The organism is Micromonospora psammae, from assembly GCF_036902725.1.
Classification (GTDB): Bacteria; Actinomycetota; Actinomycetes; order Mycobacteriales; family Micromonosporaceae; genus Micromonospora.
In genome coordinates this window covers 1-57,085 of sequence record NZ_JBAKHM010000023.1, presented here as the reverse complement: position 1 = coordinate 57,085, position 57,085 = coordinate 1, and the positions used below count along the sequence as shown (strand labels likewise).

At 70.0% G+C, this 57,085-nt stretch carries 55 protein-coding genes, 1 tRNA gene and 2 pseudogenes (1 of these 58 cut by a window edge); 30 read left to right on the top strand and 28 right to left on the bottom strand.

What is annotated here, in order from left to right; all coding sequences use genetic code 11:
- The 5 genes from V6U79_RS23725 to V6U79_RS23705 all read right to left on the bottom strand — a co-directional run.
- A protein-coding gene (locus tag V6U79_RS23725) for a transglutaminase TgpA family protein (RefSeq protein WP_442933814.1) crosses the window boundary here: on the bottom strand, positions 1-170 show its 5' end (the start). The gene continues 2,260 nt to the left of window position 1, outside the view; 170 of the gene's 2,430 nt are visible here — the first part of the coding sequence; it begins with the start codon at positions 168-170; the stop codon falls past the left edge of the window.
- Positions 146-1,294: a DUF58 domain-containing protein gene (locus V6U79_RS23720; RefSeq protein WP_334615863.1), complete on the bottom strand. Its 1,149-nt coding sequence runs from the start codon at positions 1,292-1,294 to the stop codon at positions 146-148. The genes V6U79_RS23725 and V6U79_RS23720 overlap by 25 nt, the downstream gene beginning before the upstream one ends.
- A gap of 6 nt (positions 1,295-1,300) precedes the next feature.
- The gene (locus V6U79_RS23715) at positions 1,301-2,299 is read right to left on the bottom strand and encodes an AAA family ATPase (RefSeq protein WP_334523709.1); all 999 of its coding nucleotides are present in this window, start codon (positions 2,297-2,299) and stop codon (positions 1,301-1,303) included.
- 29 nt (positions 2,300-2,328) lie between these two features.
- Positions 2,329-4,962, bottom strand: coding sequence for a fibronectin type III domain-containing protein (locus tag V6U79_RS23710; protein WP_334615862.1), 2,634 nt, complete (start codon positions 4,960-4,962; stop codon positions 2,329-2,331).
- 152 nt (positions 4,963-5,114) lie between these two features.
- Positions 5,115-5,858: a fibronectin type III domain-containing protein gene (locus tag V6U79_RS23705; RefSeq protein ID WP_334615883.1), complete on the bottom strand. Its 744-nt coding sequence runs from the start codon at positions 5,856-5,858 to the stop codon at positions 5,115-5,117.
- 244 nt (positions 5,859-6,102) lie between these two features.
- Here V6U79_RS23705 and V6U79_RS23700 point away from each other — a divergent pair, with 244 nt between their 5' ends.
- A complete protein-coding gene (locus V6U79_RS23700) occupies positions 6,103-6,978 on the top strand; it encodes a hypothetical protein (protein WP_334615888.1) in 876 nt (291 codons plus the stop codon).
- 947 nt (positions 6,979-7,925) lie between these two features.
- Here V6U79_RS23700 and V6U79_RS29870 read toward each other — a convergent pair.
- A pseudogene (locus V6U79_RS29870) lies at positions 7,926-8,126 on the bottom strand (tetratricopeptide repeat protein); the annotation flags it as partial.
- Positions 8,127-8,357: 231 nt separating this feature from the next.
- Here V6U79_RS29870 and V6U79_RS23690 point away from each other — a divergent pair.
- Positions 8,358-8,441: transfer RNA gene (locus V6U79_RS23690), tRNA-Leu, on the top strand.
- Here the strand turns inward: V6U79_RS23690 and V6U79_RS23685 are convergent.
- The 4 genes from V6U79_RS23685 to V6U79_RS23670 form a co-directional block, all read right to left on the bottom strand.
- Positions 8,423-8,707 (bottom strand): hypothetical protein, encoded by a 285-nt coding sequence (locus V6U79_RS23685; RefSeq protein ID WP_334615861.1) that lies wholly within the window; start codon positions 8,705-8,707, stop codon positions 8,423-8,425. The genes V6U79_RS23690 and V6U79_RS23685 overlap by 19 nt on opposite strands.
- A gap of 553 nt (positions 8,708-9,260) precedes the next feature.
- Complete coding sequence (locus V6U79_RS23680) at positions 9,261-11,420, bottom strand: ATP-binding protein (RefSeq protein WP_334615860.1); 2,160 nt, start codon at positions 11,418-11,420, stop codon at positions 9,261-9,263.
- Between the two features lie 31 nt (positions 11,421-11,451).
- A complete protein-coding gene (locus V6U79_RS23675; protein ID WP_334615859.1) occupies positions 11,452-12,009 on the bottom strand; it encodes a DUF6879 family protein in 558 nt (185 codons plus the stop codon).
- Between the two features lie 7 nt (positions 12,010-12,016).
- The gene (locus V6U79_RS23670) at positions 12,017-12,238 is read right to left on the bottom strand and encodes a hypothetical protein (RefSeq protein WP_334615858.1); all 222 of its coding nucleotides are present in this window, start codon (positions 12,236-12,238) and stop codon (positions 12,017-12,019) included.
- A gap of 1,759 nt (positions 12,239-13,997) precedes the next feature.
- Here V6U79_RS23670 and V6U79_RS23665 point away from each other — a divergent pair.
- The 5 genes from V6U79_RS23665 to V6U79_RS23645 all read left to right on the top strand — a co-directional run bounded on the left by V6U79_RS23665 (position 13,998) and on the right by V6U79_RS23645 (position 18,040).
- Positions 13,998-14,621, top strand: a complete 624-nt coding sequence (locus V6U79_RS23665; RefSeq protein ID WP_334615857.1) for a DUF6308 family protein — start codon at positions 13,998-14,000, stop codon at positions 14,619-14,621.
- Positions 14,622-14,638: 17 nt separating this feature from the next.
- Entirely contained in the window at positions 14,639-15,481 is an 843-nt protein-coding gene (locus V6U79_RS23660; RefSeq protein ID WP_334615856.1) for an HNH endonuclease, read from the top strand.
- A 262-nt stretch (positions 15,482-15,743) separates the two neighbouring features.
- Positions 15,744-15,923, top strand: coding sequence for a hypothetical protein (locus V6U79_RS23655; protein ID WP_334615887.1), 180 nt, complete (start codon positions 15,744-15,746; stop codon positions 15,921-15,923).
- A gap of 474 nt (positions 15,924-16,397) precedes the next feature.
- Entirely contained in the window at positions 16,398-17,495 is a 1,098-nt protein-coding gene (locus V6U79_RS23650; RefSeq protein WP_334615855.1) for a helix-turn-helix domain-containing protein, read from the top strand.
- A 29-nt stretch (positions 17,496-17,524) separates the two neighbouring features.
- On the top strand, positions 17,525-18,040 hold the full coding sequence (locus V6U79_RS23645; RefSeq protein WP_334615854.1) for a PIN domain-containing protein: 516 nt from the start codon (positions 17,525-17,527) through the stop codon (positions 18,038-18,040).
- Positions 18,041-18,298: 258 nt separating this feature from the next.
- Here the strand turns inward: V6U79_RS23645 and V6U79_RS23640 are convergent, their stop codons facing one another.
- Both V6U79_RS23640 and V6U79_RS29865 read right to left on the bottom strand, forming a co-directional pair.
- A complete protein-coding gene (locus V6U79_RS23640) occupies positions 18,299-18,850 on the bottom strand; it encodes a helix-turn-helix domain-containing protein (RefSeq protein WP_334615853.1) in 552 nt (183 codons plus the stop codon).
- A gap of 583 nt (positions 18,851-19,433) precedes the next feature.
- Positions 19,434-20,456, bottom strand: a complete 1,023-nt coding sequence (locus V6U79_RS29865) for a replication-relaxation family protein (protein ID WP_442933813.1) — start codon at positions 20,454-20,456, stop codon at positions 19,434-19,436.
- Positions 20,457-21,078: 622 nt separating this feature from the next.
- Here V6U79_RS29865 and V6U79_RS23635 point away from each other — a divergent pair.
- From V6U79_RS23635 to V6U79_RS23625, 3 genes are all read left to right on the top strand, one after another.
- The gene (locus tag V6U79_RS23635) at positions 21,079-21,897 is read left to right on the top strand and encodes a basic amino acid ABC transporter substrate-binding protein (protein ID WP_334523717.1); all 819 of its coding nucleotides are present in this window, start codon (positions 21,079-21,081) and stop codon (positions 21,895-21,897) included.
- Positions 21,898-21,979: 82 nt separating this feature from the next.
- Positions 21,980-22,774 (top strand): amino acid ABC transporter permease, encoded by a 795-nt coding sequence (locus V6U79_RS23630; RefSeq protein ID WP_334523720.1) that lies wholly within the window; start codon positions 21,980-21,982, stop codon positions 22,772-22,774.
- A gap of 5 nt (positions 22,775-22,779) precedes the next feature.
- Positions 22,780-23,619, top strand: a complete 840-nt coding sequence (locus V6U79_RS23625) for an amino acid ABC transporter ATP-binding protein (protein WP_334523723.1) — start codon at positions 22,780-22,782, stop codon at positions 23,617-23,619.
- A gap of 78 nt (positions 23,620-23,697) precedes the next feature.
- Here the strand turns inward: V6U79_RS23625 and V6U79_RS23620 are convergent, their stop codons facing one another.
- Entirely contained in the window at positions 23,698-24,348 is a 651-nt protein-coding gene (locus V6U79_RS23620) for a zinc-binding dehydrogenase (protein ID WP_334615851.1), read from the bottom strand.
- 58 nt (positions 24,349-24,406) lie between these two features.
- Here V6U79_RS23620 and V6U79_RS23615 point away from each other — a divergent pair, with 58 nt between their 5' ends.
- Positions 24,407-24,844 carry a transposase gene (locus V6U79_RS23615; protein ID WP_334615850.1) on the top strand — a complete coding sequence of 146 codons (438 nt, stop codon included), beginning with the start codon at positions 24,407-24,409 and terminating at the stop codon, positions 24,842-24,844.
- A 432-nt stretch (positions 24,845-25,276) separates the two neighbouring features.
- Here the strand turns inward: V6U79_RS23615 and V6U79_RS23610 are convergent, their stop codons facing one another.
- On the bottom strand, positions 25,277-26,173 hold the full coding sequence (locus V6U79_RS23610) for a hypothetical protein (RefSeq protein ID WP_334523730.1): 897 nt from the start codon (positions 26,171-26,173) through the stop codon (positions 25,277-25,279).
- 270 nt (positions 26,174-26,443) lie between these two features.
- On the opposite strand from V6U79_RS23610, the gene V6U79_RS23605 reads away from it, so the two are divergent.
- Positions 26,444-26,731: a hypothetical protein gene (locus V6U79_RS23605; RefSeq protein WP_334615849.1), complete on the top strand. Its 288-nt coding sequence runs from the start codon at positions 26,444-26,446 to the stop codon at positions 26,729-26,731.
- Between the two features lie 282 nt (positions 26,732-27,013).
- Here V6U79_RS23605 and V6U79_RS23600 read toward each other — a convergent pair whose 3' ends face one another.
- From V6U79_RS23600 to iolC, 6 genes and pseudogenes are all read right to left on the bottom strand, one after another.
- Positions 27,014-27,454: a hypothetical protein gene (locus V6U79_RS23600; protein WP_334523735.1), complete on the bottom strand. Its 441-nt coding sequence runs from the start codon at positions 27,452-27,454 to the stop codon at positions 27,014-27,016.
- A gap of 121 nt (positions 27,455-27,575) precedes the next feature.
- A pseudogene (locus V6U79_RS23595) lies at positions 27,576-27,815 on the bottom strand (RNA polymerase subunit sigma-24); the annotation flags it as partial.
- Positions 27,816-28,021: 206 nt separating this feature from the next.
- A complete protein-coding gene (gene iolD, locus V6U79_RS23590) occupies positions 28,022-29,869 on the bottom strand; it encodes a 3D-(3,5/4)-trihydroxycyclohexane-1,2-dione acylhydrolase (decyclizing) (RefSeq protein ID WP_334615848.1) in 1,848 nt (615 codons plus the stop codon).
- Positions 29,869-30,777 carry a 5-deoxy-glucuronate isomerase gene (iolB, locus tag V6U79_RS23585; RefSeq protein WP_334523739.1) on the bottom strand — a complete coding sequence of 303 codons (909 nt, stop codon included), beginning with the start codon at positions 30,775-30,777 and terminating at the stop codon, positions 29,869-29,871. The genes iolD and iolB overlap by 1 nt, the downstream gene beginning before the upstream one ends.
- Positions 30,774-31,661, bottom strand: coding sequence for a Cgl0159 family (beta/alpha)8-fold protein (locus V6U79_RS23580; protein WP_334523741.1), 888 nt, complete (start codon positions 31,659-31,661; stop codon positions 30,774-30,776). Before V6U79_RS23580 ends, iolB begins: the two co-directional genes overlap by 4 nt.
- Positions 31,658-32,641, bottom strand: a complete 984-nt coding sequence (gene iolC, locus V6U79_RS23575; RefSeq protein ID WP_334523743.1) for a 5-dehydro-2-deoxygluconokinase — start codon at positions 32,639-32,641, stop codon at positions 31,658-31,660. Before iolC ends, V6U79_RS23580 begins: the two co-directional genes overlap by 4 nt.
- 190 nt (positions 32,642-32,831) lie before the next feature.
- Here iolC and V6U79_RS23570 point away from each other — a divergent pair, with 190 nt between their 5' ends.
- The 10 genes from V6U79_RS23570 to V6U79_RS29860 all read left to right on the top strand — a co-directional run bounded on the left by V6U79_RS23570 (position 32,832) and on the right by V6U79_RS29860 (position 44,297).
- Positions 32,832-33,569: a GntR family transcriptional regulator gene (locus V6U79_RS23570; protein ID WP_334523746.1), complete on the top strand. Its 738-nt coding sequence runs from the start codon at positions 32,832-32,834 to the stop codon at positions 33,567-33,569.
- Between the two features lie 183 nt (positions 33,570-33,752).
- Positions 33,753-35,120 (top strand): extracellular solute-binding protein, encoded by a 1,368-nt coding sequence (locus tag V6U79_RS23565; RefSeq protein WP_334523748.1) that lies wholly within the window; start codon positions 33,753-33,755, stop codon positions 35,118-35,120.
- Positions 35,095-36,042, top strand: coding sequence for a carbohydrate ABC transporter permease (locus V6U79_RS23560; RefSeq protein WP_334523750.1), 948 nt, complete (start codon positions 35,095-35,097; stop codon positions 36,040-36,042). The genes V6U79_RS23565 and V6U79_RS23560 overlap by 26 nt, the downstream gene beginning before the upstream one ends.
- On the top strand, positions 36,039-36,923 hold the full coding sequence (locus V6U79_RS23555; protein ID WP_334523752.1) for a carbohydrate ABC transporter permease: 885 nt from the start codon (positions 36,039-36,041) through the stop codon (positions 36,921-36,923). The genes V6U79_RS23560 and V6U79_RS23555 overlap by 4 nt, the downstream gene beginning before the upstream one ends.
- A complete protein-coding gene (locus V6U79_RS23550; protein WP_334523755.1) occupies positions 36,923-38,092 on the top strand; it encodes an ABC transporter ATP-binding protein in 1,170 nt (389 codons plus the stop codon). Before V6U79_RS23555 ends, V6U79_RS23550 begins: the two co-directional genes overlap by 1 nt.
- Before the next feature lie 2 nt (positions 38,093-38,094).
- The gene (locus V6U79_RS23545; RefSeq protein ID WP_334615847.1) at positions 38,095-39,303 is read left to right on the top strand and encodes a CehA/McbA family metallohydrolase; all 1,209 of its coding nucleotides are present in this window, start codon (positions 38,095-38,097) and stop codon (positions 39,301-39,303) included.
- Positions 39,294-40,205 (top strand): sugar phosphate isomerase/epimerase family protein, encoded by a 912-nt coding sequence (locus tag V6U79_RS23540; RefSeq protein WP_334615846.1) that lies wholly within the window; start codon positions 39,294-39,296, stop codon positions 40,203-40,205. The genes V6U79_RS23545 and V6U79_RS23540 overlap by 10 nt, the downstream gene beginning before the upstream one ends.
- A complete protein-coding gene (locus tag V6U79_RS23535; protein WP_334615845.1) occupies positions 40,202-41,347 on the top strand; it encodes a Gfo/Idh/MocA family protein in 1,146 nt (381 codons plus the stop codon). Before V6U79_RS23540 ends, V6U79_RS23535 begins: the two co-directional genes overlap by 4 nt.
- Positions 41,347-44,097 carry a glycoside hydrolase family 38 N-terminal domain-containing protein gene (locus V6U79_RS23530; protein ID WP_334615844.1) on the top strand — a complete coding sequence of 917 codons (2,751 nt, stop codon included), beginning with the start codon at positions 41,347-41,349 and terminating at the stop codon, positions 44,095-44,097. Before V6U79_RS23535 ends, V6U79_RS23530 begins: the two co-directional genes overlap by 1 nt.
- Positions 43,980-44,297 (top strand): DDE-type integrase/transposase/recombinase, encoded by a 318-nt coding sequence (locus tag V6U79_RS29860; RefSeq protein ID WP_442933302.1) that lies wholly within the window; start codon positions 43,980-43,982, stop codon positions 44,295-44,297. The genes V6U79_RS23530 and V6U79_RS29860 overlap by 118 nt, the downstream gene beginning before the upstream one ends.
- Positions 44,298-44,316: 19 nt before the next feature.
- Here the strand turns inward: V6U79_RS29860 and V6U79_RS23520 are convergent, their stop codons facing one another.
- From V6U79_RS23520 to V6U79_RS23505, 4 genes are all read right to left on the bottom strand, one after another.
- Entirely contained in the window at positions 44,317-44,907 is a 591-nt protein-coding gene (locus V6U79_RS23520) for a ferritin-like domain-containing protein (protein WP_334615843.1), read from the bottom strand.
- 176 nt (positions 44,908-45,083) lie between these two features.
- Entirely contained in the window at positions 45,084-45,347 is a 264-nt protein-coding gene (locus V6U79_RS23515; protein ID WP_334615842.1) for a hypothetical protein, read from the bottom strand.
- Between the two features lie 102 nt (positions 45,348-45,449).
- On the bottom strand, positions 45,450-45,887 hold the full coding sequence (locus tag V6U79_RS23510) for a cupin domain-containing protein (RefSeq protein WP_334523772.1): 438 nt from the start codon (positions 45,885-45,887) through the stop codon (positions 45,450-45,452).
- A 45-nt stretch (positions 45,888-45,932) separates the two neighbouring features.
- Positions 45,933-46,529 carry an SDR family oxidoreductase gene (locus V6U79_RS23505; RefSeq protein ID WP_334523775.1) on the bottom strand — a complete coding sequence of 199 codons (597 nt, stop codon included), beginning with the start codon at positions 46,527-46,529 and terminating at the stop codon, positions 45,933-45,935.
- Between the two features lie 1,218 nt (positions 46,530-47,747).
- On the opposite strand from V6U79_RS23505, the gene V6U79_RS23500 reads away from it, so the two are divergent.
- On the top strand, positions 47,748-48,281 hold the full coding sequence (locus V6U79_RS23500; protein WP_334523777.1) for a hypothetical protein: 534 nt from the start codon (positions 47,748-47,750) through the stop codon (positions 48,279-48,281).
- Between the two features lie 510 nt (positions 48,282-48,791).
- On the opposite strand, the gene V6U79_RS23495 is transcribed toward V6U79_RS23500, so the two are convergent.
- The gene (locus V6U79_RS23495) at positions 48,792-49,196 is read right to left on the bottom strand and encodes a hypothetical protein (RefSeq protein ID WP_334523779.1); all 405 of its coding nucleotides are present in this window, start codon (positions 49,194-49,196) and stop codon (positions 48,792-48,794) included.
- Positions 49,197-49,265: 69 nt separating this feature from the next.
- Between V6U79_RS23495 and V6U79_RS23490 the strand changes: the two genes are divergently transcribed.
- Complete coding sequence (locus tag V6U79_RS23490) at positions 49,266-49,745, top strand: SUKH-4 family immunity protein (RefSeq protein ID WP_334523781.1); 480 nt, start codon at positions 49,266-49,268, stop codon at positions 49,743-49,745.
- A 521-nt stretch (positions 49,746-50,266) separates the two neighbouring features.
- On the opposite strand, the gene V6U79_RS23485 is transcribed toward V6U79_RS23490, so the two are convergent.
- Positions 50,267-50,794 (bottom strand): hypothetical protein, encoded by a 528-nt coding sequence (locus V6U79_RS23485; protein WP_334523783.1) that lies wholly within the window; start codon positions 50,792-50,794, stop codon positions 50,267-50,269.
- 578 nt (positions 50,795-51,372) lie between these two features.
- Here V6U79_RS23485 and V6U79_RS23480 point away from each other — a divergent pair.
- The 4 genes from V6U79_RS23480 (at position 51,373) to V6U79_RS23470 (ending at position 54,373) form a co-directional block, all read left to right on the top strand.
- Complete coding sequence (locus V6U79_RS23480) at positions 51,373-51,534, top strand: hypothetical protein (protein ID WP_334523787.1); 162 nt, start codon at positions 51,373-51,375, stop codon at positions 51,532-51,534.
- A 211-nt stretch (positions 51,535-51,745) separates the two neighbouring features.
- Positions 51,746-52,219, top strand: coding sequence for an STAS domain-containing protein (locus tag V6U79_RS29855; protein WP_442933812.1), 474 nt, complete (start codon positions 51,746-51,748; stop codon positions 52,217-52,219).
- A 553-nt stretch (positions 52,220-52,772) separates the two neighbouring features.
- Entirely contained in the window at positions 52,773-53,060 is a 288-nt protein-coding gene (locus V6U79_RS23475; protein WP_334523790.1) for a hypothetical protein, read from the top strand.
- 116 nt (positions 53,061-53,176) lie between these two features.
- A complete protein-coding gene (locus V6U79_RS23470) occupies positions 53,177-54,373 on the top strand; it encodes a hypothetical protein (protein WP_334523793.1) in 1,197 nt (398 codons plus the stop codon).
- 13 nt (positions 54,374-54,386) lie between these two features.
- Here the strand turns inward: V6U79_RS23470 and V6U79_RS29850 are convergent, their stop codons facing one another.
- A complete protein-coding gene (locus V6U79_RS29850; protein ID WP_442933306.1) occupies positions 54,387-54,587 on the bottom strand; it encodes a hypothetical protein in 201 nt (66 codons plus the stop codon).
- 315 nt (positions 54,588-54,902) lie between these two features.
- Positions 54,903-55,388 (bottom strand): PH domain-containing protein, encoded by a 486-nt coding sequence (locus tag V6U79_RS23460; RefSeq protein WP_334615841.1) that lies wholly within the window; start codon positions 55,386-55,388, stop codon positions 54,903-54,905.
- Positions 55,389-55,759: 371 nt separating this feature from the next.
- Here V6U79_RS23460 and V6U79_RS23455 point away from each other — a divergent pair, with 371 nt between their 5' ends.
- Both V6U79_RS23455 and V6U79_RS23450 read left to right on the top strand, forming a co-directional pair.
- Entirely contained in the window at positions 55,760-55,918 is a 159-nt protein-coding gene (locus V6U79_RS23455) for a hypothetical protein (RefSeq protein ID WP_334615839.1), read from the top strand.
- Between the two features lie 238 nt (positions 55,919-56,156).
- Complete coding sequence (locus V6U79_RS23450) at positions 56,157-56,987, top strand: IS5 family transposase (protein WP_334615838.1); 831 nt, start codon at positions 56,157-56,159, stop codon at positions 56,985-56,987.
- Positions 56,988-57,085: the final 98 nt, after the last annotated feature.

The window sequence follows — 57,085 nt, the reverse complement described above, 5'->3', positions numbered from 1 at the left end:
ACGCCGGCCAGGCCGATCATCGCCACCAGCGCCAGCGGCACGGGCGCCGCGCGCAGCACCGCCCCCACCGTCCGGCGGGGACTCCCGCCCGGCCCGGCACCGTCGGGCGCCGCGTCGTCGCAGGCCGGCGCCGCGTCGGTCACCGTCACCACCGCCGGACCCCGTCCCACTCGGCGGCGAACGCCGCGCCGTCGGCCGCGTCCACCACCACCAGGCCGGCCGCCGCGGCCGGCGTCGGCCCGTCCGCGCCGAAGACCCCCACCACCACCGACGGGTACGCCCGGCGCAGCGCGCCCAGTTGCCCCAGGTCGTCGCGGCCACCCGGCCCGGTGAGGAAGACCAGCGTGTCGCCGAGCCGGTCGTGGCGCAGCCGGCCCGCCGCCGCGTGCAGCGTGTCGGCGTCGCCCTCGCCCAGCTCCACGGCGGCTAGCCGGTCCAGCGGCGGTGCGCCGGCCCGGTCGTCGCCGGGCGTCACCAGCAGCAGCACCACCGGCAGGTCCTCCCGCACCGCGGCGGTGACCACCGAGGCGGCCGCCTCGCACGCCGCCTCGAACGACTCGGCCACCCCGTCGGCCCGGTCGGGATGGGCGGCGGCCCGGTTGTCCAGCAGCACCACGATCCGGGGCAGGCTGGTGTCCACGTTCTCCCGCACCATCAGCTCGCCCACCCGGGCGCTGGTCCGCCAGTGCACCCGGCGCAGCTCGTCGCCGACCACGTACTCGCGCAGCGAGTCGAAGGTGATCGACCCGTGCGGGACGCTGTCCACCCGACCGTCCAGGCTGCGACCCGCGCCGGTCGGCACCGCCGTCAGCGGGTGGATCCGCGGGTGCACCCAGACCGGCACCGTGGCGCCGTACGGGCGGGAGAGCGCCACCAGGCCCAGCGGGTCCCGCCGGGTCACCCGCAGCGGCCCCACCGGCACCACGCCCCGGCGGTGGGTCGGCACCTCGTAGCTGACCGTCGTGTCCCGGCCGGGGCGCAGCCGCAGCACCGGCACCGGCACCGTCGTCGTCCCACAGCGCTCCTCGGCCAGGAGGTTCGCCGCCCGCAGCCGTCCCGTGTTGCGCACCGTCACCGTCATGTGCGCCGGCTCGCCCCGGGCCACCCGGTCCGGGTCGGCGCGGCGGGTCACCTCCAGCCGGGGCCGCCAGGCCGCCGTGGCCACCGCGTGCCCGACCGCGACCGCGGCCGCCGCGCCGAGCAACGTCAACTCCGGGTACGCGAAGCGGAAACCCACCACGAGCAGCAGCACGGCGGCGACGGCCAGCCCGACGCCCCGGGCGGTGATCCCCACCGCGGGTCAGCCGTGCACGGGGGCCGGCTGGCCCGACGGCAGCGGCACCGGCACCGAGGCGACGGCCTGGCGCAGCACCTCGGCGGCGGTCGCCCCGCGCACCTGCGCGTCCGGGGTGAGCAGCAGCCGGTGCGCGAAGACCGGCTCGGCGAGAGCCTTGAGGTCCTCCGGCATGATCCAGCCACGACCGTCGATCAGCGCGTACGCGCACGCCGCCCGGGTCAACGCGATCACGCCACGGGGGCTCACCCCGACCCGCACCTGCGGGTGGGTGCGGGTCGCCGCGGCCAGCCGGACCGCGTACGCGTAGAGCGGCTCGGCGATGTGCACCCGGCGGGCCATCCGGACCATCTCCCCGACGGTGGCCGTGTCGGTGACCGCGGTGAGCGCCTCGGGGGAGCGGACGGTGGCCCCGCGCAGCACCTCCACCTCGACCGCCTCGTCCGGGTAGCCGACGGAGAGCTTCACCAGGAAACGGTCCAGCTGGGCCTCGGGCAGCCGGTAGGTGCCGTCCATCTCGACCGGGTTCTGGGTGGCGACCACCAGGAACGGCTGCGGCACCGGATGCCGGACGCCGTCCACGGTGACGGTGCGCTCCTCCATCACCTCCAGCAGCGCCGACTGGGTCTTCGGCGACGCCCGGTTGATCTCGTCGGCGATGACGATGTTGGCGAAGACCGGGCCGGGATGGAACTCGAAGCCCCGGGTCGCCTGGTTGAAGATGGTCACCCCGGAGACGTCGGAGGGAAGCAGGTCGGGGGTGAACTGGATGCGCCGCCACTCGCCCTTGACGGTCGCGGCGATCGCCCGGGCCAGGGTGGTCTTGCCGACGCCCGGCACGTCCTCCAGCAGGACGTGCCCCTGGGCGAACAGCGCGGTCAACGCCAGCCGGACCACCTGCGGCTTGCCCAGCACGACCGCGTTGACGTTCTCCGCCAGCCGGGCGGCCAGGGCGGCGAAGCCCTGGACCTCCGGCTGGGTGAGCGGTTCGGGGGTGCTGTTCACGGTGCGGGTGCTCCTCGGCTGCGGTGCGGTCAGCAGGTGGGCAGGATCTTGATGTCGTCGCCGCCCTCGAGGTTGAGCCAGGCCCAGGGGATGTAGTTCTTCCCCCGGTAGTCGACCTGCACCCACCAGGTGCTGCGCTTGTCGTTGTTGTAGATGTAGGCGTAGACCTCTTCGCCCGACTTCTTGCAGTACGCCTTGAGGCGGGTGCCGTTGGCGACCCAACCGGCCTGCCGGTCGTCGTCCTGCCGGGTGACCTCGAAGATCTCGTTGCCGTTGCGCTCCCGGGGGATCTCCCGGGTGCAGTAGCTCGCCTCCGCGCCGGAGGAGCCGTTGCGGCAGGTGGCGACGCCGTACAGCGCGTCGGTGGACTGGGCCCGGGTGGCGGTGCCCTGGCCCGCGGCGTTGCTCGCCGTGACCGTGAACGTGTACGTCGTACCCGGCGTCAGCTCCGGCATCGTGATGCTGGAGCAGGGGCCCGCCTTGGGCTTCTCCCCGGCGACGCTCAGCGAACAGGTGGCCTGGCCGCCGCCCGCGTCGACGGTGAAGGTGACGGTGGCGGAGGTGGCGGTCGCCGAGGAGCCGGTCACCGTCACCCGCGGCGCGGCCACCGTCCGGGCCGTGGCGGTGGCCTCCGGGCCGGGGCCGGCCTCGTTGACCGCCTTCACCTTCACCGTGACGTTCCGCCCGTCACCCAGGCCCTCCACCGTGGTCCGGGTGTCGGTCACCTCGCTGACCCGACCGCCCACGTCGACCAGGTACTTCGTGACCGGGCGGCCGTTCTCCACCGCCGGCGACCACTGCACCGTGATCGTCCCCGGCCGGTCGGGCACCGTGCTCGCCCGCAGGTCGGCGGGCTGCTCCGGCGCGGCGAAGGGCACCACGCTGTTGCTCACCGGGGAGGCCGCCGAGCCGGCGCCCTTGTCGTTGACGGAGACGACCGTGAAGGCGTACTGGGTGCCGTACTCCAGCTCGCCGGCCGACACGATCAGTTCGGTCTTCGTCGACTCACCGGCCGGGGCGGTCGCGCCGGCCGAGGTCGCGGTCACCGCGTACTTCGCGATGGTGTTGCCCTGGCCGTTCGCGGCCGGCCATTTCACCAGCACCGTGCCGTCGGGGCGAGCCTCGGCGGTGACGGTCGCCGGCGGGTCGGGCACCGCCGCGGTCGGGGTGACCGGGTTGCTCCGGCGCGCCGGACCGTCGCCCTTGGCGTTCACCGCGCGCACCGAGAAGGTGTACTCCTGACCGTTGGTCAGGCCGGTGACCTCGATGGCGCGCTGGTTGGCGCCCACCTCGTGCTTCTGGCCGCCGCCCTCGACGACGTACCGGGTGATCTCGGCGCCGTTCGCGGCGGCCGGCTTCCAGCTCACCCGGGCCCGCGCGTTGCCGGCGGAGGCCGTCACGCTGCGCGGCGCGCTCGGCTTGCCCACCTTTGGCTTCTTCGGCGGGGGCGGCGGCGGGGGCACCGGCGGCGGGTCCCCGCCGAGCACGTCGTTGGCGTACTTGTTGACCTCGCGGACCTGGTGCTTGTCGTCGACGACCCGGGCGGTGGACGAGTCGGGATTGTTGATGAAGAGGTGGTTCTCCCGCACGTCGAGCTCCAGCGGGCCGGTGGTGCCCCGGCCCCGGATGGTGTCGACCAGCTGCCCGGCGCCGTCGAAGGCGTAGATCGCCCCGTTGACCTCGTCGGCGCAGTAGAACCGGCCCGCCCAGGCCACCGCCGGGCTGAGCCGGTCACCGCGGCCCGGCACGGTGAACCGGGCCAGCTCGCCGCCGTCGCCGACGACGTGCACCCGGCGTTCCCCGCTGACCGTGACGGGCACGGCCGGGCCGCTGGTCCGGGCCGGCAGCGTGCCCGCGGCGGTGGTCCCGAGCGGGGTGCGCCGCACGGTGCCGGCGCGGACCGTGACCAGCGAGGCGGAGGTGCGGTCCAGCACCGCCACCCCGTCGTCCAGGGTGGAGACCACCAGCTCGTGGTTCGGCTCCGCAACGGTGTACGTCTCGACCTGCTTCGGGCTGAGGCCGCCGCCGGGGGCCGTCGTGGCGGGCGCGGAGGGCAGCTCCGCCGCGGTGATCGCGGAGACGGTGCCCTCGCCGGGGATCGCCACCCAGAGCCGACCCTTGCCGTCGAACGCGCCACCGGTGATGCCCGGCGGGTAGCGCACCGGCTCACCGACCGGCGTCAGCGACCGCGGGTCGAGTTGCCGGACGACGCCCTGCACCGCGTCGACCACGAACGCCGCGTCCTCGTGGAGCACCACGTTGACCCCCAGCCCGGGGGTGGTGCGCGTGCTCGCGGTGATCTGGAGGGTGGCCAGGTCCAGCGAGCTGACCTGCCCGGTGTGCAGGTCCCGCAGGATGAGCAGCCGGTCGGTCTGGGCGACCTGCACCGGGTGTCGCCGGGCGTTGGGGATCTCCACCCGGGTGTCCACCCGCGCGGTGACACCGTTGACCCGGGCCATCTCGCCCCGCGCCGCGCTCCACAACCAGCTGCTGGCGTCGTAGTTGGCGACCGCGTTGTCCGCGGCGCCCAACCCGAGCACGGTGAGCCCCATCGCGGCCAGCAGCGCCGCCACCAGCCCGACGGTGACCAGACCGCCCCGCATCCGCGAGCGGCGCGGGGGTGCGGCGGTGTCGGTGCTCACGGCGTCGTCGATGCTGGCCACAGCCGGCTGCCTCCCCGTCCGGTCGTCCCAGGTGGCGCGCCGTGCCCCGGCGACCCTCCCCTGAGCCGTGGGACATCATATGGGCAGGCCCGGGACGAGGGAACCCGTACCGTCCCCCTGTGGACACTGAGCGTGTGCGGAGTGGACGAGCGTCAGCTCGACGGGCTGGGCCGCTCCCGGTCGGTGCAGACCTGACCTGAGGTGGCGAACGCGTCCGTGGAGTACACCGCCAGCACGGTGAAGCAGTAGTCCACGCTGGCGTTCAGCCCGTTCACCGTGTGACTGGTCTGTCCCGGGTCGACGGTCGCCATCACGCCGAGGGACCGGCCGGCCCGCCCACCGGCGACCATGAAGGGCACCGCCCCGCCGGTCGGGTCGGACCAGCTGATCGTGATGGCGGTGCCGTCGTCGCGCAGCTTCAGGTCGCCGGGCGGCGCGCCGGTCGCCTTCGGGGCGCCCGGGGTGGCCGCCGACTCCGAGGTCGTACCGGGGGCCGGCGCTTCGCGGTCGAGCACGACCGCCCCGACCACACCGGCCGTGGCCACCAGGGCCACCCCGGCCACGACGGCCGCCACCGTACGGCCCCGGCCGCGCCGCTCCGGCTCGGCCGGCACCGGGTACGCCGGTGGCGGCGGCGGTGCGAACACCGGACTGACCGCCGGGTACGTCCCGTCCTCCGCCGGCCCCGGCCCCGGGGGTACGGGCGTCGACGGGTCGCCGCCGTCCGCCCGCCGCTCCGGCACGTCGTAGGCGACGACGGACCCGTCAACCAGATCGGTCGAGCCGTCGGCGTCGGTCGGCGCAGGCGCGGTGTGCTCCTTGGCCCGCCCGGTCTCGTCCGGGGCGGTGGTCAGCGGCTGCGGCGGGGCGGCGCTGCTCCACGGCGGCGCGGTCATCCCCCACGGTGGCGTGCTGACGGGGTGCGGGGAGTAGGGCGGTGTGCTGACGGGCGGTGTGCTGACGGGGTGCGGGGAGTGCGGCGGTGTGCTCACAGGGTGCGCGGGCGCGGGCCACGGGGACGTGTTGGCCGGGTGGGGCGGTGCGGGTGGCATGGGGACCGGGTGGGGCGGCACCGGTGGGGCGCTGACCGGGTAAGGCGGTGCCGGCGGCGTGGGGACCGGGTGGGGCGGTGCGGGTGGCGTGCTGACCGGATGGGGCGGTGCCGGCGGCGTGCTGACCGGTCGAGGTGGGGCGCTGACCGTCGGGGTGGGTGCCGGCGGGGTGTCCGGCGCGGGCGGGCTGCTGAAGGGCGCCGCGCTGACCGGCCGCTCGGGGGCTGTGCTGGGTGGCGTCGGGCTCACCGGGGTGTCGACCGGGTGGCTGGGCATGGTCGCCGGGGGTGAACTGACCGGTTGGCTCGGCGACGGCGCGACGCTCGCCATCGGCGGCGTGCTGACCGGTCGGGACGGCGGCGGTGCGCTGACCGGGGATGCGCTGACCGGCGGTGCGCTGACAGGTGGCGCGGACGCCGGGGGTGCGCTGGTTGGGGATGCGCTGGCCGGCGATGCGCTCGCCGGCGTGGCCTCACGGCGGGTCGCTGCGGTGGCGGGGTCCGCCGACTGGGCCCTTCGTTCGGCCTCCTCGCGGAGCAGCGGATCGATCTGCTGCACCTGGATGGTGGGCCGGTCCCAGGCCTGGACGGGACGGGGCATCTGCCCGGTGCCGTCCGTGGCGTCGGGCCGGGCCGGCTGGGGCGCCGGATCCGCCGGGGCGATGGGGGCACGGTCCGCCGGGGCGGTCCGCTCTGGCGTACCGGTGTCGCGTGCCGCCGGCGGTGCCGTCACAGCCGGCGGCGGCGGAAGGACCGGTGCCGGCGGCACCGCCTGCGTCTGCGGTGCCCAGGGTGCCGGTGGCGAGCTGACCGGCGGGGCCGACACCGGTCGAGTCGGGGCCGGCGGCACCTGCGTCGGCGGCACCTGCGTCGGCGGCACGGGCGCCGGCCGTGGCGCGGCTGCGGTGGGTGGGGCGGCGTGCGGCGCGGGTGGCATGGCGTGGTGCGATGGCCGGGCGGCCTGACTGACCGGGGGAGCGGTGGGGGAGTGCGGTGGAGCGGGCGGTGCGGCGGCCTGAGCCGGCCGCGACGCCGCAGCGCCCTGGGCCGGCTGCGGCGGTGCCGGGAAGGCGGGCGAGGTGGCGCGCGGTGGCGCGACCGGCACCTGAGTTGGCGGCACCGGTGCCACCGGCACCTGATGTGGTGGGGGTGGTACGACCGGTGCCGGTGGCACCTGACGTGGCGGTGCGGGTGGCGCGGCCGGTGAGCGCAGGTGCGGCGGCGCCCACGGGGAGTCGGTCGCCGGCCCCGGCTGCGCGGGCGTGGGGGGCGGGGCGTGGGTGTGCGCCGATCGGGGCATCGGGACCTGGGGGGCGGGCGGCACCGACACCTGCCGGCTCGGCGGGGGGACGTGTGGCGGGGGCGGCACGGGGGCCGGCCGGGGCGGGCCCGGAGCGTACGGCGCGGAGACCGGTCGGGGCTGCTGCGGAGACACCTGCGGCGCGGGCGGGACCGGGATCTGCGGCGCGGGCGGGAACGGGGTCTGGCGAGGCCCCGGGGGCAGCGGCGGCGCGGGCGGGACCGGTTGCGCCGGCCCGTACGTCGCCGGCCCGGTCTGTGGTGCGGGTGGCCCGGGGACCTGGGGTGGCGGGGGTACCCGCGCCGGGCCGGGCTGGGGCGGGAAGGGCGGGCCTGGGCGCGGTGCCGGGCCCGGCTGCGCGACCTGCTGGGGGTGGGCGGTCGGGGCGGTCGCGCCGAGGTACTGCCGGGCCGTCCGTACCGCGGGGTGGTGTTCGCCGAGCACGGCGGGGCCGGCGGTGGCGACGCGGGTGTAGTTGCGGCGGGCCTCGTGCCGGTTGCCCAGCTCCTCGGCGACGGCGGCGAGGTCGAAGGCGAGCGCCAGCATCAGCGGGTCGGCACCGCTGAGCCGGCGCTCGCCGGCCGCGTACGCCTCCTCCAGCAGCCGCCGGGCGGCGGCCGGGTCGTCGGCCTCCCGGTGCAACCTGGCCAGCAGGTGAGCGGTGCCGAGCAGCTCGGGGTGGTCCTCGCCGTATGCGGGGCGCGCCGAGGCGATCGTGTCGGCGAGCAATCGGCGGGCGGCCGAGAGATCACCGGCGGAGCGCAGCGCGAGCGCCCGGTGCTGGGCGGCGGCGAGGGGTGAGGGCTGTGACACCTGAGCAATGCTGCCGGTAGACGGTGCCCGGACGCTACCCGCCCGGCGCAGCTACCCGCCCGTATACGGCCGGCAGCTCGCTGAGCTGGGCAAACGCGGCCGGTGCTGGCTCGCTGGGCCGTGATGTGCATGATCCACCCGGGCCGTGTACAGTAATGCCCCGTGCGGCCCACCAGGGCGGCTGACCGGTCCGAAAGGCGCCGGAGCCGACAGGGTAGGCTGGACGAGCAAGTCCGGGTGGCGGAATGGCAGACGCGCTAGCTTGAGGTGCTAGTGCCCGTATAGGGCGTGGGGGTTCAAGTCCCCCCTCGGACACAAACCATTACCCCACGGTGCGCGCTGAGATTCACTGCAGCGCGCACCGTTTGCGTTTCAGGCTGGTAGGTGAGCCGGAGTCCGAGTTGCCGGTAGACCTCGGCCTTGTCGGCCAGGTCGGCGTCGCGGAGCACGGTGGTGATGTCGCCGAGCGCGGTCACCAGGGCCGTGATTTCTGCTCGGCTCATCCGGCGCGGGGTGATGCCCGCGTTCGCGTGCAGATCTGCTTCCGCGCGGGCGCGTTCAGCCTGGGTCTGTGCGATCACGGGCGCGCAAAGCCGCTACCCCCGATACGACCACCGCCGTCACACCCGCCACACCGGCAAGTATCGACCCGATCGAATCATTGATGTCCCAAAACCCCATACACCATGGATGCCACCATCATGTTGATCTCCAGCAGTGCCCGGTAAAGAACCAGGTCAGATGAGATTGGTGACGGGTCGGAGCGGTCCGGTGCGGTGATCGCAGGCCAGCGAGGCCAGGTTTGCCTCGTCCTGGTGTTCCCATGGCGTACCTGGTTCGCGGATATCCACCGGGTGGCCGTTGTCCAGGGGTTGCAGCGGCGGGGGTTCCCATGTTCGGCGGGTCCCGTCGAACATGGGAGCGGCCAGGCGTAGCCGGTCGCGTCGTCAACATAAGCGCCACCCGGTGCGCTACCCTGCGCCAGCTCGGCGACAGCGATGCGCCGCGCCTGGTTGCCGACCCCCGTTCACCCCCCGAAAACGTCGGTAACCGAGGCGTCGTCAACTACACCTACCACTTCGGGCCTCCGGCCGGCCGCCGTGAACCGCCCAACCCCCTGGCTTAATCCAGCGACTACGCGGGCCAGGAAGTTCTCCTGGCCCTTTCGGCTTGTGCGATGAGGCTGCGTACGGCGCCTGCATGGGGATCTCCGAGTGGATCGAGGATCTCAAGTGCTTGCTGCCAGCTGCGCTGCGCGTCGTCGTGTTGGCCGGTGGCGTCAAAGGTGTCGCCGAGGGCAGCGAGGGTGAGTCCTTCGCAGCGTCGGTCGTCGAATCTGCGGAAGAGTTTCAGGGCCAGCTGGTGCTGTTTGAGGGCCTCGTCGTGTTGGCCGATTTGCTGGTAGGCCAGGCCTAGGGGGTAGGAGGCCCAGGCGACGCTCCATTGGTCGTTGATGCCGTCGAGGATGGCGACCGCTTGCTGGTAGTGGGCGATGGCGGTGTCGAGGTGTCCGCGGGCGCGGTGGCAGTTGCCGAGGCTGAGCAGGGACATGCCTTCGCCTCGGGTGATGCCGTGGCGACGGAAAACCTCCCGGGCCTGCCCGTACAGGTTGAGGGCTTCTTCTATTTGTCCGATTTCCTCGTGGATGAGGCCCTGGCCTCTGAGGCTGAAGCCTTCGACCCAGTGGTCGTTGACGTCGCGGCTGGCGTTGGCGCCTTGGCGGTAGCAGTCGAGGGCGGTTTCGCGTTGTTCCATTCGCCAGTAGGCGTCGCCGAGGCAGCGGAGGTTGGCGGCTTCGCCGAGGCGTGACCCGGCGGATCGTGCGGCGCGTAGGCCGGTGAGGTGGATGTCGCGCCAGTCGGCCCAGTACGACTTGAGTTCGAAGAAGCCGTCGCTGACGACGGGTAGCTGCCAGGCGATGTCGTGATCGCCAAACTCGTCTGCCTGCCGGATGATGTCGAGGAGATTGAGCCGTTCCCGCTCGAACCATGCCATCGCCTCAGCCACCGTGCTGGGTGGGGTGAGTGGTACGTCGGGCCCGGCCGGGGGAAGGGCGATGGCGTGGGAGTAAGGGAGGATGACCCTGCGGCCTTCCTCTGCCATCCACAGGTACCAGGTGTAGACGCGGCGTCGTGACTGGTGTTGTTGTTCGGGCATCTCTTCGGCTTGCGCGCGTTCGAGGGCGTAGGCGCGCAGGAGGTCGTGGAACAGGTATCGGTCGCGGGCGGGGTTCTGCACGAGGTGCGCCGCGGTGAGCTGGTCGAGGAGGTTGCGGGTGCGTGGAAGGCTCACGCCGGCGATGGCTGCCGCTGCGGCGACGGAGATGTCGGAGCCGGCGTGCAGCCCGAGGAGGCGGAAGAACCGCGCCGTGTCCCCGGGTAACGCCTGGTAGGACCAGGAGAACACGGCTCGGACGTCGGAGAGTTCGTCATCATCGACGGTGAGGGCGTCAAGCTGATGCTCGACGAGCGCGAGGTCGGCCACGAACTCCGCGAGGGTGGCATACGGGGCGTTGGCGATGCGTTCCCCGATGATCCGCAGGGCGAGCGGGAGGTAGGCGCAGCGGCGGGCGAGTTCGGCGGCGGCCTGCGGTTCGGCGCTGACGCGGTCTCCGCCGATGCTGTCGCGCAGCAGCGCGATCGCTTCTTCGGGGGACAGGACGTCCAGGGTCATCCGTGACGCTCCTTCCCGCGCTACGAGGCCGGAGAGCCGGCTGCGGCTGGTGATGATCGCCATGCAGGTCGGTGTGGCGGGCAGTAGCGGCCGGACCTGGCTGACCGTGGACACATTGTCCACCACGACCAGTACACGCTTGCCGGTCAGGACGGACCGGTAGAGAGCGGCGCGTCCCTCGGTGTCCGTCGGGATCTGCTCGGCGGGCACGTGCAGGGCGCGCAGGAATGTGTCCAATGCCTGTCCGACGTCCAAGGCCGGTCCCGGCCCGTAGCCGCGCATGTCGACGTAGAGATCGCCGTCGGTGAACCACCGTCGGACCCGGTGAGCCCAGTGCACAGCCAGCGCGGTCTTGCCCACACCAGGGGCGCCCGCGATGGCCGCGAGACTCATCGACGGGCCGCCCGCAGCACTGGTTCCGTTGTCGGCGGGCAGTGCCGCGTCCAGTCGGTTGAGGGTCTGCTCACGGTTGACGAAGCGGGTCGCGTCGAGGGGCAGTTGGCGAGGCGGCGGGGGAGGCGGCGGTGTTGTGCGCCCGATCAGGTGGATGCCGCCGTACACCGTCCCGGCCTGAACGACAGCCTCAGCATCGCCTGACGACTCATTGTGCGCCGTGCCCACGCTGCCTCCTCCCCGACGGCGAGCTGCGGACCTATGGGGAGCTGAGCTGGAGCTGGGCCGCGTACGTCCGGTAGGGGACCGACGCGGAGACGGCGGCGTCACGCCAGAGGTTGGCCTGCACGATCTTCTCCGGCTGGCTGATCAGCTCGCCGGAGACGAACCGTCCCTCCTCGTCGTAGTACATCGCCACGAGTTGCGAAGAGTCGAACAGCCAGTAGTCGTAGTGCGGCAACGCAGCCGGCCAGTCGTCACCGGAGACCACGATGAGGCGAACGTCCTCGCCCGCGTCGACCGTGTGTTCGTAGGCCCAGCCGCATTCGAACCGGACGTAGTCCGACAGCGGCTCGGCGACGACATGGACTCTGTGCATGCGCTTGCCGGCCGACACCGCTGCCCGCACGGTGTCGCACCAGGCGGCGATCCCGGGAAACTCCCCACGGGACTCGCCCGCCAGGAACCGGGCGAACTCGTCCTGCTCGTACGACACGTCGTACCGCTGAAGCGTCTCCAACCGGTAGGCCGTGTAACGGAAGTCGCGGAACAGTTGGTTGAACTCGGCGTCATCCAGCGACGTGAACGATCGGGTCAACCCTCGCTCACCGCTGCCCGGACTCGCGGTAGCGCTCGATCGCACCGAGCACCACCTCGGCAGAGATCCGAACCGCGCCCTCCCCGGGAAGCACGTTCTCCAGCTCGCCGAAGGTGTCGCCGTCGACCAGGTGCCCCTGAACGACCAGCTCTCCGCTGTCGGCGAGGTAGACCGTCGGGCAGCCGTTGCCACCCGACCCGGGGTCCTTGTAGAGCTTGGTCAACTTCATCGCGACCTCCTTCGATCCAGACGGCCAGCAAGTGCCGTCGGTGAGGACAGTAGTGCGTAGAGTAGCGGCCGAACAAGGCGATATCGTCTATCCGATCTTGACGCATTGGGGCACGCGCATCGCCGTGCACGCGCCCTTCTGAAGGCCCGGCCGAGTGCGGGCCGGAGTGGCTGGCTGGGTCCGGTCCCGACACATCGGGCCGGCTCCTGGACATGAACCCGCTCCGCTTTGCGACCTTCAGCGGCGTGTTGGCGGCCGGCAGTAGCATCGAGGGAACTGGATGGGCTTGCCATCTCTGGTTGGTCTTCGTGCCGGCTGGAGCCGGATGCTTGGAGGCGGACTGACGGTGGATCCACTCATGGTTACCGCAGCGACAACACTTGTCGCCTGGACGACCACCGAGCTCGCCCAGGGCGGCCGGCAGGCGGTAGCTTCGCTAGTTGATTTCCTGCGAGACCGATTTCGGCGCGAACCCGAGGCGCGCCAGGTCATCGAGGGCCTGCTCCACCAGCCATCACAGGACGCCGCTCATCCCCTTGCGGTATTGCTGGACCGCGAGACGCGACGTGACCCGGCGTTCGGCGCAGAGTTCCAAGCCCGATGGGAGCGGACCAACGCGGCCGTCGCAGCGGGTCCGGACGGCGTAGCGAACTCCATCTCGGGCGATGTCAGCGGCCCGGTAGTGCAAGCGCGTGACGTCCACGGGGGTATCTCGTTCGGAGGCGGATAAGTGATCCTGGCGGGACCACCGCTGCGGGTCGTTGATTGCGAAGCCAGCTCCCAGGCTCAGTGACCTGCCGCGCATGCGCGCCGTTGACGGGGCAAGGCGGCCTGGTCGGGCTGCGCGAACGTCCCAGCAACGGCCAACCGTGCCCGCATTTACCCCCCGAAAACCCCTGCCAAGTGTCGGCTGTCAGTGGCAAACATTGATAAGTTGGCGATCGGGTTCGAGCAGGTCAGCGACGAGTTTTGACGACCAACGACAAGCTCAGGCCCGTGACGTGCGGTAACCGTGTGTCGCGGGTTCGAATCCTTTCGGCCAGTCGGTAGACCAACACGGACCGCACCCCCGCGCTCGACGTCCGCGCGTAACTGGCCAGCGACTCGTGCGTAAAGCGTCATGCCACCCGGGCGCCTCAGTCTACGGGATCAGAGTGATGAGGGCGGGGGAGTCGTCTCCGGGGAACACCATAGACACTCTTATGTGAATTGCTGCTGGGGCGGCGCCCACTCGGCTGCTCACCAGGCCCCGCCGATGGTGGGCGGGCGCACGTCCTTCAAGACGCCGGAACCAGGTTTGCAGCCCGACCTCACGGCCGTGGTGGGCGCTATCAAGAGCAGTGTCAGCCAGCGCGCTGCGCCCAGGGGTAGTCGCGCCCGGGCAGGTGAGGCCGGAAACCCGCCAAAGCCACCCCCACGCAGCCAGTGCGGCTCGGCGCCATGCCATCGGAGACGCCGATGGTGTGGAATCCGAGGGCTTCGGCGGGCTCGGTGGTGTGGACCCGATCGTCGGCTTCAAGGGCCGCGGCGGTGGATGATGATGACGCTGTGGCGAAGCGGGTGAGAAAGGAAATTCCTCATTGCGGAGTCGCCGCCGACGTCACATGGCAGCAAGACTGGCACGACGCCGGGCTTCGCTGCTCGCCGGGGGACTCCGAGGGAGCGCCAGACCGACGATGGCTCCGTCGGATCTCTCCTGCCAGCGATGGCATGCGTTCGGCCCATAGACAGGTCGGCGATGCCCTGCCAAATTCGCGCTATGACGTTCCGGCTTCCCGACGCGCTCCAAACATCCGATGATGCGGCCGCTACCCATCTGCTCAAGCGGTACTTCGGCCAGCCGTATCTCAGTCCCGGGTGCGCCGACGGCGCCTACTTCGACACTTGGGCCACCGACATCGACCCGTTCCGCTTCACAGCCGACGATCTGATCGCGATCAAGTTCCTCTCGGTCGAAGCGCCCAAGACGGCAGTACGCGCGCTGCTGCGAGACCGGACTGACGAGTTCTCGAGGTTGCTCGTCGAACTGGGACCCGACCGAGATCTGGCCTGCGAGCAGAAGCCGCTCGACCACGGGTGGCTCGGCTGGCATCTGATGCGCGAACTGCGGACGATCCCGGGCGTAGGTACGACAACAGCTTCGAAACTACTGGCCCGGAAGCGGCCTCGGCTCCGGCCCATCTGGGATTCCGTGGTCGCCGCCGTGACCGACACCGTGCAGGAACAGTGGGAGCCGCTTCGCGAGGCACTTTGCGCGGACGACCTGGCGTTGCACCACCGGTTGTTGCGCCTGCGCGATCGGCTCGGGCTTCCAGAGGCAGTGAGCGCTCTGCGCATCCTCGACGTCATCGCATGGCGCGAGGGCAAAGACCGCGGTCTGTAGGACGGAGAGGCTCAGCGATGCCGGTCACCCATTGGATCTACCCCACGAATGAGAAGAGCGACTACTACCTCGACAACCCAAGTGGGGACACCGAGGTGTCACCGCAGCGGCTGCTCGACGACATCGAGCAAAGTCCCGACAAGGCAGATCCGTGGATTCTAAAGACCGGGTTCCGCATGATGCAGCCCGGTGATGCCGTCTGGATCTACGCCGCTGATCCCTACCAGTACATCTGCGCGCTCGCCCAAGCGGTCGACATCTATCCCGACGGCGATGCCTGGTATGCGTCACTGGTCTGGAACCTCGACGCCACCCACAGGCTGATGCGAGCACCGATCCCGCGGTCGGAGTTCCGTCAGATCGCCCAACAGGCGGCGATACGCGCCGACGAGCGGACGGTAGAGGTCCTTGACGGGTGGCTGCGGTCAGGACGGATCAGACTTGCTGATCTCGAGAGGGAACCAGCTTCCAACGAGGACGCCCGGCTCCGCACGATGCGGAACATTATTGAACGGCAGGGGCAGGCCACGTTCCGGCAGCGGCTGCTCCACGTGTATGACCGACGATGTGCGGTGACCAGAGAATCGGCCGAGGCAGTACTCGAAGCGGCGCACATCGAGCCCTACATGGGTCCGCACAGCAACCGCCTCACAAACGGCCTTCTTCTCCGCGCGGATCTGCACACGCTCTTCGACCTGCACCTCATCGGCATCGACTTGGACGGGAAGCTTGTCGTCTCGTCGCGTCTAAATGGGTCTTCCTACGCGAGCCTCCAGGCGAGGTCACTTGCGCTTCCGCAACGGACCGCCCACCGGCCATCGAGACGCAGCCTTGCCGCTCACCTCAAGCTGCTGCTCTGACAGGAACGCCGTGGAGCGCCGTCAACTGGCGACGGCTCTTCGGGTCGCCTGCGGTGGTCAGGTGGGATTGGCGTGTCGTTTCCGTTCGTAGTCAAGGGCGGACACGTTGCCACGCGTGGATTGGCGCTGCGGTTTCTACTGGAGCCGAAAGTTGGCCCTTGGCGAACCCGCCGGTCGCCCACGGGCTGGCGCGCAGCCGAGCTAGCCCTCGAGAGGACGCTGATAGCGAGGCGGCTCATGACTGGCCAAGGCCTTGCGCACCGTGTTCCGCGAGACCCCCAACCGGCGACAGATCGCCTCGAACCGGTCCTTCGTCGGCCTCACGAACGGCCACCCCGTTCGACTGATCTACGACGACGTCGAGGTCCACCCGGATCCGCGCCGTGCGCGGCCGGCGGGCATCGGCACCACCCCGGCTGGTGCACCGACGCGTTCAGCCTGATCATCGGGCCGTCCGCCCCGCCGCGAGGTGCTGGGCTTTACCGCATGAGCACCTGTTTTTATAACGGTGCCAAAATGGCAGTGATTCTCGGACACGTTATTTCCGCACGAATCGTGATGGTTTCTGTTTACATTATCCCCGTCCCGTTGGGCGGGGATTTTTGCTGTGGCGGCGAGGAAGCCCTCCGCAGGTGTGCGGCAGTCAATGCGTGCGCTGCCGTGGGCGCTGGGAACGAGTCCGTGTAGGTCGGGCGCCTACTGGCCGTACCCGCGCAGCCGGACGGCGAGCTTCGCCGGTTCGGCACACGGCTCCGGATGTTGGCCGCCCAAGCCGTGCTCGACGCGCGACGGCCCGGCGGTGTCACCCGGCGTTAGCACGGCAAGGGTGTCTTCGTCACCGCCCCCAGACTGGGATGCGCACCCTGAACTTCCGTCTGTTGACCCATTCCGGCGCCGAGTGTGCGATTATCGCACCATGGCTGATTTCTGGGACTGGTCCCTTGTCGGTGAGCAGGTACGACAAGCCCGCCTGTCGTTGGGAATCTCGCAGCAGGATCTCGCGGCGATGGTGGGGCTAGACCGCACCATGCTGGCCAAGGTTGAGGCTGGCAGCCGCCGTTTGGACGGCCTGGAGCTGGCGCGGCTTTCCAGGGCGTTGAAAGTGTCGATGGAGTACTTGATTCAGCCGCCGCCAGCGGTGTTGTCCCGACGGGCGGCACCGCTGACCGAGGAAACCGACACTGAGGCAGCACGCTCGTCGGAACGCCTCGAAATCGCCATGGTTGAGTGGCTGCGCAACGTCCAGCAGTTGCTGGACCTTGATGTATTACATGCCCGTCCGCTGCTTCGTTACCCGCACCCGGTGGCCACTGAGGATGATGCGCGTCAGACAGCCCGGTGGTTGCGGCAGCGGTTCGGGCTCGGCGATGAGCCGATCGGCAGCATCATGGACGTCTGTGAGCGCGCAGGTCAGTGGGTCCTGGTCACCGACCTGCCAGGCGACGGCGCATCGCTCATCGAGGGCGACATCGCCGTTGCTGTCGTGAGCACTACGGGCGATCCTGGCCGCCGTCGGGCTACCGCTGCACATGAGTTGGGGCATCTCATCATTGGTGATGAGTATTCCGCCGACCTCGGCGTGAGTGCCTCGCGCGCTGAACGGGAGGCGGTGATTGATGCCTTCGCCGCCGAACTGCTGCTGCCCGTCCAAGCGATTGCCGCCGCCGGAGCCCGTGGGACGGTGAGCCGGGATCAGATCGTGAGCTATGCGGCTCGATACCGTACCTCTTGGTTGCTGGCGCTGCGGCAGGCTGAGCAGGCAGGGACCATCGACGCAGAGACGCGTAGGGCCTGGAGCCAGGTTCGGCCGACCCACGTGGAGTTCATGGAGGCGTTGGGCTGGGCGCCGCAGCCCGACCTTGAGTCGGTACGGGTATCGCCCGCCTACGCGAAGGCCGTGATGAAAGCGTTGCGGAACAGGCGAATCACCCGTGCCAGGGCTCTGGAGCTGATGCATGGCCACATCGCCGAGGCGGACCTACCGCAGGACGACGACCTGGAGATCGCGCCGTGAGTCGGCCGGCGCAAGGCACCTCCGTCCTTGTGCTCGACACGATGGTTCTCAGCCACTTCACTCTCGCTGACCGGCTAGACGTCTTGCAGGATCTGCTGCTAGATGCCGATTGCTGGACCACCCAGGTGGTTCGAGAGGAGCTGCGGGCGGGATCTGAGGATCACCGTGAACTGGCCGTCGCTTGCGAGGCGGACTGGCTGACCACTGCCCAGCTGGACACCCTCGATGAGGTGCGGTGCTTTACCAAATGGGCCGCGCGGCTCGGCTCGGGTGTGCGCGACCTCGGGGAAGCATCCGTCCTCGCGGCCGCCGAACTGCGGGGAGGGGTGGCCATCACGGACGACAGGAGCGCGACGCAGGTCGCCCGTGCCCACGGCGCCCGCGTCCACGGCACCATCTGGCTTCTCGCGGGGGCCTGTCGGGACGGCAAGCAGACCCTGACGGCTGCGGGGAACCTCATTGAGGCGCTGAGAGCAACGGGTGCTCGTCTGCCCTGCTCCGGAGCGGAGTTCCCGGACTTCGCCCGTAAGCACAACCTCCTGTAGTCGCTACTGACAACTTCTGGCTTAACGGAGGCAGTGGCTCGCACGCGGCGCTTGGAGTATTCGCGTGGTCGACCCGGAGCTGCTCTTGTCCGACCTGTGGAGCCGTGTTGCGAATGTTGGCTGCTGCTGTGGCTACATGGCTCCTGTCATGCTGTCCGCTCGCCACACGGCCTCTATCGTTCAGCCTGAGCCCACCGGCGCCAGGTAACCAACCCTCCGGCAAACCGGGGGAACCTCACCTCTCGATCCGCCCGCCCTTCATGCGACTCCTCCGAGGCGCTCGGCCCGGCACGGGCCGCAGTTGTGGGCAGGCTGGCCGCTGTGCCCTGGTCGGTGACAGCGATTGACGTCAAGGAGGGGTGGCAAGGCAGCGCCTCGCCGCTCGACATAGGCGAGAGCGGAGGTCTGCTTGTTCTTGGGAAGGAATCGGCGCCAGTCACGCCCGCTTGCGGGCGCCTTCTTCTTCGGGTGATCTTCAGAGCTTCGGGTGACACGCTGGCTGTCACCCCTGCCCGCCGGATCTGTCACCCCAGCCGGCTGTTCTGTCACCCCCTGGCCGGTAACCAGCCGGTAGACACGGGTGGCGATGCCGGCCACTTTGGTCACCACCAGGCGACCCAGCTGGACCAGCTTGGCGAGGCATCGTTGCACAGTGCGCTCGGAGCAGCCGGCGTACTCGGCGATAGTGGCGACGGAGGGCCAGGCGTTGCCCTCATGGTTGGCGTGAGCGGCGACGGCGATGGCCACGGCGCGCTCGTTCTTCCCTAGATCACGGGTGGCCAGCAGGACGGCCTTGACAACTAAACTCATGGGGGGCGGACCTCCGGTGTCCGTCAAGGGCCCGGCGACAGGTGCTGGCGCACCTACCGAGCTCGATCATGTGTCGGTACCCGCCGCGCTCCTGCGTCGGCGTCCCGGGGCGCTGCCTGTCATGCGATGCCGTGGTTTCAGGTCGCTGGACGTGACCTGATCGCCGGTGCTCCGCACTCCTCGGACCCGGCTTCCTGCGCGTCAGGAGGTGACCTGCGCGAGGTAAATGTGGGAGCCGACGGCGGCAGCGGGGACGAGCTTGTGGAGCTGGGCAGGCCATGGTCGGCATTGGTTCCCGTCTGGCATCTGGCAATGCAGTGCAGAGCCAGCGGTCGCGCTAGGGTCGCCAGCGGGGCCGGTGCGGGTGGTCAGCGACAGCGGCCAGCGAGTGTTCCTAGTTTCGTCGGGGACGATCCGACCACCTGGCTGAGCCGCGACCAGTGACGCTTGACTTCGCGGATAGATCAAATCGTCGCGGCGTCGACCAAAACCTGTCTGTTGCCAACGCGTCGACACCGAGAAGCGGCGTTAGGTTCCAGTGGCGAGGGTGATCCGGGCTATGCGACGCGTTGCAATGATGCGGTCAGTTCCCGTCGTGACCCAGGATCGGACAGCTCGAGGGGCGTTGCTGGCTTCGGTGCCGTGAACCAGCCGATGAAGTCTCCGTGGCGTGGCGCGGTTGGCCTTGGTGCTGCTTTGCGCTGTACCGGGAGACGGGCAGGGCTGATGGGGCGTGTGGTTGTCCGGGCGAGTGCGAGCGCTCGGCGGGCGTTGGATGCCGCGGTGCAGATGCCGACCTGCCCGGCGCACTGGAGGTTGCGGCAGTTGCCGTCTGGTCCGGGTTGGTGGCTGGCGAGGACGTCGATGGCCAGGCGCCAGAGCAGGGTGTCGGTGATGTCGTTGGGTACTGCGGTGAGGCGTCCGGGTCGTTCGCGGTGAGGCTGTGGCATCGGTAGGCCTTTCGTTCAGATCGCGCTGACGGGCGGCCACCTGACGCGCGGTGATCATGCTTATCGCCCCGCTTCAGGTTCTGACCGGACCCATCCACGCTCATCTCTGGATGATGGTCAAGTCGTCGGGGAGGCCTTGCCCTGGCACGGTCAGCCCGACTCTTCCGCTGGGGGTCAGGGATGGCGGTGGCGAGGTCGGCGAGGGTGAGTGGGCCGGGGTGTGCGTGGAGGCGCCGGATGGGTCCGGCGGGGTTGTGGCCGGTGTGGGTGGCGTGGTCGCGGCTGGCGGTGGCCACGGGGATGGTGAGGGCGAGGGTGGCGAGGTGTTGGTGGAGGTGGTGGGCGCGGGTGGTGGAGTGGAGCCAAAACAGCACGGGCCATCGGGGGCCGCCGGCGGTGGCAAGCTGGGTGTAGCCGATGAGTTTGCGCAGTAGTTCGGTCAGGGGTTCGGTGCCGGTGTCGTGTTCGAGGAAGAACGGGACGTGGGTGTTGGGGGTGGTCCAGATGCCGTGGCCGTCGGGGCGGATCGGTGGGGTCAGGGCGTGCAGGTCGACAGGGTCGCCGGGTTGGGCGAAGGCGCCGGTTTGTGCGCAGCGGGATTCGGGCCACCAGCGGGTGAGCCTGTGGTCCGGGTGGGTGCGGGCGTGGTACGGCACCGGCCTGGACCGCGACAGGGCCGTCCGGCCGGTACTCGGCGACAGCCGGCAGGGCAGGCAGCCCGACGAACGGATCGCCGCCCTCGCCGGCAGCCGAGCCGCCCTACCCGGCAGCTAAGCCGCCGACTCGTTGTGCTAGACACATCTACTCTTCGCGTCAGCGTTATCTCCGCACGTTACGCACCGGCAGGTACCGATCGAGTTCGTACGGGCATCCCGGCGGCGGGCCGGGCAGCGCCGATCCGCCTGAATGAGGGTGCCCATCGGTGGACCACCCCTGATCTCGGATGTCCGTCAAAGCGGGTCAGGCGCAGGCAGGCTCTGGATCAGGGCCAGGTGACCATCTCGGTGGTCGAAGGGACCACCGCGGTGACACTGATCGATGGAATCCAGAACCCGTCATCGTTCCTGGCCGCGACTGCCAGGTCTGCTGGTGTCGCGTCTTGCCGTCCGGTTGCCTGCCGAGTGCCGGATTTACTGACCGTGACGGTTACAGCATCGACTCAACGACTGGACATGATCTAGGTACGGCTCGTCAGATCAGGTACCGTCCCCTGTCACACCGTCTTCGCACCAAGCCTGGCTGCCCGTCACAAGGGGGCCGAATCGGAGGGACACAGCCGTGAGGTTCGATAGCGCAGTCCGCAAGGCTGGCCTCGTCGTGGCGATCGCCGCCCTCGCGGTGAGCGCGGGATGCGCCAAGAAGGACGAGAGCGAGGTCCAGGCGAACGGGGTCAAGCTCATCGAGAAGGGCAAGCTGACCGTCTGCACCCACCTGCCGTACGCGCCCTTCCAGTCGAAGGATGCCAGCGGCAAGGTGATTGGGTTCGACGTCGACGTGATGGACCTGGTCGCCAAGGAACTGGGCGTCCAGCAGGCGATCGTCGACACGCCGTTCGAGGGGATCAAGTCCGGCCAGGACCTGAACACGGGCAAGTGCGACGCGGCCGCGGCCGGCATGACCATCACCGAGGAGCGGCAGAAGGTGATGAACTTCTCCGATCCCTACTTCGACGCGACCCAGGCAATGTTGGTCAAGACCGGCAAGCCGTACAAGTCGCTCGACGACCTCAAGGGCAAGAAGCTCGGCGTCCAGGCGGCGACCACGGGCCGTGACTACGCCCGGAAGTTCGAGAAGGAGAAGGGCCTGCAACTCGTCGAGTTCGAGGATCTCGCCGCCCTGCAGCAGGCCCTCGCCAACGGCCAAGTGGAGGCCGCCGTCAACGACCTGCCTGTCTGGACCGAGTACATCAAGGAGCACCCGGGCGGGTTCGAGGTGACCGCCGAGTTCGACACCGGCGAGCAGTACGGGTTCTCGGTGAAGAAGGACAGCAACCCGGAGCTGGTCAAGAAGATCAACGAGGTGCTGGCCAAGGCTAAGAAGGACGGCACCTACGGCAAGATCTACGAGAAGTGGATCGGCAAGCAGCCGAACTCGTGATCGAAGTTCGTGGCGAGAGGGCGCGCGCTGAGCGCGCCCTCCGCGTACGCAACCTCCCCGTAGGCAAGGAGCGTCTCGAACCGTGAAGCTGCGACGCCGCCAACGAGAGCGGCTGTCCCTCTGGCTCCAGTATTTGGCCTTCATCGCCATCATCGCCGTGGTGATCTTTGCCGCGGACTGGGGCAGGCTGAGAGAGGCCTTCTTCCGGGTCGACATCATCGAGTCGATGTTCCCGACGATCATCACCGTCGCGCTGCGCAACACGATCCTCTACACGCTGGGTGCGTTCGCCTTCGGCCTCGTGTTCGGCACCGTCCTCGCGCTGATGCGGCTGTCCCGGGTGGTTCCGTACCGCTGGGTGGCGACGGCGTACATCGAGCTGTTCCGGGGGCTGCCCGCGCTGCTGGTGCTCTTCCTGGTCGGGTACGGCATTCCCATCGCCTTCCCCGAGCGGGAGATTCCGGGCGGCGTGTTCGGTTCGATCGCGATCGGTCTCGGATTGACCGCTGCGGCGTACATGGCCGAGACCATCCGGGCCGGCATCCAGGCCGTGCCGAAGGGGCAGATGGAGGCGGCGCGCACCCTCGGCATGTCGCACTTCACCGCGATGCGCACCATCGTCATCCCGCAGGCGTTCCGGATCGTGATCCCGCCGCTGACGAACGAGCTCATCCTGCTCACCAAGGACTCGTCGCTCGCCTACGTTCTCGGCGTGACGGCGCAGACCATCGAGGTCACCAAGTTCGGTCGGGATACGCTGAACGACCGGGTGAACGCCACCCCGCTGCTGGTGGCCGGCCTCACCTACCTGGCGATCACCCTGCCTCTCTCCCAGGTGGTACGACGCCTCGAACTCCGCTACGCCAAGGCTCGGTGACCCATATGACGACCACCCCACCCCGGCCTGCCGTCGAGATCCGCGACCTGCACAAGTCCTTCGGGCCGCTCGAAGTGCTCAAGGGCATCGACTTCGAGGTCGGCCACGGCGAGGTGGTCTGCGTCATCGGGCCGTCCGGGTCCGGCAAATCGACGCTGCTGCGGTGCGTCAACCTGCTGGAGGAGCCGACCGGCGGCAAGATCTGGGTGAACGGAATCGAGATGACCGACCCGGATGTCGAGATCGATTCGGTACGCCGCGGCATCGGCATGGTCTTCCAGTCGTTCAACCTCTTCCCGCATCTGACTGTGCTGGACAACCTCACCATCGCCCAGCGTCGGGTGCTGCGGCGTCCCCGCGCCGAGGCCGAGCGGATCGCGCGGGACAACCTGGAGCGGGTCGGCCTGACCGACAAGGCCGACGCGTTCCCGACGCAGCTCTCCGGTGGGCAGCAGCAGCGGGCGGCGATCGCCCGGTCGCTGTCGATGGAGCCGAAGCTGATGCTTTTCGACGAGCCGACCTCCGCGCTCGATCCGGAACTGGTCGGCGACGTGCTCACCGTCATGCGCAAGCTGGCCGAGGACGGCATGACGATGATGGTGGTCACCCACGAGATGGCGTTCGCCCGGGACGTCGCCGACCGTGTCGTGTTCATGGACGGCGGCGTGGTGGTCGAGCAGGGGCCGCCGCAGGAGGTGCTCGGCGCGCCGCGGCACGAACGGACCCGCTCGTTCCTCTCTCGGGTCCTCGACCCGACGCAGGTCGCGCAGCTTGGTCAGCCCGACCAGTCCCCGGAGCCACCGGAGCCGCCCCGCCTGCCGACCGACGACCGTCACAACCTGTGACAGCCGCTCATTGTCACGTTCGTGCACACGGGTGCAAGCGAGTGGCCAGGTCGTCGTCGATGAGGTGTCGCAGTCCGGTCAACCCGTCGTAGGTACGCCGACTAACTGGGGGTGGATGAGGCGCATTCCGCCGGGAGCGGGCCTGTCCATCGTGGCCAACGCGTGGGGCACCTCGGTGAGGCCGATGGTGCGGGTGTTCAGTTCGGCGGGGCGCAGTACGCCGGCGGTGACGAGCCGGAGCAGTTCGGGATAGGCGTGCGCGGGCATGCCGTGACTGCCCCGCAGCTCCAGCTCGAACGCGATCACGAGCTCCATCGGCAGGGCTGGGCGGCCCTGGGCGGCGGGGAGGAGTCCGACCTGCACGTGGCGTCCGCGCCGCCGGAGGCTTTCGATGGAGGCGGTGCAGGTGGCGTGACTGCCCAACGCGTCGAGCGACAGGTGGGCGCCGCCGCCGGTCGCCTCCCGTACGGCCGCGGCCACCTCGCCGGGTCCGGTGAGGGCGCTACCGTCCAGACAGATCGTGGCCCCGCAGTTCCTGGCCAGCTCGAGCGCACCGGGGGCAACGTCCACCGCCACGACCTGCGCGCCGCACGCCGCCGCGATCATCACCGCGGACAGTCCCACTCCGCCGCAGCCATGCACCGCCACCCACTCGCCTGCGGCGGCCCGCCCCTGACTGACCACGGCCCGGAACGCCGTGGCGAAGCGGCAGCGGCGAGATGTCGTCACATGAAGCCAACCGCGCTCGTCTGCAAAGTTAGTTCAGGATGACTCGGGTGCCGTCCGATTGCTCGGCACACCCACACCTGGGCAGCGCGCCGACTGCACCGGCTTCGAGCAGGTCATGGCCGCTATCCGGGTGCCCCGCCGCGTCGGCAGACCACGCACCCGCCCTGGACATGTCCTGGCCGACAAGGCGTACAGCTCGAAGGCCATCCGCGCCCACCTGCGTCGACGCGGGATCCGCGCGACGATCCCGATCAAGGCCGACCAGGCCGCCAACCGCCGCAAGAAGGGCTCCCGCGGCGGACGGCCACCGACCTTCGACCGGGAACGCTACAAGCAGCGCAACACCGCCGAGCGAGCATTCAACAAGCTGAAGCAGTTCCGGGCCGTCGCGACCAGGTACGACAAGCGGGACTACATGTACCAAGCCACCGTCGACATCGCCACCATGAAAATCTGGCTACGCGACCTCATCCAAGATCAACGAGACACGGCCTAGAGGTCAGTGACCGTGCCTGGTTGTGGCGAGAGCGGCCTGCTGGCGCGGTGGCGTTACGCACGAAGGAGCCGGTGGGGATGTCGCCAACTTCGCCCCAGCCGGTGACCATGACGTTCCCGTAGCAATGCCACTCGCCGGTAAAGGGTCGGAAGATGGCTGCTGGCCCCCGGCGGTCGTTGTAGCGGTGCCCGGGATGACGCCCGAGCCGATGGCGGCCTCGATCCCGGCCCCTGGGTCGGCGAGTGCATTTGCCCTCGGCTGGCCGGTTCTCGCCGCCTGCTGCCCGCCGAATGGCAAGGTGGTGTCCGTGGACAGGAAGCGAGGCCGAGGCCGCTTCTTACCCATGCTCTCCAGATGCTGGACATCCTCCCGGAGCCCACCGGCTCCTGATCTCGGATGTCCGTCAAAGCAGGTCAGGCCCACCAACCGGAGTCAGGCGATCCGGTCGGCACCGTATCCATGGCGCATCCGGAACTTCATCGGGTCGGTCCCGGTCGCCTTCACATGCGCGATCAGCAAGGACCTCAGTGACTCCGGAATGTCGGCGCGCTGCAAACGAGTCCACTCAAGGGACGTGAACAGTTCTGCCGCACCGTCGAGTTGGCCCGGCGTCAGCGACGTCGATGTCAACGCGTTGAAGATCGACTCGGTTGGCTCGGCCAGCAGCATACGCTCGGGTGCCAGCTCGTACCACGGTGTGCCACCCATCGTGGTCGTGTGGCGAGGCGGGAAGCCAGCCCATGCCGCAAGGGCTCGGATGCGCTCGATGGCATCGGGGTATCGCTGGGCCACCAGGTCGGCGAGCCTTGCTTCGGCTCCAGTTCCTCGGCGGGACGCTGCCTCCGCGGCCTCGACAATGTCCGGCGGCGCGGCCTTCACCCATTGGACGCGGCGCTCCTCGTCCTCATCCGCTTGACGAGCCAGCATTCGCTGGACCTCGCGTGATCCGGTCAAGCCGTGCTCAGCCAACCAGTCGGTGAGGCCAGCGCCATCACGAAGCTCCGCGTCACAACTACCGAGGCCTCGTATCGCAACCTGGTGGTGCAGGGTCCACCGGGCGAACTCGCGGCCGGTTGCGTCCAACACGAGGATCGTTGGCCAGCCCAGGCACAGGCAGCGGTCTTCGGTGCCGCCGTCCACCACAGCCAACAGCCGGGCCAGCTCGGCGACCTCTCTGCCCGACAGCACCACCCGTGCAGCGTCGGTACGGTCGAGTTCGTCGACGGAGGCCTCGATGATCAGCACTTCAGCGGCCTCGGCGAGAACCCGCTCCGCCAGCGCTGCACTCGGAGCCCCGTCGTCGCTGCCGGTTGTCGGCGCGTCAATCACAGCGGCGAGCGTAGCGTTCTCACCGCAACGGCCCCATCTGGCCGGGCTGCGGTCGTAGCACCAGTCAATGGGTAGCCGCGATGCGGCGCCGAGATGCCATGCCGTCAGTTGCTGTGGAACGGGCTGCTACGTAGTGCCTTCAGCGCAGCAGGTACGCGGTCAGCCGGTCGGCGAGTTGCTTCGGGTAGCTGAGCGCCACCGAGTGGCAACCGTCGATCGGGACGGTTGTGGTGGCGCGGACGCGCGCGGTCCGGGATAGCCTTGGCGTATATGGCTACCTATCGCAGCGCCTCAGTTCTTCTCTCCTCGGACGGCACCAGGACTCCCGGCACCGCCGCGCTCTTCGCCGAGCCGGCCCGCAGGGGTGGAAGTCCGCCGTGGGCGGGCGACTTCCGGCCTGCCAACAGCGCCGGCAATGGCCCCAAGAACGCGGTCGGGAAGACCTTTACGTTGGAGTTGCCCGATGGCAGCACCGGCAAGGTCGTGGTCCAGGGCCTCAAGAGTGGGAAGGGAGGCGTCGTGCTGGCGTTGATGGGTGAGGACGCACCTCCCTTCTGATCGGGAGACTGATCGCCGCCGACCGCCACCGGCTGGAGACGGCCGGTGTGCGACCCTGCGATGTCAGTGCGTTCGGATAGCTGCCGGGCGCATTGGCCTCGCCCGTGGCTGGGCGTCGACGAAGATCAGGTGAACTGATCTCCCGCTGAGAACGCTCGAGCCACTCGCTGCCGTCGACGCACTGTGAGCGGCGGGGGGTGCCGTGGGTGGTGCAGCAGCGCTGGTGGTGGCCCGGGTCCGGGCTGCCCTGGTCGGCGGCGGCCCGCCGACCAGGGCCACCGGTCAGCGGCGGCCGGTGGCCAGGGCGACGAGGTACTGTCCGCCGCCGGCGTCGACGCTTGCGGTCACCGGCAGTCCGGGCACCAGCCGGGAGAACCGGTCGACCAGCCAGTCCGCCGCCTCCTGGGCGTCCTTCTTGCTCGGACAGCGGGCGACCAGCTCGCGCCCACCCTTGCGTTCGAGTCGCTCGGCGACGGTGATCAGTGGCGCGGGCTCCACCACGTGCAGATGGTCCGGCCAGGCGATGACCACCTTGACCGCGCCCTTGCGAGTGTTGCAGGCACGGTGCGCGAGTCGCTCGGCGACCTTGGCCTTCTTGTCGGCAGTGCGGCTGTCGACGCTGGGACCACGCGGGTCGTTTACCGACATGTCGGCGTCGACCGGCTCGTCGCACACCCAGCATCGCCAACTGTCACGCCTCGCGACGTCATCGAGGAGACTCATCCAAGCAAACTAGCCTGTCAGCCCCCGGCCAACGACAGCCCCGGCCGCGGCGAGCGCCGCCAGTCCGTACGGCGGCGCCGCCGTGTTGTTCAAGAAGACGTTGCGGGGCCCGGTGAAGCCGGACGGCGCGCAGCGTGAGCGCGACCGCGGACAACGGCGTCAGCGACGGGCGGGCGCACAGGAAGTAGAGCTGAAGCGTCCCGTCGGCCGGGGCCCGGGCGTCGGCTCCTCGTCGACGAGGTCCTCACGCCGGCGGCGGGCGGCGTCGGCCCGGTCGCGTCGAGGAACCGGCGCCAGGCCACGGTGACCAGCCAGCCTTCGGGTCCCGCGGCGGGTCGGCCGGCCAGACGCGGATCTGTTCAGGCGAGCGAGGCCGCCGTCGTGACCGTCCTCCAACAGACCGTCATCCTGCCCGGGGCAGCCGCTGCCCTGGTCGTGCCACACGTGGTCACTGACGTCCCTGCCCATGAGCAATGGCGGCTCGGCGTCGCCGAGCCGGCCGAGCACCAGCCTCCGGCACCCGTAGCTTCCTGAGCGGTCGATGAAGGCTTTTACGTGATCGCCGTCTCATGCCGGCCGCAGGTGCGTGCGGCGAGCCTTGCGCCCCGCCTCGTACCCGGCGCGCGCGGCCTGCGTTTCGCCGCGCGCGGAGACCTCGGCGACCGGTACGTCCCACCAGGCCCCCGCGTCCGGTCCGGTGACGAGCGGGTCCGTCTCGACATGGATGACGGTGGTCCGTTCGGCGGCCTTCGCGGCGGCCAGCGCGGCCCGCAGCTCCTCGATCGTCACCACTCGGATCAGGTCCGCGCCGAGGCTCGCCGCATTGGCACCGAGGTCGACGGCGAGCGGAGCACCCGACCGGTCCTGGTAGGCGGTGCCGAGCCGCTGCGCGCCGACGCTCTCGGAGAGCCGCCCGATTGAGGCGAAGCCCCGGTTGTCGACCAGCACGACGACCAGCTTGACCCCTTCTGCCACCGCGGTGACCAGCTCAGTGGGCAGCATGAGGTAGGAACCGTCGCCGACCAGCACGAAGACCTCCCGGTCCGGCGAGGCCAGCTTGACTCCGATTCCGCCGGCGATCTCGTAGCCCATGCACGAGTAGCCGTACTCGACGTGGTAGCTCTTGGAGTCGGCGCTGCGCCATAACCGGTGCAGGTCGCCGGGCATCGACCCGGCCGCGCAGACCACCACGTCACGTGGCCCGGCGGCGTCGTTGACCGCGCCGATGACGGCGGTCTGGGTGGGCCGCGCGTCGGGGTCGGCGTGCCGGGCCCGATCCGCTACGGCCGCCCACCGCTGGCCCAGCTCCGCGACCGACGCGCGGTACGCCAGTTCGGTGGCCCAGCCGGCGCACGCCGCCCCTAGGGCCGCGAGGCTTTCCCGGGCGTCGCCGACGACCTGCAGGCCGGAGAGCTTGGCGGCGTCGAAGCCGGTGACGTTGAGGTTGACGAAACGGGCGTCCCCACCGAACAGGGTGCCCGAGGCGGTGGTGAAGTCGCTGTAGCGGGTACCGATCCCGATCACCAGGTCTGCGCCGGCCGCAATCTCGTTAGCCGCGCTGGTGCCGGTGACTCCGACGGCGCCGAGGGCGAGCGGGTGGCCGAACGGCAGGGCACCCTTGCCGGCCTGAGTCTCGGCGACCGGCACCCCGTGCTCCTCGGCGAACCGGCGCAGCGCATCGCAGGCTCCGCTGTAGATCACACCGCCGCCGGCCACCACCACCGGCCGGCGCGCCGCCGTGACGACCCGGGCCGCCCGGGTGACCGCCGCATCGTCCGGGCGGGCCCGCGGAACATGCCAGACCCGGTCGGCGAAGAGCTCCTCCGGCCAGTCGTACGCCTCGGCCTGCACGTCCTGCGGCAGTGCGAGGGTGACCGCGCCGGTCTCCACCGGATCGGTCAGCACCCGCATGGCGGCCAGCAGCGCCGCCGGGAGCTGCTCCGGTCGGTTGATCCTGTCCCAGTAGCGGGAGACCGGCCGCAGCGCGTCGGTGACGCTCACGTCGTAGGAGCGCGGGTCCTCCAGCTCCTGAAGCACCGGGTTGGCCGGCCGGGCGGCGAAGATGTCGCCGGGGAGTAGTAGCACCGGCAGCCGATTGATCGTGGCGCCCGCCGCCCCGGTGACGAGGTTCGTTGCGCCCGGGCCGATCGAGGTGGTGCAGGCCAGAGTGCTCAGCCGGTCGCTCATCCGGGCGTACGCCGCCGCGGTGTGCACCATGCCCTGCTCGGTGCGGCACAGGTGGTACGGCAGGCCCGCCCCCGCCGGGCCGGCCAGCGCCTCGCCGATCCCGGCGACGTTGCCGTGGCCGAAGATGCCGAAGCAGGCCGGAATCAGCCGCAGCCGGTGCCCGTCCCGTTCGGACCACTGCCTGGCGAGGAAGGTCACGAGCGCCTGCGCCACCGTGAGTCTGGGCATCACACGCCTCCCGGGGTGGGTCCGGCCAGCGGCAATCGGGGATCAACGGGCTGGTCGGCCCAGCTGCCGCGGATCCAGCCGTGACGGGGGTCGTCCACGCAGGCCATGCTCCGCGTCGGGGAGGGCCCGGCCAGCACGTTGAGGTAGTAGAGGTGATAGCCCGGCGCGGCCATCGACGGCCCGTGGTAGCCGTACGGGACGAGCACCACGTCGCCGCCGCGCACCTCCGCCAGCACGTCAATTGGCCGGCGGGTGGTGCCGTAGACCCGTTGGTAGCCGACCGGGCCGGCGGGGTCGCCGGGCGCCCCGCCGGCCACCTCGAAGTAGTAGATCTCCTCCAGCTCCGCCTCGACCCGGCCGTCGTCGTACGCCCGGTCCTCCTCGTGCTTGTGCGGCGGGTAGGACGACCAGTTGCCGGCGGGGGTGAGCACCTCCACCGCGACCAGGCGGTCGCAGTCGAAGGCGTCCGGCGCGCAGAAGTTGTTGACCTGACGGCTGGCCGGACCGGCGCCGCGCAGCTCGACGGGCACGTCCCGGGCGGCGGCGTAGCGGGGCGAAAGCCGGCAAGTGGCGCGGGCCGATGGTAGGGCGAACCGGCCCTTGCCCCGGACCGTCACGGTGGCGTCGCGGGGGAGGTACGCGAAGTCGGTGACGGCGGCGAAGACCGAGGCGCGGCCGGTCAGCACGAGCCGCACCTCGTCGCAGTGCACGGTCGCGGCGCCGGCCAGTGGCAGCACGAGCATCTCCTCGTCGCCGGTGTCGAAGGTGACCTGGCCGCCCTGGGGCAGGGAGAGCACGCGCAGCCCGGCGTACGTCCAGCCGGCCCGCTCGGGGGTGATCTCCACCGCCCAGGGCGCCCGCGCGGTCGTCCCCCAGGGCAGGTGGGCGTCGGGGTTCTGGGTGCTCATGCCGGCTCGCCCGTGGGCAGCAGCGAGTGGGCCAGATCGACGGCGGCGGCCACGTCGTCGTCCGGCGGGTAGAGCAGCGCCCGGCCGACCACGAGCCCGCGGACGCCGGGCAGCCGCAACGCCCGCTCCCATCGGGCGTACACCACGTCCGGCGCCTCCACCGGGTCGCCGCCGAGCAGCAGGACCGGCAGCGTGGTCGCGGCCATCACCCGCTCCATCTCATCGATCGCCGGCAGCTTCAACCAGGTGTACGCCGACGTGGCGCCGAGGGCCTGGCCGACGCTGACGCCCTTGATGACCGCCTCCGGCCGCAGGTCGGCGTGGACCCGCCCGTCGCTGCGCCCCACCCAAAGCGGCTCGACGAGTGCGATCGTCTGGTGGGCGGCCAGCGCGGTGACCGCCCGGGCGCAGGCGTGCAGGGTCGAAACAGTGCCCGAGTCGTCCGGGTCGATGCGGCACAGCATCTTGCCGCCGTCGTAGCGCATCGTGGCGATGCTGTCGGCGTCGTACGCGGTGAACCGGTCGTCGAGCTCGAAGGTGGCGCCGGACAGGCCGCCGCGGTTCATCGAGCCGATGGCCAGGCGGTTCTCCAATGCGCCCAGCAGCAGCAGGTCCTCCAGGATGTCCGGGGTGCCGAGCACGCCGTCGACGCCGGGCCGGGACAGCGCCAGGCGCAACCGGTCCAGCAGGTCGACGCGTCCGGCCATGGCCATCGGGCGGTCCCGGACGCCGAGGGCGCCCCGCGCGGGGTGGTCCGCGGCGATGATGAACAGCGGCCGCCCGTGGTCGGGCCACGGCCGGCGGGTGCGGCCGGCGGCGGCTTCGGCGATTGCCTGCGGCCGGTGGGCGCGGGTGAGGGTCAGCGCGTCGTACTCGGTGCTCACCGGACTTCTCCTTTGACGGCGGGTGTCGACGGCGCCGGTTCCGGCTGGTCCGTCCGGGCCAACGCCGCGGTCTCGGCGTGGTCGGGCATGGCGGCGGAGCAGGCCAGGCGGGAGGCGACGATGGCGCCGGCGGCGTTGGCGAAGCGCAGGGTCCGCTCCAACGGCCAGTCGCGCAGCAACCCCAGGCAGAGCGCACCGCCGAACGCGTCGCCGGCGCCGAGCCCGTTGACCACCTCCACCGGCACCGGTGGCACCCGGACGGTCTGTGTGTCGGTGCGGGCGAGGACCCCTTCCGGCCCGAGCTTCACCACGGCCAGCCGGGGCCCGCGGTCGAGCAGCAGCCCGGCGGCCCGCTCGGGGTCGCGGGTGCCGACCGCCACCTTCACCTCGTCGAGGTTGCCGACCACCACGGTGACCTGCGGCAGCGCCTCGGCAATCGCCGCCGTGGCCGCGGCCGGGTCGGGCCAGAACATCGGCCGGAAGTCCAGGTCGAGCACGGTGTGCGGGCAGCGGTTCCGAGCGGCCAGCGCGGCGGCGTGGGCCTCGCGGCTCGGCTGCTGGCACAGGCCCGTCCCGGTGAGCCAGAACACCCCGGCAGCGGCGATCGCACCCATGTCCAGCTCCTCGGGCCGGATCTGCAGGTCCGGGGCGGTCGGGGTGCGGTAGAACCAGAGCGGGAAGTGGTCGGGCGGGAAGATCTCGCAGAAGGTCACCGGGGTGGGAAGCCCGTCGACCGGGCCTACCTGGCTGTCGTCGACGCCGAAGTCGCGCAGCGCCCGGTGCACGTAGTCGCCGAAGGCGTCGGCGCCGGTGCGCGTGATGACTCCGGCGCGCAGGCCCTGCCGACTGGCCGCCACGGCCACATTGGTGGGGCTGCCGCCGAGGAACTTGCCGAACGTCTCGACCTCGGCCAGCGGCGTGCCGATCTGCAGTGGATAGATGTCCACCCCCACCCGGCCGATGGTGAGCACATCGAGCATGCGGCGTCCTTCGTCCCGGCCGGCGACGGCGTGCCCGCCAGCTCGCTGCTGTCCCTGATTGGTAACAGTGCTCTGTGAACTATGTCAATGTGTTGTCGTGACATCCGCCTCTGCAGTCAGTGACCGCTTCGGTACAGTGGCGCGCATCATCGCGCCGTGAGATCCCACGCAGCCGAGGCGAGGAGGTCCCGTGACGGGCCCTGATTTCGCGGTCGACCGGAGCAGCCCGGTCCCGCTCTACTTCCAGGTCGCGGAGCAGTTCGCCGCGGCGATCCAGCGTGGCGACCTCGCACCGGGCGATCGCCTGGACAGCGAACTGCAGCTGGCCGACCGGCTGGGTCTCTCCCGCCCCACCGTGCGGCAGGCCATTCAGCACCTGGTCGACAAGGGACTCATCGTCCGGCGCCGAGGCGTCGGCACCCAGGTGGTGCGGGGCGAAATCCGGCGAGCGGTGGAGCTGACCAGCCTGCACGACGATCTGCTGCGGGCCGGCCAGCGACCGTCCACCTCGGTGCTCGAGTTGGCCACCGTGCCCTGCCCGCCGGAGGTCGCCAACGCACTCGGCGTGCCGCCCGGCGCCGACGTGCAACACCTGCGCCGGCTGCGGTTCTCCGACGGGGAACCCCTCGCCGTGATGGAGAACTGGCTCCCCGCCGACCTGGTGCGGCTCAGCATGGACGCGTTGCAGACCAACGGCCTGTACGGGATCCTGCGCGCGACGGGCATGCGGATCCGCGGCGCCCACCAGCGAATCGGGGCGCGGGCGGCGACCTCCGCCGAGGCGCAGATGCTCGGCGAGCGGCGCGGCGCGCCACTGCTCACCATGACCCGCACCGCGTACGACGATCAGGGCCGCTACGTCGAGCACGGCGCCCACATCTACCGAGCCACCCGCTACTCCCTCGAGGTGACGGTCGCAGAGCGGTGACGATGGATGTTTCGCGCTCATTTCAGTGACAGGTATTTACGTCGTCTAGCTGTCATGACATTGTGGCCGCTAAGCACCGCCGGCGGCTGACCTGCGGCCGGCGGGCAACCCGCGAGTCTCTTCGAAGTCGCTCCTGGCGAAGGGAAGCAGCCCATGTCAGCCAAGCCGAGACACGCAGCGGGCGTGCTCGCCGCGTTAACCGCCGTCGCCCTCACCGCCACGGCCTGTGGCGGCCCGTCCGAGCCCGCCGGCAAGGACGCCAAGAACATCACTCTCACCATTTCCGCCAACTCCATCGTGGGCGGCAAGAACTCCGCCGGGGCGGAGTGGATCGAGAAGTGGGTTATCCCTCGGTTCGTCGAGGCCCAGAAGGCCAAGGGCGTCACGGCGAAGGTGACGTTCGTTCCCAGTGGCGTCGACGACGAGCAGTACAAGACCAAGCTCGCCCTCGACCTGCGGTCCAAGGGCGGCGCCGACGTGATGGCCGTCGACGGCATCTGGGTAGGCGAGTTCGTCCAGGCTGGATACCTCAAGCCACTCTCGGAGGTGGCCGGCGACCAGGCCGACGCCTGGGAGGGCTGGTCCCAGATTCCCGACAGCGTGCAGGGCCTCGGCAGCTTCGAGGACAAGCGCTACGGCATCCCGCTCGGCACCGACGGCCGGGTCCTCTACTACAACAAGAAGCTCTTCGCCCAGGCCGGTCTGCCTGCCGACTGGCAGCCGAAGAGCTGGCAGGAGATTCTCGACGCCGGCACGAAGCTCAAGGCGCTGCCCGGGGTGACGCCGATCCAGCTCAACGCCGGTACGGCGATGGGCGAGGCGACCTCGATGCAGGGCGCGCTGCCCCTGTTGGTCGGCGCCGGCGGCGAGATCTGGGCCGACGGCAAGTGGGCCGGCGGCAACCAGCCGGTCAAGGACATGCTCGACCTCTACACGAAGATCTACGGTGGTGGACTGGGCGACCCTAAGCTCCAGCAGGAGGCGAAGGGACGCGACAAGTCCTTCTCGGAGTTCGCGGCCGGCAAGATCGGCATCCTGGCCGAGGGCGACTACTTCTGGCGGGCCGTCATCAACCCCAAGGACGGCATCGCGAAGATGGCCGACCGGGACACCGCCGTCGGGTACGCGATGATCCCCGCCAAGCAGCCGGGCGCCGGCATCCGCGGGCAGGACTTCGTGAGCATGTCCGGTGGCGGGGTGCGGGTGCTGAACCCGAACTCCAAGTTCCCGTCGCAGGCGTTCGAGCTGCTGGCGTTCATGCACTCGGCCGAGGGGGTCAAGGCCGAGCTTGCCGGCGAGGCGCGGATCTCGGCGCGGATGGACGTCAACAAGGAGGTCCTGGCCGGCGAACCAATGCTGAGCTTCGTCGCCGAGAAGGTGCTGCCGGTGACCGCGTACCGGCCGCCGTTGGCGGTGTACCCGCAGGTGTCGGTGGCGCTGCAGGAGGCGACCGCGGCTGCCGCGTCGGGCAAGAGCGCCGCCGAGGCCGCCGCCGCGTACCAGAAGAAGGTTGAAGGGATCGTCGGTGGTCCGGGTAACGTCTCGTCCTGACGAGACGGTCAAGGGAGCGCGCCCGGCAACGGGCGCCTCCCCGGCACCCGACGCCGCCGGACTCGGCCGGGCCCGCGCCACCGGCTTCCTCGCGCCGGCCATGGTGCTCATCGTGGTCTTCCTCGTGGTACCGGCCGCCTGGACGATCTACCTGGGCGTCACCAACTACCGGCTGACCGGCCTGGCCGCGGCCAACCCGGAGATCGTCGGCCTGGACAACTACACCCAGGCACTCGGCGACGAACGGTTCCGCACGTCCCTGCTGCTGACCCTGCAGTTCGTCCTCGGCTCGGCGGTCATCGGCCAGGCCGGGCTCGGCTTCGCAATCGCCTTCGCGCTGCGCGACCGCCGCGGCCCGCTGCGCCGGGTGGTCGAGGCGTTCGTCCTGCTGTCCTGGATCCTGCCCAGCTCGGTGGTCGCCTTTCTCTGGATCGCCCTGCTGGACCGGGACGCCGGCACGCTCAACGCGCTGCTTGGCATCCCCGGGATGGCCTGGCTGCTCGACTACCCGATGCTGTCGATCATCATCTTCAACACCTGGCGCGGCACCGCGTTCTCGATGATGCTCTACGCCGCCGCGCTGGAGAACGTTCCCCGCTCGCACCTGGAGACCGCCCGGCTGGCCGGCGCGTCCACCTGGCAGCAACTGCGCGACGTGGTCATCCCGCGCATCCGCGGGCACGTGCTGACCAACCTGCTGCTGATCAGTCTCTGGACGTTCAACGACTTCGCGCCCTTCCTCATCACCGCCGGAGGCCCCGAGCAGCGCTCCGAGATCCTGCCGGTCTACGTCTACAAGGTGGCGCTCTCCGGCGGTGAACTGGGCTTCGGTGCCGCGATCTCGTTCATCATGCTGCTGATCAACCTGGTCATCGCGCTGGTCTACCTGCGCATGCTAGGCCGGCGGAAGGAGAAGGCGTGAGCACCGCCACCGCGCCGGCACCGGCACCGGCCACCGATCCGGCGGGCGAGGGCCCTACCATCGCCGTGCGCCACCTGCTCGCCCGAATCGGGCGCTACACCTTCCTCTGCGCCGTCCTCGGGTTCTTCGCGCTGCCGCTGCTCTGGCTGGCGACCGCGCCCTTCGACGACACCCCGACGATCACCGCGTCGCTGCCGCAGTTCACCCTCGACAACTTTCGCGCCCTGCTGGACAACCCGTACGCGCTCAGCTCACTGCTCAACTCGGTCTACCTGGCCGCCGGCACCGCCGCGCTGGTGGTGACCTTCGCGGCGCTCGCCGCCTACGCACTGAGCCGGGTCCGGGTGCCCGGCCGCGATGCGCTGCTCTACGGACTGCTGCTGCTGTCGTCGATCGTGACCGGCACGGCCACCATGGTGCCGCTGTTCGAGCTGGCCTTCCGGCTCAACCTGATCGACTCTCGGCTCGGCGTCATCCTGATCCTCAGCGGCGGGCTACTGCCGGCAGCGATCTTCATCCTCAAGGACTTCATGGACTCGACGCCCACCTCCTACGAGGAGTCGGCGCGGGTCTTCGGAGCCAGCCCGTTACAGATCATGTGGCACATCGTGGTGCCCGTGGTGCGACCCGGGCTGGCCACCGTCGGAGTGTGGGCGGTCGCCAACGTCTGGGGCAACTTCCTGGTGCCGTTCCTGCTGCTGCGCGGCCCGGAGAAAGCCCCGGCCGCGGTGATCATGTACACCCTCTACACCGAGGGCGGCCAGGCCGACCTGCGGTTGCTCTCCACGTTTTCGCTGCTCTACTCGCTGCCGGTGGCGCTCATGTTCGTCTTCGTCAGCAGCCGGTACGGGTTCCGCTTCCACGGAGGGATCAAGCGCTGATGTCCGCCATCACCATGCGCGAGCTGACCAAGGTCTACCCCAACGGGGTGCGGGCCCTGGACGCCCTCGATCTGGAGATCGCCGACGGCGAGTTCTTCGCCCTGCTCGGCCCGTCCGGTTGCGGCAAGACCACCCTGCTGCGCACCATTGCCGGGCTGGAGGTCGCCTCCGGCGGAAGCGTGCGCATCGGTGACCGCAACGTCACCAGCCTGCCACCGGGAAAGCGGGACGTGGCGATGGTCTTCCAGGACTACGCCCTCTTCCCGCACATGACTGTGCAGGAGAACGTGGCCTACCCGCTACGGATCAAGAAGATGGACCGCCGCAGCCGCAGTGCGAAGGCGGCCGAGACGGCCGACGAGCTGGGACTGTCGGCACTGCTGCAGCGGCGCCCGGGCCAGCTCTCCGGCGGCCAGCAGCAGCGCGTGGCGCTCGCCCGTGCGATGGCCTGTCACCCTCAGGTGTTCCTCCTCGACGAGCCGCTGTCCAACCTCGACGCCCGGCTGCGGCTGGAGGCGCGCACCTTCCTCAAGCGGCTGCAACGCGAGCTGGGCGTCACTACCGTCTTCGTCACTCACGACCAGGCCGAGGCGCTCGCCCTCGCCGACCGGATCGCGGTGATGGAGGGCGGCCGGATCCGCCAGGTCGGCACCCCCACCGAGGTGTTCCGCCGCCCGGCCAACACGTTCGTCGCCGGGTTCATCGGCTCCACCCCGATGAACCTGGTCGGCGCCGAGGTGCACGACGGCGAGTTGGCCGTCGCCGGTACGCGGCTGCCAATGCCGCAGGACGCCCACGACCGGGTGACCGACGGCGAGAAGCTGGTCTACGGCGTCCGGCCCGAGTATCTCGACTATTCCCCGGAACCGGTACCCGGTGCGCTGAGCGGGCAGGTGGTGGTGGTGGAGAACCTGGGCAGCTTCTCGCTGGTCTCCCTCGACGTGCCGACCGCAGACGGGGTGGCCGACGAGGTCGGTGACGCCGCCGGGGTCGGGGGGACCAGCCTCCAGGTCGTCGTGCCCGAGGGACGCGAACCCGAGCCCGGTGACACCGGGTGGGTGGTGCCGCGGCCCGGACGATCACTGCTCTACCGGGACGGGGAACTGGTGAGCACAACCCCGGCACCGGCCGTGCCTACCGCCCGGACCGGCGTCGGCGCGGAGCGGTGACCATGGCGGTGCACCGGGGCAGGTGGACGTTGCGGGACCGCGCCGAAAGCGTGCTGCGGAGCCTCCCGGTCACCGTCGCGCCCGGCACCGCCGCCCTGACCGTACGACTGGACTACCCCCGGCAGGCCGGCGTGCTGGACCTCGGCTGCCTCGGCCCGGCCGGCTTCCGGGGCTGGTCGGGTGGCGCCCGGGACGGCTTTACCGTGGCCCCCGACTGGGCCACTCCCGGCTACCTGCCCGGAGAGCTGGAACCCGGTGAGTGGCAGGTGCTGCTCCGGCTGCACCGGATCCCGCCGGACGGGTTGGATTTCGAGGTCACCGCCACCGTCAGCACCAGGAGACCCGCGGCGCCGACGCCGCTGGCCGCTCCGCCGCGCCCCGACCGCCCGCCCCGCCGGGCGCTGCCCGCCGTGGATGGCCGGCGGTGGCTCCCCGGTGACCTGCACGCACACACCGTGCACAGCGACGGGGTGCAGACCATCGATCAGCTGGCCGTCCTGGGGGCCTCCCGCGGACTGGACTTCCTCGCCGTCACCGACCACAACACGGTTAGCCACCACCCCTGGCTGCCCGATTCCTCGGCCCGGTACGGCATCGCGCTGGTGCCCGGGCAGGAGGTGACCACCGACCGGGGACACGCCAATGTGTTCGGCCCGGTCGGCTGGATCGACTTTCGGCAGCCGCCGGACGAGTGGCTGGCCACGGCGGAACGGGCCGGCGGGCTGATGTCGGTGAACCATCCCCTGAGCGCCGACTGCGCCTGGCGGCAGCCGTTGACCACCCGTACCCGGCTGGCCGAGGTCTGGCACTCCGGCTGGTGGGACCGCACCTGGGGCGCCCCGCTGGCGTGGGCACAGGCGTGGCGTCCGGACGTCGTACCGGTCGGCGGTAGCGACTACCACCGCCCCGGCGACGGCGTGCCGCCCGGCTCGCCCACCACCTGGGCACTGGTCGACGGCGACGCGCCGCCCGAGGGCGCCGTGCTGGACGCGCTGCGCGCCGGTCGTACCGCCATCTCCGCCGGTCCCGACGAACCCCTGCTGCTTCGCCTCGGCGAGGAACTGCTGGCGCTCGACGCCGACGGGACGATGCTCGGCTACCCCGACGGCAGCCACAGAGTGGTCCGCGGTGACCGGTGCCTGTTCCCGGCCGGTGACGGCCTGCACGTCCTGGAGTCCCACCGCATGGAGGTGATCGCACTATGCATCTGACCGGACGCACCCGGGTGGCCGGCGCACCCGTCAACTACGGCATCTACCAGTCGGCCGGCGCATCCCCGGGCCCGGACGAGCTGCTGACGGCCCTGAAGCGGGACGGATACGCCGGAGTGGACTCCGGGCCGATCGGCTACCTCGGCACCGGCGAGCTGCTGGCCCGGCGGCTGGGCGAGACCGGCATCGGGCTCGCCGGCGGCTGGGTCGACCTGCGGTTTGCCGACCCGGACGGCTTCACCGACGACCTGGCCCAGCTCGACGCGGCACTCGACGTGTTCGCCGCCGCCCCGGTCGACGACCCCCGGTTCGCGCCCCGACCCACCCTCGCCTGCCCCGGCAACCCCGCCCGGATGGCCCGACCGGGCATCCCGCCAGACCTGATCTCGGCGCTGCCGGCCAGCGCCTGGCCGGACTTCGCCGCCCGGGTCCAGCAGGCCGCCGACCGCTGCCGGGACCGCGGCCTGGAGCCGGTGTTCCACTACCACCTCGGCACCGACGTGGAGACCGAAGCCGAGACCGACCGACTGCTCGAACTCACCGACATCGCCGTCTGCCTGGACACCGGGCACCTGCTGCTGGCCGGCGGGGACCCGGTCGCGGCGGTACGCCGGTGGGCCGGCCGGATCGGGCAGGTGCACCTGAAGGATGGCGACCTGACCGCCCACGAGCGGGTCCGGGAGGCCGGTGGCGGCCTGACCGAGGTGGTGGCCGCCGGCGGCTTCTGCGCCCTCGGCACCGGCGACGTCGACTTCGCCGGGGTGCTCGCCGGCCTCGACGCCATCGGCTACACCGGCTGGCTGGTGATCGAACAGGACGCGCCGGCGCTCGGCCGGGACCTAGACCGGATCCTGGCCGACCAGCGTGCCAACCGGCGGTGGCTCGAGGAAGCGGCCCGATGACGGAGCCGGGCAAGCGGATCAGGATTGCGGTGGCCGGGCTCGGAATCGTCGCCCGTACGGTGCATCTGCCGCTGCTGCAGCGGCGTGCGGACCTGTTCGAGGTCGTCGCGCTCGGCGACCTCTCCGCCTGCCGGGTGGCCGAGCTCGGTCACCGCTACGGCGTCGAACCGGGGCGGCGATACACCGATGCCAGCGCGATGCTCGTCGAGGGCGGATACGACGCGGTGCTGCTGGCGACCTCCGGCTCGCACGGTGAGCTGGCCGCGCTGGCGCTGCGCTCGGGCCTGCCGGTGCTCTGCGAGAAGCCGCTCGCCTACACCCTTGCCGAGGCGGCCCGGCTGACCGAGCTGAGCGGCGGGACGCCGTCGCTGATGGTCGGCTACATGAAGCAGTACGATCCGGCGGTCACCGAGGCCGCGCGCCTGCTCGACGAGCTCGGCGGCCCCGAGCGGATCCACGCGGTGGAGGTGACTGTCCTACACGCCGACGGTGAGGGGCAACTGGCGTTCGCCAACCTGCCGCCGGCCCCCGGCGACGTGCCGCCCGACGTGGCCGACCGGTTGCGGGCGGCTGATTCGCGGATGCTCGACGCCGCGGTGGGCGGCGACGCCGGCGCACGGACGCTCTACCAGATCCTGATCAACAGCATCTCCCACGACCTGTCGCTGCTGCGGCTCTTCGCCGGCCCGCCGGCCACCGTGGAGCACGTCGCGACCTGGCCCGTCGCGCCGAACGGTACGGTCGAGCCGTCGGTGGAGATCAGCGGACGACTGCGCGGTGGTGCCCGCTACGGCATCCGGTGGCTCAACCTGCCGGACTATCCCGCCTACCGTGAGACGGTCACCCTGCACCACGCCCGGGGCTCCCTGGAGCTGGTCTTCCCGTCGCCGTACCTGCTCAACGCGCCTACCACGCTGACCGTGGTGGACTCCCACGGCGGTGGCGAGCGACGGGCGGCGTTCCGGTCGGTGGCGGAGGCGTTCGAGCAGGAGCTGGTCGCCTTCCACGCGATGGTCACCGCAGGTGCCCCGCCGTTGAGCGGGATCGCCGAGGGCGCGACCGACGTACGCACGAGCCAACAGGTGGTACGCCGCTTCGGGGAGCTGACCGGGGCGGCGATCGGCGGAGAGGCGGCACGCTGATGGCAGAATCGACCGAGATCATTGTGGTGCCGCACACCCACTGGGACCGGGAGTGGTACGAGCCCTTCCAGCGGTTCCGGCTGCGGTTGGTGGCCCTGCTCGACGAGGTCTTCGAGCGAATGGAGCGCGACCCCCGGCAGCGCTTCACCCTGGACGGGCAGCTCGCCGCCGTGGACGACTACCTGGAGGTCCGCCCGGAGCGGCGCGAACAGGTCCTGGCGCTGGTACGCGCCGGACGGCTGGCCGTCGGGCCCTGGCAGATCCTGCTCGACGAGTTCCTCTGCTCCGGGGAGAACATCGTCCGCAACCTGGAGCGCGGGCTGGCCCGCAGTGCCGACCTGGGCGGAGCCATGCCGGTCGGCTACCTGCCCGACATGTTCGGTCACATCGCGCAGATGCCGCAGATCCTGGCCGGGGCCGGGCTGGCGCACGCCTGCGTGTTCCGCGGCGTACCCGACCGGGTCCGGACCCACGCGTTCGCCTGGCAGGCCCCGGACGGCACGGCGGTGCGCGCCGAGTACCTGCCCGGCGGGTACGGCAACGCGGCCGGCCTGATGGACGACGCCGCGCTGGTCACCCGCCGAGCCACTGACCTGGCCGCCCGGCTCGGCGCCTGGCGACCGGACGGCGGCGGCAGCCCGATCCTCGCCATGTACGGCACCGACCACGCGGCACCGGCCCCGGACGCCCCTGACCTGCTCGCCGCCGCCGACCTCGACGGCACCCGGCTGCGGCTCGGCACGCTCGCCGAGTACTTCGCCACGCAGCCGACCACCGTGGACGGCTTGCCCGTCGTGGCTGGCGAGCTGCGCTCGCACGCCCGCGCCAACATCCTGCCCGGTGTGATCTCCGTACGCGCCCACCTGAAGCAGGCGATGGGCCGCGCCGAGCGCCGGGTCGAGCGGTACGCCGAACCCCTCGCCGCGCTCTGGCACGACCCGTCCGTGCAGCGCTTCCTGGACATGGCGTGGACCCGGCTGATCGACGCCAGCTGCCACGACTCAGTGACCGGGTGCGGCTGCGACGAGACCGCCGAGCAGGTGGCCGCCCGCCTCGCCGAGGCCGATCAGCTCGGCCGGGCGGTCTGCGACCTGGTCGGCGCCCGGCTGGCCGCCGCCGTGCCGCACGACGGATACCTGCTGTTCAACCCCAGCCCGACCCCCCGGACCGCCCTGGTGCGCCTCGACGTCGAGGCGCCCGGCGACGCGGCGCCGGGGCTGGCCGGCGCGGACGGTCGGGTGGTGACCGCGCAGGTCCTCGACCGGGCCCGGACGCTGCTTGCCGACGACCTGGTGCCGACCGCAGAGCTGCCGGCGGTGCTCACCCGGGTGCATGGCCGGGAACTCTACGGCCAGGAGATCACCCGCTGGTCGGTGTCGCCCGCCGACGCCACCCTCACCTTCGAGGTGGCCCGACACGGCGACCCCGCCTTCGACGTCGAGGACGTCCGGCTGGCGCTGGCCGATGCCGGGCAGTCGGACCGGTGGCGAGTCCGCATCGTCGCCGCCCCCCGGCTGACGGTCGCCGCGCTGGTGGACGTGCCCGCGCTCGGGCACGCCGCCGTGCGGCCGGTGGCGCTGCCGGCCGGCGCTGCGATGGCGTCCGGACCGGTGACGGTCGACGACCGCATCATGGACAACGGCCTGCTCCGCGTCGAGGTCGTCGAGGACGGCACGCTGCGGCTGTCCACCCCGGACGGCCTGAGCGTGGACGGGGTGGGCCGGATCGTCGATGGCGGCGACGTGGGCGACAGCTACAACTACGCCCCGCCGGCTGCCGATGAGCTGATCGACAAGCCCCGGGCGGTACGGACGGTGGTGCGGCACGAGGGGCCGATCGTCGCCGTCGTCGACGTGGTCCGCGAGTATCGCTGGCCGGTGGCGGCCGACGTCGACGCCGGCTCCCGCGCGGTGGATCGGGAGGCGATCACCGTCACCACCCGGGTGGAACTCCGCACCGGTGAGAGGTTCGCCCGGCTCCACATCGACTTTGACAACCGCTGCGACGACCATCGGGTACGCCTGCACCTGCCGCTGCCGTCACCGGCCCGGTCGTCGTACGCGGAGGGCCAGTTCGCCGTCGTCGAGCGGGGGCTGACGGCGGAGGGCGGCGGCGGCGAGGTACCGCTGCCGACGTTCCCGGCGTCGGGGTTCGTGGCCGCCGGCGGCCCGGAGGGGTCGCTGGCCGTGGTGCTGACGCAGCCGACGGAGTACGAACTGGCCGACTCGGGTCGCGAATTGGCCATCACCCTGCTGCGCTCCATCGGGATGCTGTCCCGCAACCGGCACGCCCTGCGCGACGAGCCCGCCGGCCCGCAGCTACCCACGCCGCTGGCGCAGTGCCGCGGGGGCCGCAGTATTGAGCTGGCGATCCTGCCGTTCCGAGGCGCCTGGCATGAGGCCGGGGTGGTGGAGGCAACCGAGGCCTACCGACACGAGCTGCTGGCCTTCCCTGGCACGTCGGAGCCGTCCACCGTGCTGCCGGCCCCCGTTGCCGGACTGGCGGTGGACGGCCCCGGCGTCGCGTTGACGAGTGTCCGCGACCGGGGCGGCCGTACCGAGCTGCGGGTGGTGGCGCAGACACCGGCGGACACCACCGCCGTCATCCGGGCCGGGCGGGCCCTACGGGGTGCGTGGCGGGCCGACCTGCTCGGCCGGGCGGGTGCACAGCTGGTCGTCGACGGCGATGGCATCGTACGCCTTCCGCTGCGCGCCTGGGAGATCGCCACCGTGCAGCTCGACCCGGCCTGAGCGCGACCCCGGAGCACAGCCAGCTCAAACACCGGTTGAGACCGATGCGCGGGCTACGAACCGACACGACAGCACAAGTGATCATCGCTGGCCACGCGTTCATGCAGAACCTGCGCCGCGGGCACTACGAACTCGCCATCGACACCCCGCCCGCTCTGCGGGTCGCAGCGGCGTTTGCCGAACTCGCCCAAGCGATCTGACCGCCCACCCGGCGCGGGCTCAACGCGTCTTCCGATCCCACAACGCAACGGCGCCTCGTCGGCCGACCCTGAGCTCCTGGAACCGGTAGAAGTGCGCGACCTCTGCCCGCTCGGGATGGAAGACGTCATGGTCGCCGTCCCAGACTTCGCCACGGGCCGTGCCCTCGCCCTGCTCGACGATCTCCTCAAGCGCGGCCAGTGCCGAGGCCAGATCGTTGAACGCGATGAGTCGGCCGGCAGTGTGCCGAAATTGACCGGCGTTCACCTGGCGAGCCGGATCGCCGCAGAAGACCTCCCGCTCGCCGAGCCGGTCGCACAGGTGGCGCAGACCTTGCTCGATTGCGTCGTAAAACTGCCCGATCGTCTCGTAGCTGTCGCCTTCCGCCGGGGCGCCGGGCGGTGCCGGTTGCTCGATCCGCAGGAACAGCTCAAAAGCTTCCGCGCCGAACGGAAGCAGCGGCAGTTCCAGGGAGGGGTCGCCGTGGGGCAGTCGTCGGGGGTGTGGCGGCAACATCCGCGGCGTGTCCAGCCGTGGTCGGCCGCCGACGGCATTGAGCAGGTTCGCGGCCAGCGCCAGGTGGAGCATCTCCTCGGCGAACACACTGGCCACCACTCCGACGGCTTCCGGGTTCCGCTTTGGGTCGAGGGAGTACAGCGCGCACAGGTACGGTCGTGTGTTCCAACTCGATCGCCCACTGAAGGTGCTCGCGAAGATCGTCGAGCGTGGTGATTCGTGCCGACGTGGCGGGAGCAGCGGCGGTCCCCTGCCGTGGGGGGGGGGGTGATTCACAGGTGTCTCGGCTGTTGGAGAGGTGGTGTCCCTGAATCGGCGTGGTGCGGTGCCTCAGGCCCGTCCGTCCGTCGGCCGAATCGGGGGTCGCCTTCCAGCGCCCCGACGGCGCCAAGAAGGCTGCGGAGGCCGACTTCGTCGCGCTGGGCGTCAGCCGGATCGAACAGCCACTCGGTGACCGGTAGCTTGATGGCCTCCTCGCGGTGGCTCGCCGCGGCCATGGCCAGTTTCGCCTCGGCCTCGGTCTCGAGCTCGTGCAATGAGTCGTTGTCTCCGCTCGGAGTGCTCATCGTTCCCCATGCGTGATGTCGAAGGATGTCGGCCCGGCCCGCCCGCTGTCGGCTGAAGTGCGGTTGGCATGGTCAGGACGGGCGAGGGGCACGGCGGTCCTTGCGCCGGGCGAGCTCTTCGTCGTCTACCAGGGTGAGCATCGGCTTGCCGGGTTCGCACAGCATCGTGACGGTAAAACGCAGCGGGATGTCGTCGCGGTTGTTGCCGTCCTGGTAGTGAATGACGTCGCCACCCGGCTCCCAGAACGCCTCGCCGGCTCGCACGACCCGCTCAGGCTCGCCTTCGACCTCCAGCAGCATCTCGCCTTCCAGCACGTAACCGAACGCGGGGCCGGAGTGGCGGTGCGGAGGCGTACCGGGGTCGCCCGGCGGGAACTCGATGACCACGGTCATCGCATGCGCTCCCGCCGGAATGAACGGCGGCTCGGCCTCCTGCAGCACGGTGAGCGCCGTCTGCCACGCGGTCGATCTGCTCTTCGGCCCGGCGCTGCCTGGATCGTTGGCGGGCATGGGACGTACCTCCTTGGCTGCTGGATGGTGAGCCGGGCCGACGGGCTACCTGGCGGACTTGGTGCGGCCCAGCCAGTCGACGTACCTGATCTCGCCGAGGACCGCCCCGTCGTCCGGCACCGGACTCCGCTCGCTCAACTCGGAGCCGAAGTAGCGCGCGTGCGGGTCGGTGACCACCTCACGCGGATCGCCCAAAGCAGCCAGGGCGGTCCGGAAGAACTCGTCCATCCGAAGCCGCCCGGGCCCGGCCACCTCGACCCGCCCGTTCAACGGCGACCCCACCGCCACCCGGCCGACCGCCTGGGCCACCTCGTCGCCGGCCATGGGCTGGAAGAGCACCGGTGCCATCCGGACCTTGTCACCGTCCGCGCCGCCGTCGGCGATGCCCTGGACGAACTCGAAGAACTGCGTCGCGTGCACGAGCGAGAACGGGATCGACGACTCCGCGATCAGCTTCTCCTGCGCATTCTTCGCCCGGAAGTAGCCGTTCTCGGACAGCCGCTCGGTCCCCACGACCGACAGCGCCACATGGTGGCTCACACCGGCCGCCGCCTCCGCCGCGAGCAGATTGCGGGTGGAGGTCGTGAAGAACTCCATCACCGCGGCGTCTTCCCACGAGGGGGAGTTCGAAACGTCGATCACCACCGACGCCCCGGCCATCGCCTCGGTCAGGCCCTCGCCGGTGAGGGTGTTGACGCCGGTATTCGGTGCCGCCGGCGCCGCCTCGGCCGTGCTCGCCGGATCTGCTCATCTACTGGGCCCTCAAGGGTGGTCCGGCCCGCGTGCAACTACCACACACCCACTCCCTCTGACGCGACACACGCTAGAAGCCGCCGTCGACCCGATCGTCGTCACCGACCGACACCTCGACCGCTCAATGCCGGGCTGCCGCCCGCGAAGTTCGGCCCGGCGCGCTATCCGTCCGCAGCAAGCAGCTGCGTGCCTGGCGCTGGCGGGGGCACTTCCGCGTCAATAGTCAGGACCAGGTTCCGGGTCGCGGTGTCCTCCCCGACCCGAACCGCGGCGATCGGTACCTCGGCGACACCGTCCATCAGCCGCGCCGGGTTCCCCGTCACGGATCTCACCGTCGAGGCGGCCCAGTAGCCGCAGACCCACACCGTCCGCCCGGGCCTCGACCACCTCGAACCGCCATCGCGGCACCGTTCGGCCCGACGCTCGCGGCCGATACTCCCGGCTACCCGATCGACTTCGAAAGAACCGGGCACCGAACGCCAGGTCGACCTCTCGCAACTTGTTCAGCGACGTGTCCTGCATATGCCGCAGCGCGTGCCGGGCCAGACACATCCGTACGCCGTGCCGGATCACCCACATCCCAGCGCCCCACCCCTCCGCCGGATCCACGAGATCACTCACGAGCGTGTCGACGTTGCCCGTCGCACCCACGCACCGCAATGTCGCCGCAACGACCGTGCGGGGATCAGCCGGCGCCACCCCGTCGCCTTTGAACGGCAACGCCCAGCAACAGGCGCTGCTCGCGGCTCAGCACGGGATCGGGCATGTCCGCCAGCGCCCACAGTTCCTCCCAGTACAACCCTGGCCCTGAGAACTCGCCCAACCCGGCGACCCGGACAGCCGACCCGCCGAGATCCGAGGTGACCACCACGTCGAGCCGCCATCGCCGGGAATGTTGCGATTGACGATGCGCAACCACCGCCACCACTTGTTAGGCGCCGGGGTCAGCCGCACCGACAACACCGGCCACTGCACCCGGTCCAGCAGCGTCCTCGCGGCCCCGTCATCTGCTCGGACGGCGACGATGCCGTCTTTTGTCGCTCATGCGACACCCCACCCGCCCGCGCCCGCACCCGGCCAGGCCCCGACGACCTGCATCATCGGGCGATGCGAACCCGACACGCCATCGTCGCCATCATCGCCGCGACCGCGCTGACCCTCACCGGCTGCGGTGGCACCGGCAGCCGCGACGACACCCCGGCCCCCGCCGCCAGCAGCGCTGCGCCAGCCGCGAAACCGCCGGCGCCCGCCGCCCCCCTCGATGCGAAGGCCGTCCTCGCGAATCTCACCGCAGCGAAGGTCGGCGTTACGAAGGGTGCTGTGCAGAACGAGGACACCGACCCCAACAACCTCCTCGGTCGGCCCAACGGCTACACCTCTCGCGCCTCCGCCGACCTGCCGGGTGGCGATACGCAGGCCGACATGGGCAGTGTCGACCGCGGCCTGGCGATTGAGGTGTTCCCGACGGTGAAGGATGCGGACCGGCGGGCCGCCTACATCAAGCAGCTCCAGGAGGGCGCCCCGATCCTCGGCACGGAGTACCACTACCGGGCTGACGGCGGCAGGGTGTTGGTGCGGGTGTCGGGGAAGGTGAAGCCGTCGCAGGCGAAGAAGGTCGAGCAGGTGCTGGCCGCCATGTGACCCCCCGGACCGGGCTGTGTCCCACCATCGCCCGGGTAGTGGGCCGTTGCCGTTGCGGAATCCCGGTCAGTCAATCTCTTCGACGACCATGCGTGCCAGGTAGCGGTCTGACTCGTCCCGGGCGGCGGCCTGCACCTGCTCGATGTGCTCGACCAGGAAGTCGAGCACGCCCCCCAGCCCGGCGACCGCCGCGTAGCCGCCCAGCAAACTCTTGAGAGATCTCTCAGTTCGAATCCGACTTGTCTCTTGTAGACGGTTCCCGCGGGCGGTAGAGCGGTGGGCTGTGCATGGGAGGGAGATCGGTGACCGCGTGTGGAAGCGATTACGCGCTGATTCCGGCTCATAGCCTCCGGTTTCACTATCCCCGCACTCGTCGAGGTCACGAACAGGCATGACGCAGCCCGGCCGGCCACCAGCCGCAGGCGTCTCGGGCATCGCGACCCGCAGAGCGCGCTCTTGGGAACTGAGGCTTCGGCGCTTGACGTGGTGGGGAAGTCGGGCTGGCTGTAGCTACTCCTTGGTCGCTACAGCGGCAAGCGCGTATGCAACCACGATCAGGGTGACCATCAGCAGCCGTGGTGACGCGAAGGCTGGGATTTTGAGAGCTCCCCATCCGCAGATGAGGAGACCACTGAACATCAGGCCGAGGAGGGAGACTGCCCATGGTCGTGGCAACCCGGCGGCCCAGGCGACGAGTAGGCCGAGAATGACGCTGCTCGGGATGCCGACGCCAAGCGCGATCAAGACGGTGGATCCGACCGTTTCCGGACCGTCGACCTCCGGATGGCGGTCGACGACCGAGTCCGCATACTGCGTCGCGAGATAGAGGGCAGCGAAGACCGCAAGACCGGCCAAGGCGCCCCGTAACCCGTTCAAGACCCAGTCGGACAGGGCGCGGACGGGCGAAGAGGCCATCATCATTGTCTACCGCATGGTTGTGCACCACTGACACGAGACCCAGCTGAGACGGGAAGTTTGCAGGGCATGCCAGACGTGGTCCACTACTCGAGTACCGACCTGCGTCGGATCTTCGGAGGAAACGTTCCCCAGGCCGCACGGCTGCTCGACGTGGAGTTGCCACGCGCAGCGGGTGTCTTCTTCGAGGCGTATCCGATCGAGCGGGTCAGCCTGTCGAGGGAGTTTCCTGGACGGCTCGGGATCGGCCGGGCTTGGCACGGTATCTGCGAGGTTCAAGTCGACCTTGGCGACGCAGTGGTGTGGTCGGTCGTTGCGGTGGAGGGCGGTCAGCCGGAAGTCGCGTTCATGAACACTGACGTCGATCGGTTCATCATCTTCCTTCAGCGGGTGCACGGCATGGCTCTTCTCGCCGAGGTGGAGGACGGGCCACGGTATCGGGAGCAGGTTGAGGCCGTCAGCCGAGAACTCGCCCGAACGGACGAGCCGGCGACCAGGGAAGGCGCCTGGTGGTCCGGGATCATTGAGGAGATGGTGGCGATGGCATAGACACGCACGTGGATCTGCCGCTGGACCAGTGCCTCCTGCGTCGGGAGATCTTCGGCGTATTCCCGGCTCGGGGACGAAGTACCGGTTTGTGGCTACCCGTCGTGATTGAAGATCAACGAGCCACTTCGTTCGTGGCTGAGCGGTGGTCGGTGGTGACCGATCCGACACGCTGGTCTGCGCTGGGAGGCCGCCCAGGCGCTCACTGCGGATAACGTCACCTACCTGGGCGGACCGCTGGCGACGCTGGTCATCGTGCAGGCGGGCGACCGGACCGGCGGCAATGGGTGCAGAACTTCGACAGCCTGGAACTGAAGGAACCCTTCCCCGAAGCCATCTCCGGTAGGGCGTCGGCGAAGTCGTGTGCCGCGGTCCTGGCCGCGTTTCAGTGATGCCCGAAACGCCTGCGGCTGGCGGCTGGCGGCTCGCCGGGTTGCGTCTCGTGCCCGCTTGTGACCGCTGCGCTCCACCGGTGACTGGCCCGCAGATGGCCCGAGCACCCGCGATCCCTAGGTGGGCAACCCTCAGCCGTGGCAGCGAAGATCCTCCCCGGCGGGCAGGAAGCTGATCTCAATCTCAATCTTGCCGTAGGTGTTCGGGCCTGGAGGAAATCGCCCATGTACCAGGAGTAGGCGAACCTGTTGCCCGTTCGTCGCTCGGTCGGCACAGAACCGATCTGCCGGTTGTGGACCCGGCAGGGTCCTCCAATGACCCGTCGTTAGCAAGGTCCGGTAGTGGTCGATGGCCGGGTTCATCGAGGTGCCAGGCGGCAAGCTGACGTCCGCCGTAACGCGCCCCCAATGGTCGCTTTCATCCCCGCACGGGGCCTGACCGATGCGGTCGAGGGTGGTGCCGGGTGGAGGAGAGGTGAGTACCGGGTCGCGTGCCAGCTGCTCGGCCAACCGGTGATCAGCGTCCGTGCACTCGCTCTCACGCGCGCCCGGGCTCTCGATCGGCTCGCCTAGTTGCTGAGTGGCGATGCCACACAGCACCAGGACACCGATCAGCACCGTGCCGAGTACGGCAGTGCGGGCAAGGGCCTGCTGGGGCACCCGCCGAGGGTAGAACAGTAATCGTTCGGGGCGGTCCTGGAGGATCTCCTCGCCGGGCAGTCGTAGACCATCCAGCCTCCCCGGACGGGGACAAGGTGGAGCGCCCTACCGAACGTATGACCTTGGCCCCGTCGGGGGAGGCTGGGGCGTCGGTAGTGGACGAGGTGGCGCCATCGGTGGTGCCGGTAGGCGGTGTCGACCTCCATCTCGGCGGCGACCGCGGGGCGAACCGGGGCAGGGGAGCGGATGGGGCCGGTCGAGCTGCCCCGTCCAGGAGGCGGGCAGTAGTTGCGGCGACGGAGGGGCGCCGATGGCGGTACAACCCGGCACTCGAGGCACCGCTATCCGGGGGCGCACCGCCACCGGGGTCGACGGCGGATGGATGGTCGATAACGTGCCGTGAACCTCGTGCCCTACGTGCCTCGGTAGACGGCAATGGTGCTGTGCCGTTGTAGCACTCATTGACAGTGCAGCGCTTAACGGATAACCGATGAGAAGCTACGGCTAGGCAACGATCAACGGGGGATTCGCGTGCACACGATGGCTGGGTGCTTTCAGCCTGCGGAGCAGATCTGAGGATGAGTCTGGTAGTCGGATTTTTATTCATCCTCTTCCTGCTGCACAAGGCCGTGTCGGCTTTGGTGCGAGCCGCTCGCCGAGTGGGCGATGACCTGGACGTTCTGGCGGCCATGCCGCCGAGCACCGCGGCGAAGGCTTCTGACGGTTTCCCGGCTGTCTGACATTCGGCCCCTCAACCGGCGCCTGATGTCGGGCACTGACCAAACCTGCCCTGACCGCGGTACCGCCGGCTCGGTGTGCAGTTCCGGGCTGGCCCTTCCCAGAAGGACCATGTGCGTCCATTTGGATCAATTGAATCGATGGGTCAACGTAAACTGCTGTGGGGATAGCGTCTGCTACTGGCCGCGTCGATGCCGATAATTGCCGCGATCAGTGTTCCTGCAGCTCGCCGCAGCCAGACGGGGAGAGACGGGGTTGGTAGGGGGCCAGGACTCGCCGGCCAGGGTGGGCGGGTTTCCGTGGGAGGAACCTGATGGGAAATTCCGTTGTGGGACAGTGGCCAAGCGGTCCGGAAGCTTGGGTGTCGACCGTGATCCAATTGACACATTGGTATCGCTGTTCGGTGAGATTGACCTGTCGGGTTCCGACCGGCTGCGTGAGGTGTTGCGTGAACCCGGCAACTGCACCGGCGTTGTGGTTGATTTGGCTCGAGTGACGTTCATCGACTCGTCGGTGATCGGCGTGCTCATCAAGGCCGCAGCGACGCTGCCGCGGCCGGCGGGTGTCTGCGGGTGGTCAACCCGACCGGCATGTGCGGCGGGTGTTGCACGTCACCGGTGTCCTTCCTTTGGTCACCGACGCGGCGTGACTCAGCATGGTGGACAGTGGGCCGCGTCGCGGCCTTGAGGGGTCATGCGGGGGTCGAACCGTATCCGAGGGTGGCTCTTGATAGCCCTCAATCCAGTGGCTGTTCCACTGATGTCGGCGGTACCGGTGCTGCACTCGGAGAAGCCCGCATGACTGTCGCCCGAACAGGTCCAGGTGGGCAACATCGCCACTGCGATGGGCGAAGTCGTGTAACAGCCCTGAGACGAGCAACGCCTGTGCTTAAGGGAGGTCCGGCCGCAGGGCCCCCCTGGGGGCGGGACCGGATTCTCTCGGTGTCGCGCTCGCCCGGCCCCGGTCCGCTCACAGGAAGTGTCTATGGCTGAGCCCAGACCGCCAGTTCCGCCCATTCAGCCGACGTCCCGGCACCCTGCGGGCGCCGGCTATCCGGGGTCGCCCACGATGACCTCTACCGCATCGGACAGCGCACTCAGGTGCCTGAGCCGGAGCCCGAGCAGCGACGAGCAAAGAGTTGCCGGCACTGTCGGCAGCCCCTGTTCGAAGACTTGTTGTGGGGGTGGATGCACGATGGTGACCGATATTTATGCCAGGACCCGGCCACGGGCGAGTTGCTATGCCAACCGGCAACGCCCAATTGACGCCTCGGGCGCTGACCGGGCACCGTGCTGGCTTCGAGGTCTTTGCCAGGGTCCCCTTCGCCGGTGAGTCCTACGTACAGAAGGCGGGATTCCCGACCCGTGACGGTGCCCGGCCGGCCTACCGCGTGCTGTTCATCAAGTCGTTGGACCAGACGGGGGACACCGTTGCCGACGCGGCGATGGGGAGGACCCTGTATTGGGCGTTCGTGGTGGCGCGTGACAGGTTCCTCGGCTGGCCCGCCCGACAAGGCCGCTCCTACTGAATGACCGAGACCGGCTCGCCGCAGGCCGAGGAGGCATAACCATGAGCGGCACCGGTGTCGTCACCTCGCTGAGGGTGCTGACAGCCGCCACGACTTTTTAGAGGAGACCAGCGACCGTGGCCGAAAGTTCGACCGCTCGTTCTGCCGATGGGGCTTTCCAGGATCAGGACGACGCGTCGAGTGTCATAGACAGCTGGATCGGTCGACGGTCGCGGCTGCAAGCAAGCGATTCCGACTCGTACTACGAGCAGCAGGTGGCGGCCCCGCCGCAGGGGCGCGCCGACGTGTCGGACCAGTACCAGGAGTCGCGCCAGTCCGAGAACACCTACGAGGACCAAGGGCGAGGAGCAAGGCAGTGGGCGCACCGGCAGTATGAGGATGAGTACGAGCAGTACGACGGGGCCCACTCAGCACATGAGCACGCGCAGCGACGGCCCGACCCACTGTTCTACCAGTACGACGAGCACGACCAGGCCTACTGGGAGGAACACCGGGCCGATGAACCGTACGGACCGACTGATGCCATCTCGGTGCATGAGGAAGCGCACGCCGCGCAGCAGGAGAGGTACGCCCAACCGGAGGACGGCTACGCCCACGAGGAGTACTACCAGCACGCTGATTCCGCCAGCCGCCACGAGTACCGCCACGAGGAGCCCAGCGCGGAGGACCCCGACGCCCACGTGGGCAGGCGGGCACGAAGGACGCACAACCGCGGCCTTCGTGCCCGCCCACGGCCAGCCGGCCGCCGGCGGCGCTGGCTGGTCCCGGTCGGCGGGCTCGCGTTGGCGGCGCTGCTCTGCGCTCTGACGCTCATGTGGGTGGCCGGTCGACCGCCGGAAAGCGGGCTGGCGGTGTCGACGGCGACCACCCCGCCGGACCCGGTTGAGAAGCCGGTCAGCCTGGTGGAGATGCCGTCGACGTCGCCAAGTTCCGCGACATCGGCCGGCTCCTCCGCACCACCCAGTGCCACACCGTCGCTCAAACCTTCCGCCACGCCCAGCGCCGCACCGTCTGTCACGCCTTCCGCCACGCCGACGCCCACCGGGGCCACGCCGACGAAGACCCGGAGCCCGGGCCCGGTCCTGCTCGGCCCATCGAGCAGCCGCGGCGTGGCGCGCATGGCCCAGCGGTACTGTGATCGGTACACCGGGGGCTCAGCGGACCCCCGCAACGACGGCCGCTGGCAATGTACGCGGCTTCTCTCCACGTCCATCGTCGACATGGACGTCGCCTGCCGCGACACGTTCGAATCCGGCGCCTACGCCCAGACATCGGATTCCGGCGACCCCTACGCCTGGCGGTGCTACCGCTGATCACCCGCTGAGGTCACGCGGCGAGCCGGTCGCCACCAGGTAGAGGTGATGGGCTCGCTGGCGGATGGCTTGGAGAACCCGTGCATGACTTCAGCGGGCACGGCCAGTACCAGCAGGGCAGCGGCCTCAACAGCTCGATGCACGGGTGCGCCGAGAGGATGCCGGCCACGCCGACCATGATGTCGATGACTGGCTCGGCGGCGGGCCTCGGCACTGCGGTGCTGCCGACGTAGTGGATGCCGCCGGTGATCAAGCACCGAGGCCTCGCTGATCAGGATGGGCTCCTGGGCAAACCGCCGCGGCCAAGCGACGTCATAGGGATCAAGGTAGATCCCGGCTCGGCCTCGCGTGAGTCGCTGCCATGGCTGTCCGGCATGACGGTCACTGTGCCAGGGATGCCGGTTCATCGCGGTCCGGACCGATGCACAGGGCCCGCACGGCGCGGGTCTGACAGGAACCGCGAGTCGAGCAGCTGGACCACTGGCGCTGCTCTACTGCCGAGGCGGCACTGCGGGTCGGGGTATCCGCGTCAAAGGCCGAGCAGCTGCCTCTTCTTCGCCTCAAACTCCTTCGCAGTGACAATCCCGGCGTCGCGCAGCTCGGCGAGCTTGCGCAGCTGGTCAGGCGGATCCGGCTGCGACGGGACAGCCGTTGCGGCGGGTCGCTGCCCGGCCCGCGCGCGCAGCAGCTCGGCGAACCGGGCGACGTCCCCGGTGTTGATCCATTTCAGGCTGACGTCGTTACCCGAGGCCGCGAACCGAAAAGAGTGCCCCATCAGACCCTTGCTCGACTCGAACGACGAGATGTTGGCATACGGAAACGACTCGAGGTCGTGCCCGCCGAGCTTCTTTGCGAAGAACACGAGCCTGCGGTCCGTTGCCAGCATCACGCCGTTTCGCACGGTGGACTGCCCCATCACCTTCGTGTCGTATGCGCCGAGCACCGCAGCCTCGATCTGCTCGCCCGGCTCCAAGTGAGCGCGGGCCTGCTCAACGAGCTTGTCGAGCTTTGCCATGTGATCCCCCTTGCATGGGAAAGGGATCGTCGTGAGCGACATCGTCGGCGTTCCACCGGTAGCGGACGGTCAGCAGGTGGCGGACCGCTGCGAGGTCGATCGGCTGCCGGAGGGTGAGTTGGCGCCGCGTACAGGTGCAGCCGCTGGTACGCCTCGGCGGTGGCGAGGGTGGCGTGGACCAGCCGGACCCCGGAATCGTCGCGGATCAGGCGCGCCAGGGCACCGTGCAACAGCCGTAGGGTGTCCAAGACGCGGCCGGCGGCGAGGAACGTGTTCGACCGTTCGAGGGCTTGGTCGGCGGCCCGCCGACTATGGTGACCGCGACGCCGTGGCAGCACGAGCCGCCGCTGAGCGGGTCCGATTATGGACCGGTGATCGGGCTTGCGCTGCAATGGGGCGGGCAGGAGCACAGCATTTTGCGGATGACAGGCGGCGCGGTGCTGCCTGCTGGCCTGCTCGAGGTGCCCGCCGGATGCACGTCGACGGTGCTGTGTGTACCTCGGCGCGGTCCGATTCCCGATCACCAGTGAGGCTCACTGCTCGGGCGCCTCAACCGAAGCCTGGCCGGGGCCACAGTCATAGGTCAATGAAACAAGTAGCCGCGATCCGGAGCGCGCTGGCCGCAAGATCAGGCGCACGCTCATGGACCGAGTTTGGCCGGACATCGATCCTGGGCCAAGTCTCTAAGAGGGCATCTGATCCGTGTAGTGGCTGATTCATGTTCGGCCGTGGCGGTGGTGGGGCTGGGTCGTTGATCGTGGCGTGAGTATGCGGCGGCGGGGTTACCGGACGGATCTGTCGGATGAGCGGTGGGCGTTGATCGAGCCGGTGCTGACCGCGTGGCGGGCGGCCCGGGTGGGTTTGGGGATCAGCCGACCGGTGCATGACCTTCGGGAGATCGTCAACGCGATCCTGTACGTTGCGAGGACGGGGATCGCCTGGGAGTACCTGCCGCACGACTTCCCTCCGGCGAAGACGGTGTACGACTACTACGCCAAGTGGGAGGCGGACGGGACCACGCAACGGATCCACGACCTGCTGCGGGAGCAGGTCCGCCTGGTCCAGGGCCGCAGCGAGAGCCCGTCGGCGGTGGTCCTGGACTCGCAGAGCGTGAAGACCTCCAGCAACGTCGGCGAGTCTAGTCAGGGCATCGACGCGGCGAAGAAGATCAAGGGACGCAAGCGTCACATCGCCACCGACACCCTCGGCCTGCTGTTGGCGGTAATGGTCACGGCAGCTTCGGTGCAGGATTCCACCGCCGGCCGGCACCTTCTCGACACCGTGTCCGCCGACCACCCTTCCGTGGTCAAGGCCTGGGTCGACGGCGGCTACAACAGCGCCGTACGTGCGTATGGCGCCGGGCGCGGCATCGACGTCGAGCTCGTACCCCGCCATGCCGGGAAGGGCTTCCACGTTCAGCCCCGCCGGTGGGTCGTGGAGCGGACCTTCGGTTGGCTGGTCCAGCACCGGCGGCTCGTGCGTGACTACGAGACCCTTCCTCAACGGGCCCGGGCGATGATCCATTGGGCCATGGCTAACACAATGAGTCGCTACCTCACCGGGGAATCCACCCCAACCTGGCGAAACGAAAGCACCTAATCGGACCAACCTCACCAAGCGAGATCAGATGCCCTCTAAGAACTCCTAACGAAATGATGTTGGGCCGTCACCCCGGGACGTGAGGATCGTTCTGTCTG

Excerpts from the sequence above, each read along its gene's own strand:
- V6U79_RS23495 (WP_334523779.1), bottom strand. The coding sequence starts at position 49,196 with ATGGCCTCTTCGCCCGTCCGCGCCCTGTCCGACTGGGTCTTGAACGGG.
- V6U79_RS23605 (WP_334615849.1), top strand. The coding sequence starts at position 26,444 with ATGGCTACCTATCGCAGCGCCTCAGTTCTTCTCTCCTCGGACGGCACC.
- V6U79_RS23490 (WP_334523781.1), top strand. The coding sequence starts at position 49,266 with ATGCCAGACGTGGTCCACTACTCGAGTACCGACCTGCGTCGGATCTTC.
- V6U79_RS23475 (WP_334523790.1), top strand. The coding sequence starts at position 52,773 with ATGCCAACCGGCAACGCCCAATTGACGCCTCGGGCGCTGACCGGGCAC.
- V6U79_RS23670 (WP_334615858.1), bottom strand. The coding sequence starts at position 12,238 with ATGAAGTTGACCAAGCTCTACAAGGACCCCGGGTCGGGTGGCAACGGC.
- V6U79_RS23540 (WP_334615846.1), top strand. The coding sequence starts at position 39,294 with ATGCATCTGACCGGACGCACCCGGGTGGCCGGCGCACCCGTCAACTAC.
- iolD (WP_334615848.1), bottom strand. The coding sequence starts at position 29,869 with ATGCCCAGACTCACGGTGGCGCAGGCGCTCGTGACCTTCCTCGCCAGG.
- V6U79_RS23600 (WP_334523735.1), bottom strand. The coding sequence starts at position 27,454 with ATGAGTCTCCTCGATGACGTCGCGAGGCGTGACAGTTGGCGATGCTGG.
- V6U79_RS23705 (WP_334615883.1), bottom strand. The coding sequence starts at position 5,858 with ATGACCGCGCCGCCGTGGAGCAGCGCCGCCCCGCCGCAGCCGCTGACC.
- V6U79_RS23660 (WP_334615856.1), top strand. The coding sequence starts at position 14,639 with ATGCCGGTCACCCATTGGATCTACCCCACGAATGAGAAGAGCGACTAC.
- V6U79_RS23500 (WP_334523777.1), top strand. The coding sequence starts at position 47,748 with ATGCGAACCCGACACGCCATCGTCGCCATCATCGCCGCGACCGCGCTG.
- V6U79_RS23510 (WP_334523772.1), bottom strand. The coding sequence starts at position 45,887 with ATGCCCGCCAACGATCCAGGCAGCGCCGGGCCGAAGAGCAGATCGACC.
- V6U79_RS23535 (WP_334615845.1), top strand. The coding sequence starts at position 40,202 with ATGACGGAGCCGGGCAAGCGGATCAGGATTGCGGTGGCCGGGCTCGGA.
- V6U79_RS23550 (WP_334523755.1), top strand. The coding sequence starts at position 36,923 with ATGTCCGCCATCACCATGCGCGAGCTGACCAAGGTCTACCCCAACGGG.
- V6U79_RS23460 (WP_334615841.1), bottom strand. The coding sequence starts at position 55,388 with ATGGCAAAGCTCGACAAGCTCGTTGAGCAGGCCCGCGCTCACTTGGAG.
- iolB (WP_334523739.1), bottom strand. The coding sequence starts at position 30,777 with ATGAGCACCCAGAACCCCGACGCCCACCTGCCCTGGGGGACGACCGCG.
- V6U79_RS23650 (WP_334615855.1), top strand. The coding sequence starts at position 16,398 with ATGGCTGATTTCTGGGACTGGTCCCTTGTCGGTGAGCAGGTACGACAA.
- V6U79_RS23530 (WP_334615844.1), top strand. The coding sequence starts at position 41,347 with ATGGCAGAATCGACCGAGATCATTGTGGTGCCGCACACCCACTGGGAC.
- V6U79_RS23545 (WP_334615847.1), top strand. The coding sequence starts at position 38,095 with ATGGCGGTGCACCGGGGCAGGTGGACGTTGCGGGACCGCGCCGAAAGC.
- V6U79_RS23640 (WP_334615853.1), bottom strand. The coding sequence starts at position 18,850 with ATGAGTTTAGTTGTCAAGGCCGTCCTGCTGGCCACCCGTGATCTAGGG.
- V6U79_RS23625 (WP_334523723.1), top strand. The coding sequence starts at position 22,780 with ATGACGACCACCCCACCCCGGCCTGCCGTCGAGATCCGCGACCTGCAC.
- V6U79_RS23665 (WP_334615857.1), top strand. The coding sequence starts at position 13,998 with ATGACGTTCCGGCTTCCCGACGCGCTCCAAACATCCGATGATGCGGCC.
- iolC (WP_334523743.1), bottom strand. The coding sequence starts at position 32,641 with ATGCTCGATGTGCTCACCATCGGCCGGGTGGGGGTGGACATCTATCCA.
- V6U79_RS23480 (WP_334523787.1), top strand. The coding sequence starts at position 51,373 with ATGAGTCTGGTAGTCGGATTTTTATTCATCCTCTTCCTGCTGCACAAG.
- V6U79_RS23450 (WP_334615838.1), top strand. The coding sequence starts at position 56,157 with ATGCGGCGGCGGGGTTACCGGACGGATCTGTCGGATGAGCGGTGGGCG.